At 58.4% G+C, this 56,965-nt stretch carries 50 protein-coding genes, 4 tRNA genes, 5 rRNA genes, 1 pseudogene and 1 riboswitch (2 of these 61 only partly in view); of the genes and pseudogenes, 21 read left to right on the top strand and 39 right to left on the bottom strand.

Translation table 11 applies throughout. The features are described from left to right. The 4 genes from ACZ5C3_RS25440 to ACZ5C3_RS25455 all read right to left on the bottom strand — a co-directional run. Window positions 1–140, bottom strand: a 23S ribosomal RNA gene (locus ACZ5C3_RS25440); it reaches 2,685 nt to the left of the window's first position. Between the two features lie 427 nt (window positions 141–567). Continuing rightward, window positions 568–643: transfer RNA gene (locus ACZ5C3_RS25445), tRNA-Ala, on the bottom strand. 100 nt (window positions 644–743) lie between these two features. Then, window positions 744–820, bottom strand: a tRNA-Ile gene (locus tag ACZ5C3_RS25450). Window positions 821–1,028: 208 nt separating this feature from the next. Then, window positions 1,029–2,517, bottom strand: a 16S ribosomal RNA gene (locus ACZ5C3_RS25455). Window positions 2,518–3,092: 575 nt separating this feature from the next. On the opposite strand from ACZ5C3_RS25455, the pseudogene ACZ5C3_RS25460 reads away from it, so the two are divergent. After that, a pseudogene (locus tag ACZ5C3_RS25460) lies at window positions 3,093–4,101 on the top strand (integrase core domain-containing protein); the annotation flags it as partial. Between the two features lie 393 nt (window positions 4,102–4,494). Here ACZ5C3_RS25460 and rrf read toward each other — a convergent pair. The 5 genes from rrf to ACZ5C3_RS25485 all read right to left on the bottom strand — a co-directional run bounded on the left by rrf (window position 4,495) and on the right by ACZ5C3_RS25485 (window position 9,885). Further along, window positions 4,495–4,609: ribosomal RNA gene (gene rrf, locus ACZ5C3_RS25465) — 5S ribosomal RNA — on the bottom strand. A gap of 74 nt (window positions 4,610–4,683) precedes the next feature. After that, window positions 4,684–7,508: ribosomal RNA gene (locus ACZ5C3_RS25470) — 23S ribosomal RNA — on the bottom strand. 427 nt (window positions 7,509–7,935) lie between these two features. Next, a tRNA-Ala gene (locus tag ACZ5C3_RS25475) sits at window positions 7,936–8,011 on the bottom strand. Window positions 8,012–8,111: 100 nt separating this feature from the next. Next, window positions 8,112–8,188, bottom strand: a tRNA-Ile gene (locus ACZ5C3_RS25480). Window positions 8,189–8,396: 208 nt separating this feature from the next. Beyond that, window positions 8,397–9,885, bottom strand: a 16S ribosomal RNA gene (locus tag ACZ5C3_RS25485). Together the 16S, 23S and 5S rRNA genes with 4 tRNA genes alongside form the textbook arrangement of a ribosomal RNA operon. Before the next feature lie 868 nt (window positions 9,886–10,753). Between ACZ5C3_RS25485 and ACZ5C3_RS25490 the strand changes: the two genes are divergently transcribed. Next, on the top strand, window positions 10,754–12,790 hold the full coding sequence (locus ACZ5C3_RS25490; RefSeq protein WP_464033899.1) for a peptidoglycan DD-metalloendopeptidase family protein: 2,037 nt from the start codon (window positions 10,754–10,756) through the stop codon (window positions 12,788–12,790). Between the two features lie 74 nt (window positions 12,791–12,864). Here the strand turns inward: ACZ5C3_RS25490 and clpB are convergent, their stop codons facing one another. From clpB to metX, 4 genes are all read right to left on the bottom strand, one after another. Continuing rightward, on the bottom strand, window positions 12,865–15,495 hold the full coding sequence (gene clpB / locus ACZ5C3_RS25495; protein WP_464033900.1) for an ATP-dependent chaperone ClpB: 2,631 nt from the start codon (window positions 15,493–15,495) through the stop codon (window positions 12,865–12,867). Between the two features lie 299 nt (window positions 15,496–15,794). Further along, complete coding sequence (locus ACZ5C3_RS25500; protein WP_464033901.1) at window positions 15,795–16,394, bottom strand: TIGR02594 family protein; 600 nt, start codon at window positions 16,392–16,394, stop codon at window positions 15,795–15,797. Between the two features lie 207 nt (window positions 16,395–16,601). Further along, window positions 16,602–17,261, bottom strand: coding sequence for a methionine biosynthesis protein MetW (gene metW, locus ACZ5C3_RS25505; RefSeq protein ID WP_464033902.1), 660 nt, complete (start codon window positions 17,259–17,261; stop codon window positions 16,602–16,604). A gap of 1 nt (window position 17,262) precedes the next feature. Continuing rightward, window positions 17,263–18,465 carry a homoserine O-acetyltransferase MetX gene (gene metX, locus ACZ5C3_RS25510; RefSeq protein ID WP_464033903.1) on the bottom strand — a complete coding sequence of 401 codons (1,203 nt, stop codon included), beginning with the start codon at window positions 18,463–18,465 and terminating at the stop codon, window positions 17,263–17,265. An 86-nt stretch (window positions 18,466–18,551) separates the two neighbouring features. Then, window positions 18,552–18,631: riboswitch (SAM riboswitch) on the bottom strand. Between the two features lie 175 nt (window positions 18,632–18,806). On the opposite strand from metX, the gene ACZ5C3_RS25515 reads away from it, so the two are divergent. Genes ACZ5C3_RS25515 through ACZ5C3_RS25525 form a run of 3 tightly spaced genes read left to right on the top strand, consistent with a single transcriptional unit; the run spans window position 18,807 to window position 21,729 of the window. Then, window positions 18,807–19,658 carry a chorismate mutase gene (locus ACZ5C3_RS25515; RefSeq protein ID WP_464033904.1) on the top strand — a complete coding sequence of 284 codons (852 nt, stop codon included), beginning with the start codon at window positions 18,807–18,809 and terminating at the stop codon, window positions 19,656–19,658. Between the two features lie 27 nt (window positions 19,659–19,685). Next, window positions 19,686–20,780: a histidinol-phosphate transaminase gene (gene hisC, locus ACZ5C3_RS25520; RefSeq protein WP_464033905.1), complete on the top strand. Its 1,095-nt coding sequence runs from the start codon at window positions 19,686–19,688 to the stop codon at window positions 20,778–20,780. A gap of 1 nt (window position 20,781) precedes the next feature. Continuing rightward, entirely contained in the window at window positions 20,782–21,729 is a 948-nt protein-coding gene (locus ACZ5C3_RS25525) for a prephenate/arogenate dehydrogenase family protein (protein ID WP_464044350.1), read from the top strand. Here the strand turns inward: ACZ5C3_RS25525 and ACZ5C3_RS25530 are convergent, their stop codons facing one another. Then, on the bottom strand, window positions 21,730–22,917 hold the full coding sequence (locus ACZ5C3_RS25530; RefSeq protein ID WP_464033907.1) for a DUF2125 domain-containing protein: 1,188 nt from the start codon (window positions 22,915–22,917) through the stop codon (window positions 21,730–21,732). A gap of 275 nt (window positions 22,918–23,192) precedes the next feature. Here ACZ5C3_RS25530 and ACZ5C3_RS25535 point away from each other — a divergent pair, with 275 nt between their 5' ends. Further along, window positions 23,193–23,801: a gamma-glutamylcyclotransferase gene (locus ACZ5C3_RS25535; RefSeq protein ID WP_464033908.1), complete on the top strand. Its 609-nt coding sequence runs from the start codon at window positions 23,193–23,195 to the stop codon at window positions 23,799–23,801. Here the strand turns inward: ACZ5C3_RS25535 and ACZ5C3_RS25540 are convergent. The 4 genes from ACZ5C3_RS25540 to ftsE all read right to left on the bottom strand — a co-directional run bounded on the left by ACZ5C3_RS25540 (window position 23,798) and on the right by ftsE (window position 27,022). Then, window positions 23,798–24,589 carry a lysophospholipid acyltransferase family protein gene (locus tag ACZ5C3_RS25540; RefSeq protein ID WP_464033909.1) on the bottom strand — a complete coding sequence of 264 codons (792 nt, stop codon included), beginning with the start codon at window positions 24,587–24,589 and terminating at the stop codon, window positions 23,798–23,800. The two genes, ACZ5C3_RS25535 and ACZ5C3_RS25540, sit on opposite strands and share 4 nt — an antisense overlap. A 12-nt stretch (window positions 24,590–24,601) precedes the next feature. After that, a complete protein-coding gene (locus ACZ5C3_RS25545) occupies window positions 24,602–25,324 on the bottom strand; it encodes a YdcF family protein (RefSeq protein WP_464033910.1) in 723 nt (240 codons plus the stop codon). Window positions 25,325–25,396: 72 nt separating this feature from the next. Next, window positions 25,397–26,338 carry a cell division protein FtsX gene (locus tag ACZ5C3_RS25550; RefSeq protein WP_464033911.1) on the bottom strand — a complete coding sequence of 314 codons (942 nt, stop codon included), beginning with the start codon at window positions 26,336–26,338 and terminating at the stop codon, window positions 25,397–25,399. Window positions 26,339–26,362: 24 nt separating this feature from the next. Beyond that, a complete protein-coding gene (ftsE, locus tag ACZ5C3_RS25555) occupies window positions 26,363–27,022 on the bottom strand; it encodes a cell division ATP-binding protein FtsE (RefSeq protein WP_464033912.1) in 660 nt (219 codons plus the stop codon). 177 nt (window positions 27,023–27,199) lie between these two features. Between ftsE and ACZ5C3_RS25560 the strand changes: the two genes are divergently transcribed. Continuing rightward, window positions 27,200–28,099 carry an MJ0042-type zinc finger domain-containing protein gene (locus ACZ5C3_RS25560; RefSeq protein ID WP_464033913.1) on the top strand — a complete coding sequence of 300 codons (900 nt, stop codon included), beginning with the start codon at window positions 27,200–27,202 and terminating at the stop codon, window positions 28,097–28,099. Continuing rightward, a complete protein-coding gene (locus tag ACZ5C3_RS25565; RefSeq protein WP_464033914.1) occupies window positions 28,100–28,477 on the top strand; it encodes a response regulator in 378 nt (125 codons plus the stop codon). On the opposite strand, the gene ACZ5C3_RS25570 is transcribed toward ACZ5C3_RS25565, so the two are convergent. Together ACZ5C3_RS25570 and ACZ5C3_RS25575 are read right to left on the bottom strand one after the other, a co-directional pair. Continuing rightward, a complete protein-coding gene (locus ACZ5C3_RS25570; protein ID WP_464033915.1) occupies window positions 28,474–29,682 on the bottom strand; it encodes a multidrug effflux MFS transporter in 1,209 nt (402 codons plus the stop codon). The genes ACZ5C3_RS25565 and ACZ5C3_RS25570 overlap by 4 nt on opposite strands. Before the next feature lie 78 nt (window positions 29,683–29,760). Then, window positions 29,761–30,411, bottom strand: a complete 651-nt coding sequence (locus tag ACZ5C3_RS25575) for a glutathione S-transferase family protein (RefSeq protein ID WP_464033916.1) — start codon at window positions 30,409–30,411, stop codon at window positions 29,761–29,763. Between the two features lie 248 nt (window positions 30,412–30,659). Between ACZ5C3_RS25575 and ACZ5C3_RS25580 the strand changes: the two genes are divergently transcribed. Next, window positions 30,660–31,448 (top strand): SDR family NAD(P)-dependent oxidoreductase, encoded by a 789-nt coding sequence (locus tag ACZ5C3_RS25580; RefSeq protein WP_464033917.1) that lies wholly within the window; start codon window positions 30,660–30,662, stop codon window positions 31,446–31,448. Window positions 31,449–31,459: 11 nt separating this feature from the next. On the opposite strand, the gene ACZ5C3_RS25585 is transcribed toward ACZ5C3_RS25580, so the two are convergent. The 8 genes from ACZ5C3_RS25585 to argH form a co-directional block, all read right to left on the bottom strand. After that, window positions 31,460–31,993, bottom strand: coding sequence for an SRPBCC family protein (locus tag ACZ5C3_RS25585; RefSeq protein WP_464033918.1), 534 nt, complete (start codon window positions 31,991–31,993; stop codon window positions 31,460–31,462). A 107-nt stretch (window positions 31,994–32,100) separates the two neighbouring features. Further along, window positions 32,101–32,619 (bottom strand): SRPBCC family protein, encoded by a 519-nt coding sequence (locus ACZ5C3_RS25590; protein ID WP_464033919.1) that lies wholly within the window; start codon window positions 32,617–32,619, stop codon window positions 32,101–32,103. Window positions 32,620–32,658: 39 nt separating this feature from the next. Further along, window positions 32,659–33,090 carry a VOC family protein gene (locus ACZ5C3_RS25595; protein WP_464033920.1) on the bottom strand — a complete coding sequence of 144 codons (432 nt, stop codon included), beginning with the start codon at window positions 33,088–33,090 and terminating at the stop codon, window positions 32,659–32,661. Between the two features lie 76 nt (window positions 33,091–33,166). Continuing rightward, window positions 33,167–33,562, bottom strand: a complete 396-nt coding sequence (locus ACZ5C3_RS25600; protein WP_464044351.1) for an ArsR/SmtB family transcription factor — start codon at window positions 33,560–33,562, stop codon at window positions 33,167–33,169. Between the two features lie 150 nt (window positions 33,563–33,712). Beyond that, entirely contained in the window at window positions 33,713–36,274 is a 2,562-nt protein-coding gene (locus ACZ5C3_RS25605) for a TIGR02302 family protein (protein ID WP_464044352.1), read from the bottom strand. 267 nt (window positions 36,275–36,541) lie between these two features. Continuing rightward, entirely contained in the window at window positions 36,542–37,807 is a 1,266-nt protein-coding gene (lysA, locus tag ACZ5C3_RS25610; RefSeq protein WP_464033922.1) for a diaminopimelate decarboxylase, read from the bottom strand. A 6-nt stretch (window positions 37,808–37,813) separates the two neighbouring features. After that, on the bottom strand, window positions 37,814–38,083 hold the full coding sequence (lptM, locus tag ACZ5C3_RS25615) for an LPS translocon maturation chaperone LptM (protein ID WP_464033923.1): 270 nt from the start codon (window positions 38,081–38,083) through the stop codon (window positions 37,814–37,816). Between the two features lie 82 nt (window positions 38,084–38,165). Next, a complete protein-coding gene (gene argH / locus ACZ5C3_RS25620) occupies window positions 38,166–39,563 on the bottom strand; it encodes an argininosuccinate lyase (protein WP_464033924.1) in 1,398 nt (465 codons plus the stop codon). A gap of 78 nt (window positions 39,564–39,641) precedes the next feature. On the opposite strand from argH, the gene tlpA reads away from it, so the two are divergent. The 7 genes from tlpA (at window position 39,642) to ACZ5C3_RS25655 (ending at window position 43,415) form a co-directional block, all read left to right on the top strand. Next, on the top strand, window positions 39,642–40,313 hold the full coding sequence (tlpA, locus tag ACZ5C3_RS25625) for a thiol:disulfide interchange protein TlpA (protein WP_464033925.1): 672 nt from the start codon (window positions 39,642–39,644) through the stop codon (window positions 40,311–40,313). Between the two features lie 143 nt (window positions 40,314–40,456). Continuing rightward, window positions 40,457–40,906: an ArsR/SmtB family transcription factor gene (locus ACZ5C3_RS25630; RefSeq protein WP_464044353.1), complete on the top strand. Its 450-nt coding sequence runs from the start codon at window positions 40,457–40,459 to the stop codon at window positions 40,904–40,906. After that, window positions 40,873–41,220, top strand: coding sequence for an SRPBCC family protein (locus tag ACZ5C3_RS25635; RefSeq protein WP_464044801.1), 348 nt, complete (start codon window positions 40,873–40,875; stop codon window positions 41,218–41,220). The genes ACZ5C3_RS25630 and ACZ5C3_RS25635 overlap by 34 nt, the downstream gene beginning before the upstream one ends. A gap of 20 nt (window positions 41,221–41,240) precedes the next feature. Next, window positions 41,241–41,864, top strand: a complete 624-nt coding sequence (locus ACZ5C3_RS25640; RefSeq protein ID WP_464033927.1) for a glutathione S-transferase family protein — start codon at window positions 41,241–41,243, stop codon at window positions 41,862–41,864. 155 nt (window positions 41,865–42,019) lie between these two features. Continuing rightward, window positions 42,020–42,379: a DUF1428 domain-containing protein gene (locus ACZ5C3_RS25645; protein WP_464033928.1), complete on the top strand. Its 360-nt coding sequence runs from the start codon at window positions 42,020–42,022 to the stop codon at window positions 42,377–42,379. Window positions 42,380–42,424: 45 nt separating this feature from the next. Then, a complete protein-coding gene (locus tag ACZ5C3_RS25650; RefSeq protein ID WP_464033929.1) occupies window positions 42,425–42,895 on the top strand; it encodes a VOC family protein in 471 nt (156 codons plus the stop codon). A 142-nt stretch (window positions 42,896–43,037) separates the two neighbouring features. Next, window positions 43,038–43,415, top strand: coding sequence for a VOC family protein (locus tag ACZ5C3_RS25655; protein ID WP_464033930.1), 378 nt, complete (start codon window positions 43,038–43,040; stop codon window positions 43,413–43,415). A 26-nt stretch (window positions 43,416–43,441) separates the two neighbouring features. Here the strand turns inward: ACZ5C3_RS25655 and ACZ5C3_RS25660 are convergent, their stop codons facing one another. The 6 genes from ACZ5C3_RS25660 to ACZ5C3_RS25685 form a co-directional block, all read right to left on the bottom strand. Then, window positions 43,442–43,630: a putative motility protein gene (locus tag ACZ5C3_RS25660; protein WP_464033931.1), complete on the bottom strand. Its 189-nt coding sequence runs from the start codon at window positions 43,628–43,630 to the stop codon at window positions 43,442–43,444. 92 nt (window positions 43,631–43,722) lie between these two features. Further along, window positions 43,723–44,601: a 3-hydroxybutyryl-CoA dehydrogenase gene (locus tag ACZ5C3_RS25665; protein WP_464044354.1), complete on the bottom strand. Its 879-nt coding sequence runs from the start codon at window positions 44,599–44,601 to the stop codon at window positions 43,723–43,725. Window positions 44,602–44,907: 306 nt separating this feature from the next. Then, window positions 44,908–45,849, bottom strand: coding sequence for an electron transfer flavoprotein subunit alpha/FixB family protein (locus ACZ5C3_RS25670; RefSeq protein ID WP_464033933.1), 942 nt, complete (start codon window positions 45,847–45,849; stop codon window positions 44,908–44,910). Further along, window positions 45,849–46,598 (bottom strand): electron transfer flavoprotein subunit beta/FixA family protein, encoded by a 750-nt coding sequence (locus ACZ5C3_RS25675; RefSeq protein ID WP_464033934.1) that lies wholly within the window; start codon window positions 46,596–46,598, stop codon window positions 45,849–45,851. Before ACZ5C3_RS25675 ends, ACZ5C3_RS25670 begins: the two co-directional genes overlap by 1 nt. Before the next feature lie 117 nt (window positions 46,599–46,715). After that, entirely contained in the window at window positions 46,716–47,288 is a 573-nt protein-coding gene (locus tag ACZ5C3_RS25680; protein WP_464033935.1) for a cob(I)yrinic acid a,c-diamide adenosyltransferase, read from the bottom strand. A 44-nt stretch (window positions 47,289–47,332) separates the two neighbouring features. Next, complete coding sequence (locus ACZ5C3_RS25685) at window positions 47,333–47,527, bottom strand: twin transmembrane helix small protein (protein WP_464033936.1); 195 nt, start codon at window positions 47,525–47,527, stop codon at window positions 47,333–47,335. Window positions 47,528–47,666: 139 nt separating this feature from the next. On the opposite strand from ACZ5C3_RS25685, the gene ACZ5C3_RS25690 reads away from it, so the two are divergent. Further along, window positions 47,667–48,548 carry a YihY/virulence factor BrkB family protein gene (locus ACZ5C3_RS25690; RefSeq protein WP_464033937.1) on the top strand — a complete coding sequence of 294 codons (882 nt, stop codon included), beginning with the start codon at window positions 47,667–47,669 and terminating at the stop codon, window positions 48,546–48,548. Here ACZ5C3_RS25690 and ACZ5C3_RS25695 read toward each other — a convergent pair. After that, window positions 48,487–49,794, bottom strand: coding sequence for an ATP-binding protein (locus tag ACZ5C3_RS25695; RefSeq protein ID WP_464033938.1), 1,308 nt, complete (start codon window positions 49,792–49,794; stop codon window positions 48,487–48,489). The genes ACZ5C3_RS25690 and ACZ5C3_RS25695 overlap by 62 nt on opposite strands. A 237-nt stretch (window positions 49,795–50,031) precedes the next feature. Further along, a complete protein-coding gene (gene gluQRS / locus ACZ5C3_RS25700; protein WP_464033939.1) occupies window positions 50,032–50,913 on the bottom strand; it encodes a tRNA glutamyl-Q(34) synthetase GluQRS in 882 nt (293 codons plus the stop codon). A gap of 231 nt (window positions 50,914–51,144) precedes the next feature. Here gluQRS and ACZ5C3_RS25705 point away from each other — a divergent pair, with 231 nt between their 5' ends. From ACZ5C3_RS25705 to ACZ5C3_RS25715, 3 genes are all read left to right on the top strand, one after another. Beyond that, the gene (locus ACZ5C3_RS25705) at window positions 51,145–51,909 is read left to right on the top strand and encodes a DNA-3-methyladenine glycosylase family protein (protein WP_464038433.1); all 765 of its coding nucleotides are present in this window, start codon (window positions 51,145–51,147) and stop codon (window positions 51,907–51,909) included. Between the two features lie 22 nt (window positions 51,910–51,931). Continuing rightward, window positions 51,932–53,023 carry a DUF2855 family protein gene (locus tag ACZ5C3_RS25710; protein ID WP_464033940.1) on the top strand — a complete coding sequence of 364 codons (1,092 nt, stop codon included), beginning with the start codon at window positions 51,932–51,934 and terminating at the stop codon, window positions 53,021–53,023. A gap of 134 nt (window positions 53,024–53,157) precedes the next feature. Then, complete coding sequence (locus ACZ5C3_RS25715; protein ID WP_464033941.1) at window positions 53,158–53,715, top strand: HNH endonuclease; 558 nt, start codon at window positions 53,158–53,160, stop codon at window positions 53,713–53,715. Window positions 53,716–54,043: 328 nt separating this feature from the next. Here ACZ5C3_RS25715 and ACZ5C3_RS25720 read toward each other — a convergent pair whose 3' ends face one another. Beyond that, the gene (locus tag ACZ5C3_RS25720) at window positions 54,044–54,343 is read right to left on the bottom strand and encodes a hypothetical protein (RefSeq protein ID WP_464044355.1); all 300 of its coding nucleotides are present in this window, start codon (window positions 54,341–54,343) and stop codon (window positions 54,044–54,046) included. A gap of 143 nt (window positions 54,344–54,486) precedes the next feature. Between ACZ5C3_RS25720 and ACZ5C3_RS25725 the strand changes: the two genes are divergently transcribed. Next, a complete protein-coding gene (locus ACZ5C3_RS25725) occupies window positions 54,487–55,398 on the top strand; it encodes a sigma-70 family RNA polymerase sigma factor (protein ID WP_464033943.1) in 912 nt (303 codons plus the stop codon). Window positions 55,399–55,562: 164 nt separating this feature from the next. Here the strand turns inward: ACZ5C3_RS25725 and ACZ5C3_RS25730 are convergent, their stop codons facing one another. Both ACZ5C3_RS25730 and ACZ5C3_RS25735 read right to left on the bottom strand, forming a co-directional pair. Then, a complete protein-coding gene (locus tag ACZ5C3_RS25730) occupies window positions 55,563–56,000 on the bottom strand; it encodes a YybH family protein (protein ID WP_464033944.1) in 438 nt (145 codons plus the stop codon). Window positions 56,001–56,076: 76 nt separating this feature from the next. Next, a protein-coding gene (locus ACZ5C3_RS25735) for a zinc-dependent alcohol dehydrogenase family protein (protein WP_464033945.1) crosses the window boundary here: on the bottom strand, window positions 56,077–56,965 show its 3' portion. It continues 125 nt past the right edge of the window; only the last 889 of its 1,014 coding nucleotides appear in the window; its start codon lies off the right edge, out of view; it ends in the stop codon at window positions 56,077–56,079.

A 56,965-nucleotide genomic window follows, 5' to 3' on the forward strand; every position in this document is an offset into this window, starting at 1 on the left:
TATCGAAGGTGGGTTTCCCCATTCGGAAATCTATGGATCAAAGCTCCTTCGCAGCTCCCCATAGCTTATCGCAGCGTAGCACGTCCTTCATCGCCTCTCAGCGCCAAGGCATCCACCGAACACCCTTAAGGCACTTGATTGCTCTCATTATCAATATCCACACACTCGGCAGAATGTTGCTCGCATGAGGCTCCTTTCGGAACGCCTGCAAACGGATATTGATTAGAAAGACCAGATTGCTTCGTAAGATCGAACCGATAGCGAGGCGGTCAAGCTTCGCTAAAAGGATCATTTTACAACTCGATCATCTTGCGATGAGCGAGCGCCGAAAATGATCCGGAGATAATGCAAGTCCCACAATGTTTGCCTCACAGCAAACCCTGCGATCCAAGCTCGGATCGATCTCCTCTTCACGATGTCAGAAATCACGCAAGCCAGCGTTTTTGGTGAAAACACTGAATGCGAAACGATGTTTCGCGGACATAAAACAGGCGCCTCCCGTATGGAGCACACTGTGAACACAACGACCAATCTCGTTGATCAAACTCATCGCCTCAACCAAACTTCTGGTGGAGGCAGACGGGATCGAACCGACGACCTCATGCTTGCAAAGCACGCGCTCTCCCAGCTGAGCTATGCCCCCGTTCCAGAAGACGAATGCTCAACGCAAAGACTAAAGCGTTGTTGCAAGATGCGATGTCGTGACGTGAGCGCAGCAGTCTCAATACAGAGACGCGCAAAGATGGTGGGCCTGGGAAGACTTGAACTTCCGACCTCACGCTTATCAAGCGCGCGCTCTAACCAACTGAGCTACAAGCCCTAACGACGAGAGGCTCGTTGGCGCGACGTCGCATCATGCAACGTGCATTGCTCAACGCCGCCCCTGGCGCGTGTTCGTCCGCGAAGAAAGAGAAACGAAGACGGCGGTGTCCCGCCAATGGAGCTCAACGATCTGGCGATCTGTTGGCCCCTGAATGTTTCTAAAACGATCCGATAGACGCCGAAGCAATCTGAAGGACCATCCTTAGAAAGGAGGTGATCCAGCCGCAGGTTCCCCTACGGCTACCTTGTTACGACTTCACCCCAGTCGCTGACCCTACCGTGGCCGGCTGCCCCCTTTCGGTTAGCGCACCGTCTTCAGGTAAAACCAACTCCCATGGTGTGACGGGCGGTGTGTACAAGGCCCGGGAACGTATTCACCGTGGCATGCTGATCCACGATTACTAGCGATTCCAACTTCATGGGCTCGAGTTGCAGAGCCCAATCCGAACTGAGACGGCTTTTTGAGATTTGCTAGGGCTTGCGCCTTTGCTTCCCATTGTCACCGCCATTGTAGCACGTGTGTAGCCCAGCCCGTAAGGGCCATGAGGACTTGACGTCATCCCCACCTTCCTCGCGGCTTATCACCGGCAGTCTCCTTAGAGTGCTCAACTAAATGGTAGCAACTAAGGACGGGGGTTGCGCTCGTTGCGGGACTTAACCCAACATCTCACGACACGAGCTGACGACAGCCATGCAGCACCTGTCACCGGTCCAGCCGAACTGAAGGAATCCATCTCTGGAAACCGCGACCGGGATGTCAAGGGCTGGTAAGGTTCTGCGCGTTGCGTCGAATTAAACCACATGCTCCACCGCTTGTGCGGGCCCCCGTCAATTCCTTTGAGTTTTAATCTTGCGACCGTACTCCCCAGGCGGAATGCTTAAAGCGTTAACTGCGCCACTGAAAAGTAAACTTTCCAACGGCTGGCATTCATCGTTTACGGCGTGGACTACCAGGGTATCTAATCCTGTTTGCTCCCCACGCTTTCGTGCCTCAGCGTCAGTATCGGGCCAGTGAGCCGCCTTCGCCACTGGTGTTCTTGCGAATATCTACGAATTTCACCTCTACACTCGCAGTTCCACTCACCTCTCCCGAACTCAAGATCTTCAGTATCAAAGGCAGTTCTGGAGTTGAGCTCCAGGATTTCACCCCTGACTTAAAGACCCGCCTACGCACCCTTTACGCCCAGTGATTCCGAGCAACGCTAGCCCCCTTCGTATTACCGCGGCTGCTGGCACGAAGTTAGCCGGGGCTTATTCTTGCGGTACCGTCATTATCTTCCCGCACAAAAGAGCTTTACAACCCTAGGGCCTTCATCACTCACGCGGCATGGCTGGATCAGGCTTGCGCCCATTGTCCAATATTCCCCACTGCTGCCTCCCGTAGGAGTTTGGGCCGTGTCTCAGTCCCAATGTGGCTGATCATCCTCTCAGACCAGCTACTGATCGTCGCCTTGGTGAGCCGTTACCTCACCAACTAGCTAATCAGACGCGGGCCGATCTTTCGGCGATAAATCTTTCCCCGTAAGGGCTTATTCGGTATTAGCACAAGTTTCCCTGTGTTGTTCCGAACCAAAAGGTACGTTCCCACGCGTTACTCACCCGTCTGCCGCTGACGTATTGCTACGCCCGCTCGACTTGCATGTGTTAAGCCTGCCGCCAGCGTTCGCTCTGAGCCAGGATCAAACTCTCAAGTTGGACTTGAACTTTGAACCGGCTGATCACAACGTTTGACGAGGTCCCACCATTCTTGTCGACCGAAGCCGACAGCCATCTACGATTCACATCGTTGATAGCGATGGTGTAACCTTTAAAACGTGTACCGCCGAAGTCTTTCGTCCGGTCTCAATCCCCAAAAGCCGAAGCTCTCAAAAACCAAGACCCGCAAGGACTCCGCCGTCCACGTTTCTCTTTCTTCATCTTTACTTGTCAAACAGCCCGGAACCCGAAGGTCCCAAAACCACCCAAAGCCGGGCAGTCATAAAATTCCAACGATCTCTGTCTATAAGAGATCCCAGCAACCTCTTCCGACGCCAATTAACAACCGACAACTATCGGCTGTTGATCACTCATCGAAGTGAGAGATGTAGGACGCGAATGCTACTCCAGTCTCTGGGACCAGTGCAACCCCGACAAGCGGTCAGCGTCGAGCGATCGTATAGATCGTCACGCAACTGACTTCAAGTGAAAAAATGACATTCTCGCCAAGTTATAATTTCTGCAGTGCAACTTATCCCCACGCGCTTGATCCAGTTTGAAGTTCGCTGTGCAGCATGAAGCGCAGTCGCTTTTCTGAAGAGCAGATCATCGACATTTTGAAGCATCGGCTAAACGTCTGAAAATCATTGAGGATAAGAACACGCGGCTGAAGCAGACTGGCAGGTGCCATACTCAACAACGTCGCTCCGAAGCATCTTCTAGGAAAGAAATAGTGGCGCCCGCAGCGGAGCGCAAAGCTGTTGCCTATCTGCGAAACACATTCCCGATGAGCGAACGTTGGGCATGTAAAGCCTTCGGCTACGATTGCATCACCGCGAGATACGCGACGACACGATGGACGATGCTGCGCAGATGATGCCCCCCTTCGCTAGCGCATGGAGGTCGTCACTCATGAGCTCCCCCCGCTTCCGCTATCGACGCCGACATGTTTTGCTCAAACGAGAAGGCCCGCGCTTAACTCAAGAACGGTTCCATCAAGAGGAGAGGCTTGCGGCGCGCGAGTGTAGCGATCGCAAAGGAGCGGTCGAGATCAGGGCGCCGAGTCCGATTGCACCTAACGATCGCGGGCTTCTCGATTTCGTGTCGGATCAGCTCACCGACGGCCATTGCTTCCGCATTCTCCGTAACGATGACCGCACAGAGGTTGCCTGGCGCTGGCGAGCACTTCGCTCTCTTGCGTCCGCGTGGAGCGGGACTCGCTCATGATCGAGTGCAGCAAACCGAAGATGGCGGTCAGCGACGATGACTGTGAACTCACCGGCAACGTAGCATAGACGGATCACATCCTCATCAACTTGGATGACATCGCGCCAGACGAGTTTATCGAAAATCCTTTGGCGAGAATTTTAACGGCCGACTCCGGGATGAATTGTTGAACGAGCCCTGTTCACTCCGCCGGCCAGGCGCATGTTCCTCTCGAATGCTGGCGGGCCGGCTGACGACAACGAAGCTCGACCACACTTGCAACTCCGATGGAGGGCCCCCTCGAAAGATCCTTCACCTTTTGCCGTGCAAGGATCTGGCGCTACGCTACGCGAAGGCTCCGCGCCAGCTCCTTCCACTCAACCGACAGAGCAATCCATCGATAGCTTCAGGAGATTCCCATGCGTGACTTCGTTCGCTTCCCCATTGCCGCGCTCGCAAGCGCTGGGACCGAACGCACAATCGGGCAAAACTTCACGGCAGCGTCGAAGGGGATCGCGAACCTGATAGAAGGCTACTTCTGCGATCGAGGTGAGGCATTGCGTATGCACCGGATCTATTTCGCCAACGACAAAAGGTCTTCAAAACTCCGCCGACAATTATTTTGATCGCCGGAAGAACCGCTCCCGGCGTCGAGCCGATTATCGCTCTTTCTTTTGAAACTCATGCTTCAAACGCAAAAACGCCGTCCCTTTTGGGGACGGCGTTTTTGTGTAGTCATCGATGAAGAGGGGGTTGATCTGTCCTTTGCAGGCCTGGCAGCGACCTACTCTCCCAGGGCTTAAGCCATAGTACCATTGGCGCTGAGGAGTTTAACGGCCGAGTTCGGAATGGGATCGGGTTGGGGCTCCTCGCTAGAACCACCAGGCCGGCGAAAGACAGAGATACGAAGCAATTTGGTCAATCGTCACACGCGAATGCGTGTGGACATTGAAAATGAGAGCAATCAAGCCAATCGAACGATTAGTACCGGTAAGCTGCATGCATTGCTGCACTTCCACACCCGGCCTATCAACGTGGTCGTCTTCCACGGTTCTCAAGGGAATACTCGTTTTGAGGTGGGTTTCCCGCTTAGATGCCTTCAGCGGTTATCCCGTCCGTACATAGCTATGCTGCACTGCCGCTGGCGCGACAACAGCTCCACCAGAGGTACGTTCATCCCGGTCCTCTCGTACTAGGGACAAATCCTCTCAATATTCCAACACCCACGGCAGATAGGGACCGAACTGTCTCACGACGTTCTGAACCCAGCTCACGTACCACTTTAATCGGCGAACAGCCGAACCCTTGGGACCTTCTCCAGCCCCAGGATGTGATGAGCCGACATCGAGGTGCCAAACGACGCCGTCGATATGGACTCTTGGGCGTCATCAGCCTGTTATCCCCGGCGTACCTTTTATCCGTTGAGCGATGGCCCACCCACGCGGGACCACCGGATCACTATGACCGACTTTCGTCTCTGCTCGACTTGTTGGTCTCGCAGTCAGGCAGGCTTATGCCATTATACTCGACGAACGATTTCCGACCGTTCTGAGCCTACCTTCGCACGCCTCCGTTACTCTTTGGGAGGCGACCGCCCCAGTCAAACTGCCCACCATGCGCTGTCCCGGTTCCGGATGACGGAACGCGGTTAGATATCCATAACCATTAGGGTGGTATTTCACATTGCGACTCCACCCGAGCTGGCGCCCGAGCTTCAAAGTCTACCACCTATTCTACACAAACAGTCACGAATACCAGCGCAAAGCTACAGTAAAGGTGCACGGGGTCTTTCCGTCTGACCGCAGGAACCCCGCATCTTCACGGGGAATTCAATTTCACTGAGTCTATGTTGGAGACAGCGGGGAAGTCATTACGCCATTCGTGCAGGTCGGAACTTACCCGACAAGGAATTTCGCTACCTTAGGACCGTTATAGTTACGGCCGCCGTTTACCGGGGCTTCAATTCAGAGCTTGCACTCCTCCTCTTAACCTTCCGGCACCGGGCAGGCGTCAGACCCTATACGTCATCTTGCGATTTCGCAGAGCCCTGTGTTTTTGCTAAACAGTTGCCACCCCCTGGTCTGTGCCCCTCTCGACAGCTTGCGCTGACGAAAGGCCCCCTTATCCCGAAGTTACGGAGGTAAATTGCCGAGTTCCTTCAACATAGTTCTCTCAAGCGCCTTGGTATACTCTACCAGTCCACCTGTGTCGGTTTCGGGTACGGTCTAATGTGGAGGCTATTTCCTGGAACCCCTTCGAGGCCTGACCAATCCAATAAGGTCAGACAACACACGGGATTCGTCACCATCCACTGGCTCACGAATATTCACGTGATTCCCATCGACTACGCCTTTCGGCCTCGCCTTAGGGACCGGCTAACCCTGCGAAGATTAACTTTACGCAGGAACCCTTGGACTTTCGGCGACAGTGTCTTTCACACTGTTTGTCGTTACTCATGCCAGCATTCGCACTTCTGATACCTCCAGGCGCCCTCACGGGTCACCCTTCGCAGGCTTACAGAACGCTCCGCTACCGCGTGCACATAGTGCACACCCTAAGCTTCGGCTCGTGGCTTGAGCCCCGTTACATCTTCGGCGCAGAAACCCTTATTTAGACCAGTGAGCTGTTACGCTTTCTTTAAAGGATGGCTGCTTCTAAGCCAACCTCCTGGTTGTTTTGGGATTTCCACATCCTTTCCCACTTAGCCACGAATTAGGGGCCTTAGCTGTAGGTCCGGGTTGTTTCCCTCTCCACGACGGACGTTAGCACCCGCCGTGTGACTCCCGGATATTGCTCTCAGGTATTCGGAGTTTGGTTGGGTTTGGTAAGACGGTAAGTCCCCCTAGCCCATCCAGTGCTCTACCCCCTGAGGCATTCATCCGAGGCGATACCTAAATATCTTTCGCGGAGAACCAGCTATTTCCCAGTTTGATTGGCCTTTCACCCCTAACCACAAGTCATCGGAGTCTTTTTCAACAGACACCCGTTCGGTCCTCCAGTGAGTGTTACCTCACCTTCAACCTGCTCATGGCTAGATCACTAGGTTTCGGGTCTAATACAACGAACTTGGCGCCCTATTAAGACTCGCTTTCGCTACGCCTACACCTATCGGTTTAAGCTTGCTCGTTAAATTAAGTCGCTGGCCCATAATACAAAAGGTACGATGTCACCCAGAACGTATCTTGGGCTCCATCTGTTTGTAGGTGTCCGGTTTCAGGTCTATTTCACTCCCCTCGTCGGGGTGCTTTTCACCTTTCCCTCACGGTACTGGTTCACTATCGGTCGCTGAGGAGTACTTAGGCTTGGAGGGTGGTCCCCCCATGTTCAGACAGGATTTCACGTGTCCCGCCTTACTCGAGCATAAATGTTTGCATTACCCATACGGGGCTATCACCCTCTGAGGCCCTGCTTTCCTGACAGGTTCTGGTTGTCTCACATTTATGACTGGCCTGGTCCGCGTTCGCTCGCCACTACTAGCGGAGTCTCGGTTGATGTCCTTTCCTCCAGGTACTTAGATGTTTCAGTTCCCTGGGTTCGCTTAAAACCTCCTATGTATTCAGAGATTTCATACCTTCGCTTGATAACCGAAAATCCAAAACCTCACGGCTTGGTTTGCACCAAGACACAAGGCCTTGGAGTTTCGGCTATCGAAGGTGGGTTTCCCCATTCGGAAATCTATGGATCAAAGCTCCTTCGCAGCTCCCCATAGCTTATCGCAGCGTAGCACGTCCTTCATCGCCTCTCAGCGCCAAGGCATCCACCGAACACCCTTAAGGCACTTGATTGCTCTCATTATCAATATCCACACACTCGGCAGAATGTTGCTCGCATGAGGCTCCTTTCGGAACGCCTGCAAACGGATATTGATTAGAAAGACCAGATTGCTTCGTAAGATCGAACCGATAGCGAGGCGGTCAAGCTTCGCTAAAAGGATCATTTTACAACTCGATCATCTTGCGATGAGCGAGCGCCGAAAATGATCCGGAGATAATGCAAGTCCCACAATGTTTGCCTCACAGCAAACCCTGCGATCCAAGCTCGGATCGATCTCCTCTTCACGATGTCAGAAATCACGCAAGCCAGCGTTTTTGGTGAAAACACTGAATGCGAAACGATGTTTCGCGGACATAAAACAGGCGCCTCCCGTATGGAGCACACTGTGAACACAACGACCAATCTCGTTGATCAAACTCATCGCCTCAACCAAACTTCTGGTGGAGGCAGACGGGATCGAACCGACGACCTCATGCTTGCAAAGCACGCGCTCTCCCAGCTGAGCTATGCCCCCGTTCCAGAAGACGAATGCTCAACGCAAAGACTAAAGCGTTGTTGCAAGATGCGATGTCGTGACGTGAGCGCAGCAGTCTCAATACAGAGACGCGCAAAGATGGTGGGCCTGGGAAGACTTGAACTTCCGACCTCACGCTTATCAAGCGCGCGCTCTAACCAACTGAGCTACAAGCCCTAACGACGAGAGGCTCGTTGGCGCGACGTCGCATCATGCAACGTGCATTGCTCAACGCCGCCCCTGGCGCGTGTTCGTCCGCGAAGAAAGAGAAACGAAGACGGCGGTGTCCCGCCAATGGAGCTCAACGATCTGGCGATCTGTTGGCCCCTGAATGTTTCTAAAACGATCCGATAGACGCCGAAGCAATCTGAAGGACCATCCTTAGAAAGGAGGTGATCCAGCCGCAGGTTCCCCTACGGCTACCTTGTTACGACTTCACCCCAGTCGCTGACCCTACCGTGGCCGGCTGCCCCCTTTCGGTTAGCGCACCGTCTTCAGGTAAAACCAACTCCCATGGTGTGACGGGCGGTGTGTACAAGGCCCGGGAACGTATTCACCGTGGCATGCTGATCCACGATTACTAGCGATTCCAACTTCATGGGCTCGAGTTGCAGAGCCCAATCCGAACTGAGACGGCTTTTTGAGATTTGCTAGGGCTTGCGCCTTTGCTTCCCATTGTCACCGCCATTGTAGCACGTGTGTAGCCCAGCCCGTAAGGGCCATGAGGACTTGACGTCATCCCCACCTTCCTCGCGGCTTATCACCGGCAGTCTCCTTAGAGTGCTCAACTAAATGGTAGCAACTAAGGACGGGGGTTGCGCTCGTTGCGGGACTTAACCCAACATCTCACGACACGAGCTGACGACAGCCATGCAGCACCTGTCACCGGTCCAGCCGAACTGAAGGAATCCATCTCTGGAAACCGCGACCGGGATGTCAAGGGCTGGTAAGGTTCTGCGCGTTGCGTCGAATTAAACCACATGCTCCACCGCTTGTGCGGGCCCCCGTCAATTCCTTTGAGTTTTAATCTTGCGACCGTACTCCCCAGGCGGAATGCTTAAAGCGTTAACTGCGCCACTGAAAAGTAAACTTTCCAACGGCTGGCATTCATCGTTTACGGCGTGGACTACCAGGGTATCTAATCCTGTTTGCTCCCCACGCTTTCGTGCCTCAGCGTCAGTATCGGGCCAGTGAGCCGCCTTCGCCACTGGTGTTCTTGCGAATATCTACGAATTTCACCTCTACACTCGCAGTTCCACTCACCTCTCCCGAACTCAAGATCTTCAGTATCAAAGGCAGTTCTGGAGTTGAGCTCCAGGATTTCACCCCTGACTTAAAGACCCGCCTACGCACCCTTTACGCCCAGTGATTCCGAGCAACGCTAGCCCCCTTCGTATTACCGCGGCTGCTGGCACGAAGTTAGCCGGGGCTTATTCTTGCGGTACCGTCATTATCTTCCCGCACAAAAGAGCTTTACAACCCTAGGGCCTTCATCACTCACGCGGCATGGCTGGATCAGGCTTGCGCCCATTGTCCAATATTCCCCACTGCTGCCTCCCGTAGGAGTTTGGGCCGTGTCTCAGTCCCAATGTGGCTGATCATCCTCTCAGACCAGCTACTGATCGTCGCCTTGGTGAGCCGTTACCTCACCAACTAGCTAATCAGACGCGGGCCGATCTTTCGGCGATAAATCTTTCCCCGTAAGGGCTTATTCGGTATTAGCACAAGTTTCCCTGTGTTGTTCCGAACCAAAAGGTACGTTCCCACGCGTTACTCACCCGTCTGCCGCTGACGTATTGCTACGCCCGCTCGACTTGCATGTGTTAAGCCTGCCGCCAGCGTTCGCTCTGAGCCAGGATCAAACTCTCAAGTTGGACTTGAACTTTGAACCGGCTGATCACAACGTTTGACGAGGTCCCACCATTCTTGTCGACCGAAGCCGACAGCCATCTACGATTCACATCGTTGATAGCGATGGTGTAACCTTTAAAACGTGTACCGCCGAAGTCTTTCGTCCGGTCTCAATCCCCAAAAGCCGAAGCTCTCAAAAACCAAGACCCGCAAGGACTCCGCCGTCCACGTTTCTCTTTCTTCATCTTTACTTGTCAAACAGCCCGGAACCCGAAGGTCCCAAAACCACCCAAAGCCGGGCAGTCATAAAATTCCAACGATCTCTGTCTATAAGAGATCCCAGCAACCTCTTCCGACGCCAATTAACAACCGACAACTATCGGCTGTTGATTTACTCATCAGAGAGAGGAGCTTAACGGGCACGGAAGCCCGCCTGGGCAATTCGCCCCGGCGCCGCCGCGCTCAGTGGCCGGTTTATAAGCCCCCCGAAGTCGGCTTGTCAACGCCATCTGTCAACAAATCGTCGCATCGCGTTCGACAAAACCGAATCGCGCAAGAAGTGCTGATTTATCAGGGGGTGAGCCGTACTTGAGCCACATTCCTGCGACGTTCTTCTCCCCCAGCGATGCCCTTACCGTGCAAAACTTTTTTGGAAAAATTTGCTCGGTCGAGCTCGAAAAAGTCGCCGGGAGCCTGGGAAGCACCGGCGAGGTCCAGGGCACGAGGCATCAACGAGGCGAACAGCATTGACGTAACCCCGTCTGACCAGCACTTTGGGGCATGGTGGGGTTGCTTCGATGAAGACAACGAGGAATCTCGGGCTCTCACAAGGGCCGCATTCGGGATGCACCACACTCGTTGACCAATGAAAGACTTTGGGGGGAAGGCGGTTTGAGCCACGGGATGTCACGCGGGGGAAACTATGGCCGTGCCGGGATCATTGATCTCGGACATGAGCCCCCGCTTTCAGTTGATGGCTCGGAAGCCGCTGTTATCGATCGCCGCCGCGTATCCGTACAGTGGTTTAGCGGCACGATTCTCACGGGTCTGTGCGGCGCGGCTCTGATCGGCGGCGCCGTTTTTGCGTCTCTCGATGGCGAGATGACGTTCGCCAAACTCCCCGAACATGTCGAAGGCGCACTGCGCGGAGCGTTCGGCGCCAGCGACAAGGCAAGCGTCGCCCGCAAGAGCGACCGGCTGCCGCCGCCAAGTGATTCGGCTGCCGCACGTCAGGTGATTCGGGTCTCGACGGCGACCCGCGCGGGCAACCGCGAGGTGATGCGCGTGCGTCCCTTCGTGCGAATCGCCGGCAATTTGTCCCTCGCGACGAGCGACCTCTCCGCGAAAATCCCACCTTTTAACGCCCAACGCCTTCTGACCGACGTCGGCTCCGCCACCCCTACGGATAGCGATGACCAACAAACCGCCAGCGCCGCCGAGCCGGATGCCGAAGTTTCGTTCGTGACGCGCGATCTGACCGCGGTCCTGCCGCGCGCTAAAATCGCAGCCAATGTTGCGATCGACGAAGTTCTGATGCGGGTGCGTGACGCCTCGACCTGGCGCGGCAACAGCGCGGTCCGTTACGCGTCCACCATGCCGACCGACCTGAAGATGGCCTATGCGGCGGAAGGCACGCCGGATCCCTATGCCGGTTTCGAAACCCGCGTCGTGCCTGAAAACGTGACGCTGCTGCCGAAGACCAAAGATCAGATCACCGGCGGCAATCCGGTTGGCGAACGTATCCACATCGTCAAGAAGGGCGATTCCGTCCAAAGCGTCCTGCGCGATTTGGGGGCAACGCCCGGGGAAGCGCAGGCTATCGCCAACAATCTCGGTGCCCGCGGTCGCGATGGCGGCCTGAAGGAAGGCCAGAAATTGCGGATCCTGATGGCTCCGGCCGGTCCCGGGCAACAGCGCCAGCAGCCGGTGCGTGTGATCGTGGCCAACGACGCCAACATCGAAGCCGTCGCCGCGCTGTCCGACCTCGGAAAGTACGTGGCTGTCGATGTGCAAAGCTTCAACAGTGTCACCGAAACCGCCAGCAAGAGCGACGACGATGACGACGATGACGATGACGGCACCGGCGTGCGGCTCTATCAAAGCATTTACGAGACGGCGCTTCGCAACAAAGTCCCCACCACTGTCATCGAGGACATGATTCGCATCTATTCCTACGATGTGGACTTCCAGCGCAGGGTTCAGGCTGGCGATTCGTTCGAGGTCTTCTTCGCAGGCGAAGACGAGACCCCGGCAGTCAGCAACGAAAAGAACGAAGTGCTCTACGCGGCCCTCACCGTCGGCGGCGAGACCAAAAAATATTATCGCTTCCAGACGCCTGATGATTCGGTCGTCGATTACTACGACGAGACCGGCAAGAGCGCGAAGAAGTTCCTGGTCCGCAAGCCGGTCAACAATGCGATCATGCGCTCAGGCTTCGGCGGCCGCCGCCACCCGATCCTCGGCTACACCAAGATGCATACCGGTGTGGACTGGGCTGCTCCTTACGGCACCCCGATTTTCGCCTCCGGCAACGGTGTCATCGAGAAGGCCCAGTGGGAAGGCGGCTATGGCAAGTACATCAAGATTAAACATCCGAACGGGTATGAGACCGCTTACGGCCACATGACGGCCTTCGCCAAGGGCATGGAGCCTGGCAAACGCGTCAATCAGGGTCAGGTCATCGGCTTCGTCGGCTCCACCGGCCTCTCGACCGGCGCCCACGTCCACTACGAAATTTTGGTCAACGGCCGATTCGTCGACCCGATGCGCGTCAAGCTTCCGCGCGGCCGGTCGCTTGATGGTCCGCTGCTGTCGAATTTCGAGACGGAACGCGACCGCATCGACAACATGATGGCGAATCGCCCCGGTGGCCGCCCAGCTCCGCAGGCAGCCAAGGGCCAAAAGACCGCCCTGGCGGGCGACCGCTAATTTTCACCATCGTTCTGAGCTGATTCGCTGAGGAAATACGGCTGGATGTCTCCAGCCGTATTGAAGCAGCCTAATTAGTGCAGTCGGCCCTTTGGCATGGCCGCCGCCGGCTCCGCCTTCGCTGGCTTGCCGTTGAAGGTCAGCCCGGTGTCATTCGCCGAGATCGCAACCGTCTCACCGTCGTGGATCTGCCCCGCGAGAATCATCTCGGCAAGTGGATCCTGGACGGCACGCTGGATCGTCCGCTTCAGCGGGCGAGCCCCGTAAGCCGGATCCCAGCCTTTCGCAGCGAGCCAGTCGCGCGCCTTGTCGTCCAGCGAGAGCGTGATCTTGCGATCTTCCAAGAGCCGCGAGAGCCGCTGCATCTGGATATCGACAATGCGCCCCATCTCGCTCCTCTGCAGCCGATGGAACAGGATGATCTCATCGACGCGATTGAGGAACTCGGGCCGGAAGCTCGAGCGGACGATAGCCATGACCTCATCGCGCACGGTGCTGGTATCTTCGCCCTCCGCCTGCCCGACCAGATATTCCGAGCCGAGATTCGACGTCATGATGATCAGCGTGTTGCGGAAGTCGACCGTGCGGCCCTGACCATCGGTCAGGCGCCCATCGTCGAGCACCTGGAGAAGCACGTTGAAGACATCAGGGTGTGCCTTCTCGATCTCGTCAAACAGCACGACCTGATACGGTCTGCGCCGCACCGCTTCGGTCAATGCGCCGCCCTCGTCATAACCGACATAGCCCGGAGGCGCACCGATCAGCCGTGCGACCGAGTGCTTTTCCATGTATTCGGACATGTCCATGCGAACGAGCGCAGTCTCGTCATCGAACAGGTATTCCGCGAGCGCTTTCGTCAACTCGGTTTTGCCGACGCCGGTGGGACCTAAGAACATGAACGAGCCGATCGGCCGGTTTGGATCCTGGAGACCCGCACGTGAGCGGCGGACAGCGGTCGACACAGCTCCAACGGCCTCGGCCTGACCGATGACGCGTTCAGCAAGCTGCAGCTCCATCTTGAGCAACTTCTCGCGTTCGCCCTCTAACATCTTGTCGACCGGAATTCCGGTCCAACGGGAGACGACCTGAGCGACGTGATTTGCGGTGACGGCTTCCTCAAGCACGGCCCCGCCGGCCCGCTCGCTGTCCTCAAGGTCCTTCAATCGCTTCTCGAGCGACGGAATGCGCCCATACGCCAATTCGCCGGCCTTCTGATACTCGCCACGCCGCTGCGCATCGGTCAGTTCCTGGCGCGCCTGCTCCAGCTCGCTTTTGACCTTCTGCGCGTCCGACAGCTTGCTGCGCTCCGCCTGCCATTTGGTGGTGAGCGCATCGGCCTTCTCTTCCAGATCGGCAAGTTCCTTCTCCAGGCGCTGAAGACGGTCCTTCGACGCCGAATCGGTTTCCTTTCTCAAGGCCTCCTGCTCGATCTTCAATCGCACAATCTCGCGGTCGATGTTGTCGAGTTCTTCCGGCTTGGAATCGATCTGCATCTTCAGCCGCGCGGCGGCCTCGTCGATCAGATCGATCGCCTTGTCCGGCAGGAAGCGGTCGGTGATGTAGCGGTTGGAAAGCATCGCGGCAGAGACGATCGCGGAGTCCGTGATGCGGACACCGTGATGCAGCTCATACTTTTCCTTCAACCCACGCAGGATCGAAACCGCGTCTTCGACGGTCGGCTCGCTGACGAACACCGGCTGGAAGCGGCGAGCGAGCGCGGCATCCTTCTCGACGTGCTTGCGATATTCATCGAGCGTGGTCGCGCCGATGCAGTGAAGTTCACCGCGCGCCAGTGCGGGCTTCAGGAGATTGGACGCATCCATCGCGCCATCCGCCTTGCCGGCACCAACGAGCGTGTGCATCTCGTCGATGAAGAGGATGATCTGACCATCTGAGCCGGTGACCTCGTTTAGAACGGCCTTCAGACGCTCCTCGAACTCGCCGCGATATTTTGCACCGGCAATCAGCGCACCGAGATCGAGCGACAGCAGCTTCTTGTCCTTCAGGCTTTCCGGCACGTCACCGTTGACGATGCGCAATGCGAGACCTTCCACGATCGCGGTCTTGCCCACGCCGGGTTCGCCGATCAGCACGGGATTATTCTTGGTACGACGTGAGAGCACCTGGATCGTGCGGCGGATTTCCTCGTCACGGCCGATCACCGGATCGAGTTTGCCGTCACGCGCCGCCTGCGTCAGATCGCGCGCATATTTTTTCAACGCGTCATACGCATTCTCTGCGGTCGCGCTGTCAGCCGTACGGCCCTTGCGTAACGCATTGATCGCGGCATTTAAATTTTGCGGGGTGACCCCGCCCTTGGCGAGCAGGCTGCCCGCCTCGCTGTCCTTGTCGAGCGCCAGCGCAAGCAACAGCCGTTCAACGGTGACGAAGCTGTCGCCGGCTTTGTCGGCCGCCTGTTCGGCAGCATCGAGAGCACGTGCGGTCGCCGGTGCAAGATAGACCTGCCCCGCACCAGAACCCGAAACTTTTGGAAGCTTGTTGAGAGCATCCTCGGTGGCCTTGAGAATGGCCCGAGAATTTCCGCCGGACCGATCGATCAAGCCGCCGGCTAGGCCTTCGCTGTCGTCCAGCAAGACCTTGAGGATGTGGAGAGGCGTGAACTGTTGATGGCCCTCACGCACGGCCAATGACTGTGCCGACTGGATGAATCCCTTCACACGGTCGGTGTATTTCTCGACGTTCATTCTGTGTCCCTCAGCCTGCCATCCTGCCCCGAAAGCACAAGATCGGCATCTTCAATGGGTTTCCCGTCCGACGTTGATATTCGTCAACCCGAAACGGGGGACCGGCGCCTCGGCCGGCTTGACCCAAATGTGGGAACCCAGAACCGCCCGGGAAAGAGGCAGGACCAAAAATTCGTCGGAAAACGCGCGCCGGAGCGGGAACTTGGAGAAAATCAGCGCAGAAATACGACGGCCCTAGGCCTGCCTTCAGTCCCGAGCGGTCGCCGGCGGCGTATGGACCGCCGGTAACCATCGAACCGTCAGCTGGACGGCATGACGTAGGCGTAGACGCGCCCACGCGAATAGGTCGCTTCAGCGACGCGATGACCATGATTGCCGGAGATGATGATCGGGTTACCCTTCTCATCAACACCGCTCACAACACCGACATGGCCGCCACCACGACGACTCATCACTGCAATCGCGCCAACTTGCGGCCCGGACACGCGGTGACCGTAGCTGGCAAATGAACGCGCCATGTCCGACCCCGTGCCCGTGTGACCCGAGCGCTGCAGAACGAAATTCATGAAACGTGCGCACCACAGCGAGCTGCGGCCGGTCGGATTGCCGCCGATGTAACGGCGAGCTTCCGCGACAACATCAGACACGACGCCAAAGCTGCCCGCACTTTGAGGCGCTTGATTTTCGCTCAGCTCAGCATGCTGTGCACGTCCGTGCCGGACGTGGCGATAGCGATGATGTCTGCTGATGTGATTGTTGGCGTGGTGTGAGTGAAAATGCCGACTTGCACCGTGGTGTGGCCTCGCCGAGGCCGGTGTCGCGACAGCGACGATTGCCAGTGAGCACAATGCAACTGCAGTGAGCGCGCCTGGCCGGCGAAACGCATTACTTACTTTCATTCATGGTCCTCGTTACACCCCCAACTTCCGCCGCTCCAAATTCTCGGAGCGACATGCGAGAGCGGGCGTGTAACGGGCCGGATATGGCAGAAAAAAGACAATTAGGCTCAAAGTGGCTGTGAACAGCACAGCTATGCGCCACGCGCTTATCGCATGATAACTTAGCGGGTGATGTTAACGAATTTGGCCTCGTTCTGGCCGTTTACGTTAATCGCGGCGGCTCAGCAAAAACACGCCCTGCTCGCCAAACATGTTCCAGAACCACCACGGTGCATTGAGACGCAACGGTTGGCCGTAGAGATCAAGCGCGACAGCGCGCTCCATCTTCACGTGGATTTCATCGCAGAGCTGCACGAAATCCTTGATGGTGCAGAAATGAATATTCGGCGTGTCGTACCACGTCGCGGGAAGATTTTCGGTGCGTGGCATCTGCCCTTTAACCAGCAGCTGAAGCCGCATCTTCCAGTGACCGAAGTTCGGAAACGAGACGATTGCTTTTTGTCCGATGCGCAAAAGATTTTCCAGCACCACGCGGGGCTGACGCGTCGCCTGCAACGTCTGAGACAAAATCACATAATCGAACGAGTCGTCGGGATAGTTGACGAGGTCGGTGTCTGCGTCGCCTTGCACCACTGCAAGTCCTTTGGCGACACAGCGATTCACGCCCTCACGAGATAATTCGATACCGCGGCCGTCAACGCCACGCGTCTCGAGCAGCTGAAGCAGATCGCCTTCGCCGCAGCCAACGTCGAGCACCTTGGCACCGGGCTCCACCATCTGCGCGACCAACAAGTGATCGCTGCGATAGCCTTCCTCGCTGACCGGAAGCCGCGCCGTTAAACGAAATGCCTGATCCTGCATCGCCATGTTAGCGGCTCACCGATGAAAGGCCGTGCGCGGACGCAGCCGATTCCAGGAATGCGCGAGAGATATCGATGAATTCAGGCACATCGAGCAGGAATGCATCGTGGCCGCGATCGGTCTCGATCTCGGCGAACGATACACGCGCATTGCTGGCGTTAAGAGCATGGACGACCGCGCGGGATTCCGATGTCGGGAACAGCCAGTCGCTGGTGAATGACACAACGCAGAAGCGCGTGCGTGTGCCGCGCCAGGCTTCTGCCAGAACGCCCTGGTGATCAGCGCCAATATCAAAATAGTCCATTGCGCGGGTGAGATACAGATAACTGTTGGCATCGAAGCGCTCGACGAACGACGATCCCTGATGGCGCAGATAACTCTCCACCTCGAAATCCGCATCAAATGAAAACGTCGGCATCTCGCGATCCTGCAACCGCCGGCCAAATTTTCGATGCAAGGCTGCGTCCGAAAGATAAGTGATGTGCGCCGCCATGCGCGCCACACCAAGTCCGCGGCGCGGATGAGAACCCGTCTCGAAATAACGTCCGCTGCTCCAATCCGGATCAGCCATTACAGCCTGACGGCCCAACTCATGAAACGCGATGTTCTGCGCCGAATGCCGTGTACTGCAGGCGACTGCGAGTGCAGAGAACACACGTTCCGGATAAGCCGTCGTCCACTGCAGCGTCTGCATGCCACCCATCGATCCGCCGACAACAGCAAACAGTTTCTCGATGCCGAGATAGTCGATCAGCATCGCCTGTGCGCGCACCATGTCAGGGATCGTAATGACTGGAAAATCCAGCCCCCATAGTTTGCCGGTCGCAGGATTGGTCGATGACGGTCCGGTGCTGCCCATGCAGCCGCCGACGACGTTGGAGCAGATGATGAAGTAACGATTGGTGTCGATGGGTTTGCCAGGACCAACAAGCGTCTGCCACCACCCCGCCTTGCCAGTGACTGGATGGACATTTGCGACGTGCTGATCTCCTGTCAACGCATGACAGATCAGGATTGCATTCGAGCGGTCAGCATTGAGCTGGCCGTAGGTCTGATAGGCGATCTGAAATGGGGCGAGATCAACGCCGCTATCGAGCCGCAACGGCTTGTCTGCGCCGAACTGCGCCACCTGCGAAGACGGATGATCTGCCTCATGCGCGCGTTCGCCAGGCTGCACCGTCGGGGGCTTGAGCGGCTGAATATTTACCATACCAACACGGGCCTCTCAGGAAGTCGCTACAACCGACACCGAATTCAGGCCATAAAAAACCGGCCTGAACTGACGTTCGGCCGGGATCCCTTTCATCCCCGGCCTGTTTAGCGAGTTGTTTAACGTGGCTGCAAGCCGGCCGGCTCAAATGACCACGGGATTGCCCCAAAAGTAGTGCTCAACGAGGCCTCCGTCAAGGTAAGCACCGGAACGGCCTCGCTAAAGGGGCAATGTTTTCTTTGCTTTCACGGGGCGCGGCTCCTATCAATGGCGCCAGCCAGCCTCCTTGCAGGACCGACTTCCACCGCGGCTTTCGGGCTGCAAATTGAAATTTTGATCCCATGTCCAAAGAGCCCACGCCCCCCATTTCGCTGCAGGACCTTCGCCGCGAAATCGATCACATCGACGAGCACGTGCACGGCCTGCTGATGCAGCGTGGCGACATCATCGATCGCCTCATCTCGGTGAAGAAGACCCAGGAAGTCGGCTCCGCGTTCCGTCCTGCACGCGAAGCCGACATGATGCGCCGGCTTGCGCAACGTCATCGCGGCATCTTGCCGCTCGACACGGTCGAGAGCATCTGGCGCGTTATCATCTCGACGTTCACTTACGTCCAGGCACCGTTTTCGCTGCACGCAGATTTATCTGGCGGCGAGTCCGCCATGCGGGATTCCGCACGCTTCCATTTTGGCTTCACGGTGCCGTTCGTCGCGCATTTCAGTGCGGCCGCAGCGGTGGATGCCGGCGCAAAATCGAAAGGCGACCTCGCACTGGTCTCTGCCACGAGCAGCCGCGAGCCTTGGTGGCTGACACTTGAACCCGAGAGTGCACCGAAGATCATCGCGCGCCTGCCCTTCATCGAACGCGCAGACCATCCAGCGGCACTGCCGGTGTTCGTTGTCTCGCGTGTCGCAGCGGATGCGATGGTCACCGAGATCGAAATGTGGAGCGTCCGTGTCTCGGGCTGGAGCGCCGACGTTGCCCGCGCGCTGTCGCCGTTCTCCGAGATTATCGCAGTTCCCGATAAAGCCTCGGACGGTGCGGCGCTGCTGGTGTCTGTGCCAGGCCCCGGGGGGTTGGACAAGATAACCTCTGCGCTGATCGCAGCCGGGGCATCCGTGCGCTCTTCGGCTCTCGTCGGGGGCCATGCAACACGCTATACGGTGCCAGCAAACGGCGCACCTAAAGCCTAAGACCTTATTCTTTCTGGAGTTGAGTTGATGTCACGTCCCGTGCCGAACCCCGGCATTCTCGATATCGCACCCTATACGCCCGGCAAAAGCGGAGCGGGGCTGAGCGGGCGCATTTTCAAATTGTCGGCGAATGAAACTCCGCTGGGCTCATCGCCCAAGGCGATTGAAGCGTTCAAATCTGCTGCCAACCACCTCGAGGACTACCCCGAAGGATCGTCGCGCGCGCTGCGTGAAGCCATCGGCCGCACCTACGGCCTCGATCCCAACCACATCATCTGTGGTGCGGGTTCGGATGAGCTTCTGAATCTGCTCGCGCACACCTATCTCGGCCAGGGCGATGAGGCGATCCACACCACGCACGGGTTTCTGGTGTACCCGATCGCGACCATGGCGAGCGGCGCCATCAACGTCATCGCGCCGGAAAAGAATTTTACGGCGGACGTCGACTCCATCCTCAACGCCGTGACGCCACGCACCAAGATGGTGTGGCTGGCGAACCCGAACAATCCTACCGGCACCTATGTGCCATTCGACGAAGTAAAGCGCCTGCGTGCAGGATTGCCGTCGCATGTCCTGCTGGTGATCGATGCGGCGTATTCCGAATATGTCCTGCGCAACGATTACGAGGCTGGCATCGAGATGGTTTCGACCACCGACAATACGGTGATGACGCGCACCTTCTCGAAGATTCACGGCCTTGCCGCGCTGCGCGTCGGCTGGATGTACGGTCCGGCGAACATTATCGATGCCGTCAACCGCATCCGAGGTCCGTTCAATGTGAGCACACCGGCCACACTGGCCGCGATCGCCTCATTGGAGGACACCGCGCATCAAGAGACGTCCCGCGCTCACAACGAGAAGTGGCGTGGGTGGCTGACCGACGAAGTCGGCAAGCTTGGGCTCACTGTGACGCCAAGCGCTGCTAACTTCATCCTGATTCATTTCCCGCAGGACGCAGGCAAGACCGCGGAGGATGCGGACGCATTCCTCACCAAGCGTGGATTGATCCTGCGCGCGCTGAAGAACTACAAGCTGCCGCATGCGTTGCGCATGACGGTCGGCACCGAGGAAGCCAACCGCTCGGTGGTCGAAGCGCTCACCGAATTCATGGGGCAAAAATAACGTGAACAACGCGCCGCAATTCGCACGGGTCACAGTCATCGGGCTCGGCCTGATCGGCTCGTCAATTGTCCGCGCCGTGAAGCAGCTCGGCCTCGCGGGCGAGCTGGTCGCGACTGACGCTTCACCACAGGTCCAAGAAAGAGCTGTAGAGCTAAAACTCGCGGACCAGGTCGCGACCACCAATGCGGAGGCCGTGAAGGACTCCGATCTGGTCATTGTCTGCGTGCCTGTCGGCGCCTGTGGCGATGTCGCCGCGAGCATCGGCCCGCATCTCAAAGCTGGCGCGATCGTGTCCGACGTCGGCTCCGTCAAGGGTATGATCCTGCGCGAAATGTCGCCGCATTTGCCAAAGACGGTTCACTTCATTCCCGCTCATCCGGTGGCAGGCACTGAACACTCCGGTCCCGATGCGGGCTTCGCCGAACTGTTCATCAACCGCTGGTGCATCCTGACTCCACCACCTGGATCCGATCCATCCGCCGTGGAAAAGCTCGCAGAATTCTGGCGCGCGCTCGGAGCCAACGTCGAGACCATGGCCGCGGATCACCACGACCTGGTGCTTGCGGTTACCAGTCATCTGCCGCATTTGATCGCCTACACGATTGTCGGCACCGCCGACGAGCTTGAAGACGTCACGCGCTCGGAAGTGCTGAAATTCTCCGCCGGCGGTTTTCGCGATTTCACGCGTATTGCAGCCTCCGACCCCACCATGTGGCGCGACGTATTCCTCGCCAACAAGGACGCGGTGCTCGAGATGCTCGGCGCGTTTCAGGAGGATTTGTCGAAACTTACCCGCGCGATTCGGCGTGGCGACGGCGAAGTGTTATTCGACCAATTCACCCGGACGCGCGCGATCCGCCGCGGCATCGTCAACCTCGGACAGGAAACCGCAAGCGCCGACTTCGGCCGGCCACACGCGAATCTGCCGAAGAAAACGCCAGAAAAATAATCAGAACAGCGGCGGGGTTTGCGCCACCCGAAGCGGACCAATCAACACCGCGCCGTCGACAAACCGCAGCGGAAACGCCAGCGCGCTGCGGCCTTCGAGTGTCGATGGCTTTCCGAGCATATTGATTCCAGCCATCACACCGGCATTGGCGTTCTTGCGCGCGGCATCGCCCAGACCCGGAATGACACGATCGAGTGCACCGATCAGTTTGTTGACGTCCTGTACGTTGACGCCCGCCCCACCACGATTGCCTGGCTGAGCAGCGTTATCGGCAAATAACTTGTCGATCCCGAGCATCGGCACGACCTTCTCCATGCCCGCCACCGTCATCGTCAATTCGCCGTCAAGGTACCCGTTGGGTGTGATGGCAAGTGAGCCCGCAGCAACGGCAATCACGTCTCCCTGCTGTATCCGGGATTGCGTAAAGTCGAGACGCCCGTTGGCGGCCTGAATTTCACGAAAACGCTCCGGCCACGGCTTGGGTGAAAAATCCTTCAGGCCACGGAGTTGTGCGCGAATGTCCGCATCGAACGGCTGCGCGAGAATGGGGTGCAATCCCTGCAAACTTCCGCCGGTGAGCTGGAACGCTGTTTCCACGACCGGATTGTCGCTCAACGAACCTTCCAGCAATCGCGTGTGCAGTTCGAGATGGTTGGCGCGAAGCAGCGGTGTTGGAACGCCACCGTTCATGCGATCGAGCGTCGGGTTGTCGAACGCCATCGAGATCCGTTGCGGCGCGATGGGCAATCCCGCAACGCTTGCCTGACCAAGCGTCCAGTTTGCGCCGAATTGCGGCTCCGGGCCGCCGGTAGCGACTGTCGCCGGGCCGGTAAATTCGGCGATGATTTTGGTTGGATCGTAGATTTGCGCCACGACCAGGATCTGCTTCAGACGCGCCGTCAATCGCGCATCCGCGACCTGCTGTGACGTCTGCGACGTCAGTGTCACCAGCGGGTTATCACAGCGAACTTCCATTCTGAACGGAAAGCCGCCCACAGAGCGCTTGTCACATTCGTAGATTCGTCCGGCCTTGGCCTCACGGGTCCGCCAGCCCTCGAACTGCGCATCAATCTGGGACGCAGCATAGAACCAGAATCCACACCATCCGGCCGCCAGCAGGAAAAACAGTCCCGGTGCGACAAAAACAGGCCAAAGGCGACGGCGCGAAGCGAGTTGAGACGTCTGCATCAGAAACCCCAGAGCACCCGAATTGGGCATTTGAAAGGTGCCATGTGGACTCAAACGGTCTTGAAGTCTAGTGCGGTGGATCTGACGTTCGTATCGGTATTAACAGATGGTCCATCATACGAACGTTAGATCCAAAACCGCACTAGGTTTATGTCTTTGCTAGTGTCCCTTGGATTCTGACATTCGTAAACGAGCTAACCGCAAGCAAATACGAATGTCAGAACCGCGACACTAGTGAGTTGCACACGCTACGGCGTGCTGGTAGGCCATGATGCATGGCCGCAAAAATTCTTTCAGATGCCGAATTTCCCGATGGGGATTTGTGGGTGTTCGGTTATGGCTCCCTGATCTGGAATCCCGGATTTGAATTTCTGGAAAAAAAGCTCGCACGCCTGATCGGCGAGCACCGTTCGCTCTGTATTTATTCGATGGTTCACCGCGGCACCCCCGAAAAGCCGGGGCTTGTGCTGGGCCTTGACCGTGGCGGTGCGTGCCAGGGCATGGCATTCAGGGTGGCCGCAGATAAGCGGCAGGCAACGGTCAAATATCTTCGCGAGCGCGAACAAGCGACCCACGTCTATCGCGAAGTGATGCGCTCGGTCTGGATCGGGAGCGACGCACGGCAGCGCGTCAGTGCGCTCGCCTATGTCGCGGACCGCGGCCACGACCAATATGCGGGACGGCTCTCACTCGACGAGCAATTGCGCCTGGTGCGTCAGGGCCACGGCAACTATGGCCCCAACGACGAATACATCATCGCGACAGTCGCAGCGCTCGAGGCTCAGGGCATTCGTGACGTACCGCTGCACCAGCTTGCAGCGAAGCTCCACGGCGAGGCCGCACTGCATCGGCATGCGTCAGACGAACAATCCAGCGCCTCCTAAGATAGGCCGGATTTTACTTCGCTGGAAAACGCCGACGGTGCAGAGAAGCCGACCAGCCGCACCTGTTCCTCACGACCTGCCTTCACCAAACGATTGGTCGCTTCCTCGATGACGCTGCTCACGCGTTCGGTGAAGGCATCACGCGACAAGCCGGGCTCAATCGGGTCCAGGAATTCAATTACGATCGTGCCTGGATATCGCATGAAAGTACGCCGGGGCCAGAACAGACCGGAATTGAGCGCGACGGGAATGCACGTCACTCCGCAACCAACATAAATCTGGCTGACGCCGGTCTTGTAGCGTGGCGGCGCCCCCACTGCCGTACGCGTCCCTTCCGGGAAAATGATGAGCTGACGTCCGCGCCGCACTTCATCGCGCGCGCGCCGCGCCATTTCGATCAGCGTGCGTGCGCCCGCGCCGCGGTTCACGCCGATCATCTGTGCCTTGCTGAGATACCAGCCGAAGAAGGGCAACCACAGCAGCTCGCGCTTGAGGATATAGAGCGGCTGCTCGAAGAACTGCAGCAGTGCAAAGGTTTCCCATGCAGACTGGTGCTTGGACGCAACGATCAACGGACCTGATGGAATCTTCTCGACACCGCGATATTCGACCTTGGTGTTGCAGATAATGCCCATCAGCCAGATGCTGGTACGTCCCCAGTTCTTGGCAATCCAAATAATGCCCCAGCGCGGCATGAAATAGGTTGGAAGACCAAAGATAACCCAGATCACTGTGTTCAGATAGAAAACGATATTGTAGATCAGCGAACGCAAAAATATCGAAACCATCGAACAATCCGATCAATTGGCGGACGCGGTGGCCGGCTTTCTAGGCGCTGCCGGCGGCTGATTTTCCGTATTCGGTAATCCGCCCTGCCCAACGCCGCCGAACGCCACTCGCATCTCGGCAAACAAGTATTTGACGTATTCCGATAGCAGGAGCCGAAGCGCAGCGCCACTCGTCCACCATGGCTCCTCATGCCATTTCTCGCCTACGACGGCGAACGGAATCAACTCGATATCCGGCATCGAATGCGACAGTTCCACGATGGCGCGCGGCATGTGATAGTTCGATGTCACCACGATCAATGACCGAAAACCGCGTTCGGTGACCCAGCGGCGCGTTTCGGTGGCGTTGCTTCGTGTATTGACCGCGGATCGGTCCAGATCGACGCAGCACATCAATAGCTGCTGACTCTCCGGCAGCGTTCTCTGAATATCACTGAACCCGTTGGTGGGATGAACACCGGAAATCAAAAGACGCTTGCCGTAACCTTCCGCGAGAAGTTCCACGGCGTCGGACACTCGGGATGATCCGCCTGTGAGAACAACGATGCCGTCGGCGTTCCGCGACGGCTTCTGCTCGCTTGGGGGCACAAGCGACAAAAACCACACAAATCCGGCACAGCCCGCAAATATGACAACCGCGACCGCAAAAATCGCCACGCGCCATCGCCACCGCGTCACGGTCCGCGCGCGATCTGCTTCTGAAAAAGATGGGCTGCTGTCACCCTTTGACGTCATGATTTTACTGCGCGATCTCCAATCGCAATTTTACCGCGAAATCCGGCACCGCTGTGACCTCAAAATCGTCGATCAATCAATCTCCTCAAGCGTGGCGAAGAGCGTCCGCCGCGACGCCCAGGCTGTGACAATCGCGATCATGACAGCCTGCAGGCCAAGCATCAGGTATCCCGAAGCCGGCAGCGCGAACGTTCCAAGCAGGGCCGCGAACTGATCGCCGACCGGCGTCCCCGAAAACCAGTTGGCGATCGATTCTGAAAATCCAAACGTCAGCATCGCAGCCAAGCCGCCGATCAAACCGCCTTCCAGACCCAATCGCAGGAAATGCCGGAGGAAATGGTTGGCGATGTAGCGATCCTGCGCACCGACGAAATGCAGCACTTCAACGATCGGCCGGTTGGCCGCCATCGCCCCCCGCGTCGCAAAGGACACGGAGATGACCGTCGCAATGATCACGAGAATGAGAATGCCGGTGCCCGCCAGCACAATCGCGCCGGTCATCGAGCGCATGCGCTCAATCCAGGCGCGGTGATCGTCGATACTCGCCCCCGGCGCAGCTTTCGTAATACTGGTCCGCAGAGCGGTGAAATCAGGCGCACTGCCGGGCGCGACGCGCGCAACCACGAGGCGCGGCACCGGCAGATCGTCCAGCGACAATCCCGTTCCGAGCCACGGCTCCAGCAGTTTCGCCGATTCGTCCTTGCTAAACGGCCGCACTTCAATGATTCCCGGCTGCCCTCGCGCGGCGTCCACAACCGCTTGCGTATCGCGTTCAAGATCCCTTCCGGGCGATGGCCGGATCTGGATGGTCAGTTCGCTCGCCACATCGGACTGCCATTCCGCCGCAGACGCCCGCACCAGCAACACCGCCCCCGTCGTCATCGACGCGAGGAATGTCATGATTGCAACAACCGCAATCAGCGCGCGGCCGGCGATCGATCCGCGCGGAACGATCGGCGACGTGTTGCGCGCATCGGCGGTCACAGCCGATGTTTCGTCGCCGAGATCCCTCATTGCGTAAGACCCATGGCGTTCACATCACTCATAAATATGCAGCCGCGATTCATGCAGCACCATCCGCCGCGCCTCGTATTGATCCATCAGCGCGATGTCGTGGGTCGCGATGATCACGGCGGTGCCGGACTTATTCAACTGGATGAAAAGATTGAGCAGCCGCCGCGCCAGCGACGGGTCCACGTTACCCGTCGGCTCGTCGGCCAGCAGAAGCTGCGGCCGCGCGATGACGGCGCGGGCGATCGCCGCGCGCTGCTTTTCGCCGCCCGATAAAATGGGCGGCAACGCATCCATGCGGTGCCCAAGTCCGACCCATTTCAACAGATCGATCACTTCCTTGCGATAGCTCGACTCGCTCTTTCCCATCACGCGGAACGGCAGCGCGACGTTCTCGTAGGTCGTCATATGTTCGAGCAGCCGGAAATCCTGCAAGACGATACCGATGCGGGAACGCAGCGCCGCACGCGCGTTCTTGTCGAGCAGCGAGACATCCTGACCAAAAATGTTCACGAGACCCCGCGTCGGCCGCAGCGAGAGGAACAGCATGCGCAGCAGTGACGTCTTTCCAGCACCGGAAGGTCCGGTCAAAAACTGGAATGAGCGCGCGGGTATCTGGAACGTCAGGTCGCGCAAAACCTCCGGACCGAGGCCGTAGCGCAAACCAACATTTTCGAACCGGACCAAGTTCAGCTCCGTTCGACAGGACCGATGAAGTCAATGACCGTCCCGCCCCTGAACGAATCGCGTCCTCGGGCGGCTACTTGGCGATGACCGTAAAATGCTTGTGCGGCCGTTATGGTTTCCGGTTCGTTAACGGACGCCGAGTAGCTTCCGGACGGTAACACCTCGGCGATTCGTCCCATGCACATTGTCTGCCCCAATTGTACGACATCCTACGCGGTCGACGCGGCCAATTTCTCCGACGCCGGGCGTCGGGTTCGCTGTGCCCGCTGCCAGGAGGTCTGGCTCGCGAAGCCCCAGGAGGTGGTTGCCACCGCGATGGCAGCCGAAAGCCTGGCAATACAAGGGTTGGCAACACAGTCGACAGCGCCCTCCGAGGGTGATTTCGGATCAGATGCCAGATCAGCCGGTGATGATTGGCAAAATGATGATGCTCCCCATGTGGAGAGCCCCTCTATTTCCGCGGACTGGCCCGAGCCCCAGGCGGCCGAGCCAGTGAATGGAACCGACAGCGGCGGGCCAGCCGAAGCCCAGCAGGACGGCGTGGAGATTCACGACGACCAGGCCGCAGAGCCTGAGAAGACCGGTCGCGCCTCCTCTCTCAAGATTCCGGGCAACTGGGCCGCACGCCTCCCAACCGCATCCACCCTGCCGGCGCTGTGTGTCGCCCTTGGCGCAATCACCTTCGCGCTGATCGCCTGGCGCAGCGAAGTGGTGCGGCTGATGCCGCAAACCGCCACCTTCTTCCAAATGACGGGACTGGGCGTGAATCTGCGCGGCCTTTCGATTGAGGGCGTCAAGATCAGTTCCGAAATGGTGGACAACAAGCCCGTGCTTTTGATTGAAGGCGCGATCGCCGATGTCGCCCACAAGACGATGGAAATCCCACGGCTGAGATTCATCGTGCGCGACGCCAAGGGGACTGACATCTACGCTTGGAACACCGTGCTGGAACAGCCCGTGCTGCATCCCGGGGAAAAAGCGTTGTTCAAGACGCGATTGGCTTCACCGCCAGCCGAGGGCCGCGAAATTGCCGTGAGGTTCTTCCACAAGCAGGACCTTGCCGCCGGGGGTATGTGAATGTCGCGTGTTTTGATTGCTGATGACGAAGAATCGATGCGCCTGTTGGTCGCGCGCGCGATTGCCATGGATGGCCACGAAATCGTCACAGCGGAAGATGGCGCCGAAGCCCTGGACATCATTACCCGCGAAGACGGCGCATTCGATCTGCTGCTGACCGACATCAAGATGCCGGTGATGGACGGTATCGCGCTGGCGCTTGCGGTGGCGCGTGACTTTCCACGCCTGACCATTCTGCTGATGACCGGCTTCGCTGACCAACGCGAGCGTGCTTCAGGCCTCGATGCCATCGTGCATGACGTCGTCACCAAGCCCTTTGCCGTAGCCGATATCCGTACCGCGGTTGCCGACGCGCTGGCCTCGCGCAAGCAAAATTAAATCTGTTCTGCCGGTTGTGACGCAGCCTGTCGTGGACGCAGGGTCAATCGCGCCAAGATGAATGCAGCCACCGCGCACACCGCGATGGTCGTCACCATCGGCAAAGCTGTTCCATCAAAGAACACGCTGGCAATCACGATCATGACTGCCCCGTTGATCATTTGCAGTGTGCCGCCTAATGCTGAGGCCATGCCTGCGATCGGGCCGTGATCTTCCAGCGAGAGCACCATTGTGGATGGAATGACAAGGCCGAGCCAGGCGAAGGCGACGAACAACATCACGATTAGCACCGCCAGATTGTCGACGCCCGCGGCAATGACAACGAACAGCGCGACCGACATCACGGTATAGCAGGTGACTGCTGTGGAAATCACACGCGCGATACCGAAGCGACTGGCGAGATAAGCGCTGAACTGGGACGCCCCGATAAAGCCAATCGCGTTGACGGAGAACGTCAGGCTGTACTGCGTCGGCGTCAGGCCAAAGTGGCCGATATAGATGAACGACGAACTGGCGAGAAACGCGAAGAAGCTCGCCATGCCGAAACCGCCGATGAACGTCAGCCCCAGAAAGCGCCAGTCGCGCAGCAACTCCCCGAATCCATCGAGTACTCTGCGAATGCTGACCTGAATGCGCTCTTCGGGAGGGCGTGTTTCAGGAAGGACAAAAGCGACAAGCGCAAACGATAGAATAGCAGCAATCGTCACAGCAACGAACACCGCGCGCCAGCCGAACGGCACGATCAATGCGCTGCCGGTGAGCGGCGCCAGGATCGGCGACACGCTGAAGACGAGCATAACAAGCGACATCAAGCGCGTTGCATCGACGCCAGTGTGCAGATCACGGATCACCGCGCGCGGGATCACCATCACCGCCGCGGCACCGAGCCCCTGCACGAAGCGAAAGAAAATCAACCAGTCGATGCCGGGCGCCAGGCTACAACCGATGCTCCCGAGCGCGAAAACCGCAATTCCGAAGTAAAGAGGCGGCTTGCGACCGACCATATCCGAGAGCGGGCCGTAGACGATCTGACATACGCCGAATGCCACAAAGAATACCATCAAGGTCATCTGCGTCGCCGCAGTGGACGCGCCGAGATCTGCCGTGATGGTCGGCAACGCCGGCAGATACATATCGATTGCGAAAGGTCCAATGGCGGAAAGAAGGCCGAGGACGATGGCGTTGCGCGCAAAGCTGGACGACATGAGATTCAAACCCGATGGACTATAACGCAGATGATCAGCAAATTGCCGATCAGCTTGAATGCAGCCGACTGACGGCCATTATTCGGATGGAAAGAGCGCGAAGTAAGGCTTCGCTTCTTCGAGAACGCGGACAAAGGAGGGGCGTGCCGTCAACCGATCCAAGTATCGCATCGCATTCGGATGCGTGTTGCCGAAGGGCATCACCTGATTGGCGTAAAACAGCGCTGGTGCTGCTGCACAATCGGCCATGGTGAAAGCGCCGCCCGCAGCCCACGTCCTCGATGCCATGTCGTTGTCGATTAAATCAAGCGCTGTCCGCAACTTCGCGCGTGTTTCATCGACACCAAAGGGATCTTTGCTATCCGCTGGACGAAGCCTGTCGGCAACGATCCTCTGCATCGGCTCATGAATATACAGATCGAAGACGCGATCACGCAGTCGCACTTCTCGTGCCAGATCAACATCATCCGGAACGAGCTGCAAGTGGCCGGGATAGCGGCTTGCAAGGTATTCGATAATGACGCTCGATTCCGGAATCGTCAGACTCTTCCCTTCATCGCGCAGAACTGGGAATTTGCCGATCGGCCAGAGTTTCAGGAATTCCGCTCGCTCGTTTTCATCACCAAGATTAACGATGTGCGGTTCGAACGGCGTATCGTTTTCATAAAACGCAATCAGAGCCTTCCAGCAAAACGATGCCAGCGGATGGAAGTAGAGCTTCAGTGACATGGGCGAGGTGCCTCTCTTAAAGCGCCGTAAGTAGTAGGTACTTTTGGTGTAACGTCCCGATGAACGATGCCATCGCCAAGATGCAAGCAATCGCGCAGGTTGGTCCCAGCGCGGAGCGCGCGAGGCATGACAATAGCGGGCTGGAAATGCGTCCTGAGACACGCTAGCACAGGGGGATCGATGGCTTCATCAACGTGCGACAATGGCGCGCCTGTAGTTTCACAGAACAAATTCAACATGGAACGGAAATGACCAATACACACCATAAAGTCGCTTTGGTGACAGGCGCAGCACGTGGAATCGGGCTTGCAGCAGCAAAGCGATTTCTGGCGGAGGGCTGGCACGTGGCGCTGCTCGACATCGAGCGCGAATTGCTTGATCAGACCATCAAGACGATTGCAGCTCCAGAGACAACCCTCGCCATCCATTGCGACGTCTCGGATCCCAAAGCGGTTGCAAATGCTGTTGCCAAGGTCGGAGATCATTTCGGACGGCTTGATGCGCTGGTGAATAATGCCGGCATCGCGATCTTCAAGCCGCTGCTCGAAACAACCCTCGACGACTGGAGCCGCGTGATGGCGGTCAACCTCACCGGTCCGTTCATCTGCACGCAGGCAGCCGCACCATTGATGCGCGAGAACGGTGGCGGCGCCATCGTCAACATCACGTCGATCTCCGCGCTGCGCGCATCGACGCTGCGCACCGCCTACGGTACCAGCAAGGCTGGCCTCGCACATCTTACCAAGCAGTTCGCCGTTGAGCTCGCCACGCTCGGCATTCGTGTCAACGCGCTTGCACCAGGGCCGGTCGACACCGCCATGGCCAAGGCGGTTCACACCCCTGCGATCCGCGCCGACTATCACGACACTATCCCGCTCAATCGCTATGGCCTCGAAGAAGAACTGGCGGAGGCCATCTTCTTCCTGTGCAGCGAACGCGCCAGCTACATCACCGGGCAGATGCTGTGTGTCGATGGCGGGTTTGAGGCAACCGGAATCGGCTTGCCGACCTTGCGCGGCGAAGGGCGAAACGGATAGCGGCATCACTGTTACCGTTCAGCCACCGCTTTCATGTTGGCAAGGCCTTCCGCGAATTGGCCTCCCACCATCCGATCCATGCTGAAGATCATGTGCATGATCTTCGCCATGAACGGCACCGGCCCGTGCATGGCCCATGTGACGTTCGTGGTTTCACCTTTCGGCAGCATGGTGAACTCGGCGATGTTATGGGCCTCAAAGGGGCTGAAGAAATCAAGCTTGATGCCGATTTTTGACGGCGGGACTGCATCGATAATTTCCATGCGGCCGCGGCCGATGTTCTTATTGCCGTCCCATTCATAGATCGCGCCCTTGCCGCTCGGCGCACCGGCAAACGTCCGTCTCATCGCCGGGTCCACCTTCTCGTAAGGCGACCACGACGCCCAATGTTTGTAGTCACTGATCAATGGATAGATCTTGTCGGCCGGGGCATTGATATCGATCGAGCGCTGCACACGAAACGTGTTGGGCCTCATTGAAGCAACGATGAGAAAGCCTACAATCAACAGTGCAAGCAGGATGGCAATAATCGCGATTGTCGTCATGATGGATTGCTCCCTTACAGATCAAACGAAAGTGCTTCGTCTCGAACAGGAGAATCAGCTGATGGACATCTGCGGGCTCTCCGGATTGAGCTCTATAATTCAGTCGATCAGGCTTTCGCCAGATACTCGTTGAGCTGATCGAATGTCCCGCTGAATCCCTGCTGCATCGACTCGAACATACCCTCGTAGAAGGCCCGCTCTTCGGCGGTCGCATTGATTGGACCGCCGCGGAGCGCCACCGTCGTCGTTCCATTTTCTTCGGTGAGAGTGAGATTGTTCAACACCTCGAGCGGCCATGTCGAACTGAAAGGCGCGCGGGTGATCCCTCCCGCTTCATCAGAAAACGAACTGACGAACACAATGCGTTCCGGCTTTTCGATCTCGTGATAGACGAAGCGGCCCCACCACGTGCCCGGGCCCATCTGCATGCCATAGTGAAAGATACCGCCCGGCTTGAATTCCAATTTGCGGACTTCGAGCTTGCAGCCTTTCGGCCCCCACCATTGCGCGAGACGCTCGGGCTCGGACCAGGCTTTCCACACCAGATCACGCGGGGCATTAAAGGACCGCGTGACCGTGAATACACGATCCGCTGAGGCAACGGCGGCGCTGGCTTGGTTTGTCATGGTTGTTCCTCGTTCACACGACGCTCAGTGGATTGCGTATCAGCCGGCCTTCGGCTGCAGCGGATTCGCAAAGCTCCAGGCATGGCCGAATGGATCGACGACCTGACCGTAGCGCGCGCCCCAGAAAGCATCCATCGCAGGCATGACGACCTTTGCCCCAGCATCGACTGCGCGCTGCATCGCTTCATCGCAATTCTTTACTTCGAGATGAACGACCAACGATGTGCCACCTAAGGCGCTCGGAGACTTAATGTTTGCATTTGCTCCGCTCGGACAGAAATCCGGGAAGTCATCATGCAAGTACACTGCGCCACCGTTGATCGTGATGTGCGCATGCAGCAGGCGCTTGCCGTCCTCAGCGGGGATCGCCATCACTTCGACAGCACCGAGCGCCTTCTTGTAGAATTCGATCGCATCCCGCGCGCCGTTGACAGCAAGATGCGGGACGAGCTGAGGTAGTTGATCGGTCATGAGAAGCTCCTTGGTTGAATGAAACGTTCAAGGTCGCTTTCGGCTTGGCAGCCGAAACGGCGTTTCGTTGTCCTCGCTATTTCCGCGGAGACGTTTGCTTTTTGGCTTTGACGGCGCGCTTGGCTTTTTGCGGCTTTGCCGCATCGTCAGCCTCCTTCGCCTGCAGTTCGTTCAGGTAGTCCTCGAGACGATCAAGCCGCGCATCCCAGAAGCGACGATATTCCTCAAGCCAATCGTCGACTTCCTTCAGCGCGGTCGGCTCGATCCGGCATGGCCGCCATTGCGCCTCGCGGCTTCGCGTCACGAGACCAGCGTGTTCCAGTACCTTGAGATGTTTTGAGACCGCGGGCAGGCTCATCGAAAAAGGCTCGGCGAGTTCCGTGACCGACGTCTCTCCGAGAACCAAACGCGCCAGGATGGCCCGGCGGGTTGGGTCGGCGAGTGCTGCGAATTTCGCGCTCAGGAGGTCCACGGACACCTCATATATAACCATTCAGTTAAATAACCTTTTGGTTAAGTACAACGACCCGCTGAAGGCGTCAAGCAACCGCTCAATGGAATTTTGATGACATAGTCCTCGCAGGACCGCTGCGCGGCGATGTGCCGCGCAGCAGCAATTCGCTCAGTAGTCCTTGAGCAACCGTTCGAGATAATCGAGTTCGACCTGTGGCCGCTGTGAATCGCCGAGGCGGCGGCGCAGCTCTTCCAGAATTCGCCGTGCACGCTGCACGTCGATTTCACCCGGGATCTTCACGGAGAGATCGTCACTCCACTCCCGGCCGTGCAATGGCCGCCCGAGAGGATCGGTCGTGTTCTCTCCGGTCTGCTGACGGCCCATTTGATTTCCGGGGCCATCATTCTGCCCTTCGCCAGGTTGCATGGATTGCGCCAGGTTTTGCGCTCCTTTACGCAACGCTTCCAGCGCGCGCCCCTGGGCATCGACAGCGCCCTCGGCGTTGCCTTCGCCAAGCTGGTTACCGGCATCACCCATGGCGGATTCGGCATCGCCGAAGGAATCGCCATCACCCTGACCGTCGTCGCCCTGCCCGGGTTGGCCCTGCTGTCCTTGCTGACCCTGCTGACCTTTGTCGCCGCGCTGCCCCGGCATCATGCCGTTCTTCTTCATGTCGTCGAGCAGCTTGTTCAAACGATTGCGCAGGGCCTGCTGGTCCTGACGCAGACCGTCCATGCCGCTCTGGTCGCCCTGATCGCCGCGGTTGCGGTCACGGCGCGAATCCTGGCCCTGCTTGAACGTCTTGTCGCGCAATTGCTGTTGCTTTCGGATCATGTCGCCGAGTTCGTTCAGCGCCTGATCCGTATCGTTGGAGCCTTGTCCAGGCTGCGCCATCTGCAGATTCTCGAGCATCTGCTGCATCTGGTCGAGCAGCGCCCGCGCGGCATCCTTGTCGCCGGAGCGCGACAGCCGCTCCATGCGGTCGATCATGTTCTTGAGGTCCTGCTGACGCAGAATCTTGGTGTTGGGATCAAGCGGCCGGGCGAGCTGCTGCGGATTGTTCCGCATCTGCTCGGCCAGCTGCCGGATGAAATTATCCAGCGCCGCGCGCAGGTTTTCCGTCAGCTTCTTGATTTCTTCGTCGCTGGCGCCGCGCTCCAGCGCCTCTTTCAACGCGTCTTGTGCCGCGCGAAGCGCCTTGTCGACATCGGTGATGTTGCCATCCTCGATCGCGACCGCGAGCGCCCACATACTGTCCACGACCTCGCGCATCGCGGTCTTCGAGTTGGCATGGCCAAGTTGCGCGGCGACGCTGCGCAGCCCGAGATAATGTCCAAGCTCCGGTGTGAACGTTTCCGGCGCGATCATCAGAGCCTCGAGCGCGATCAGCACGAGAGGCTTCTGGTTGGCATCGAGCGCCAGGTTGCGGCGCTGCTCGATCAGTGCGCGCGCCAGGGGCTTGACGAACAGCCGTTCGGGCAACCGCATGTCGAATGGCTCGCTACGCCCTTCATTGCCGGCTTCATCCTTCGCGGTCAGCGTCAACGTAACGTCGGCGCCAGCGTAAGGATTTTCACTGAGATCCTTGACGGTCTGACCGACGCCGTTTCGTGTGCGTGCGTTCGGCAGCCCAAGCGCGATCTGCGGCGGATCGAACAGCGGCTGGGTTTCTTCCCCGTCCTTCTCCGTCTGACGAGGCGCGAACTGGGCATGCGCTTCCGTCACACCGTAATCGTCTTCGATTTTGTAGGACAGCAGCAAGCTCCCGCGCGCCTGACGTTCGGGATCTTTTGCAAGTGAAATGGTCGGGGCGCGATCGGCAACCGTCTTGAATGTCCATTGCGGCTGGCCGGACGGCGCACGGACATGAGCGGTACCATCGCCGGTAATGTTAAAGCGCCGCTCGTTCGTTCCTTGCGGCGCATTCTCCGTGACAGGAACCTCTGTCACGCCACCGCCGGCTGCGACATCAAGCCGCCCGCCACTGGAGCGCACGATCAACGTGCTTCCCGAAGGAACAGTTATCGATCCGGCATCGGCGTGTTGCGCGTCCTTGGTCGTGGACCCAGACAGAATGATGGGAGGACGATTGGTGTAGGCCGGTGGCGTCACCCATGCATCGACGCGAACGTTTGCGGCAGTGAATGTGCCATCCCAATCAAACGCCGCGCCAATACGCGACAGGCGATCGCTGCCTGCCGCGATGAAGGTCGCCGCCATCAGCATCAGCACGAGCGCCCGCAGCGCCCACGGATCGTGCAAAGCCAGACGCGGCGATGGCAGGCCGGCACGAATGCGTTTGATGGAGGCCAGAGTCCGCGCCCGCTGCTCCTGCCACAAGGCCTGGGCAATCGGATCCTGCGACTTGAGCGTGTCGGTCAACGCCGTTGCAGGGCGATGACGAATGCCGGTTCCGAGATCGAGCCGGCGCAGCGCATCTTCACGCGTCGGCCAGCGAAAGCGAATCGCCGGCACGAGGGAGGCAAGTGCAAGCAACACAAAGGCGGAGAATACGACGACGCGAACCGCGAACGGAAATGCAACCCACAGCCCGGCCCACGACGCAGCAAGGAACAACCCAACGACGGTCAGGAACCGCGCAAGATGCGGCCAGCCGCGCTCCCACGCCAACGCCAACCGTGCGCGCTGCAAAGCCTGAGCAAGCTGAAGCTGCTGTGCAGCCTCAGGATCGCGCGGCCGCTCTGACGGGTCTGGGGTCGGGTTGCTCAACAGCCTCTCCGGGTTATCCAAAAGGCAGCGTATCACAGCGGCGGCAATGAGGCATGCCCCTCAACACCCTACCCACATGCAAGGGTTGCTCCTCGGAACATCGTCCCAACTGTCACGAAAGCGTGACAGGAGGTCGGGTTAGCCGATATTCGCGGCGTCGCAAGCGGCTACTCGCCGGAGGAAAACTCCGCGATCAATTTGCCGGGCTACGCCGCGTATATGTCGCAGGTTCGCTACCGGCTGCTCCCGGGAGGGTGGTGACACCGATCAAAGCCAAGGAGCCGGCTTATCCATGGCGATCAAGGCATCAACATCGATGCGCGGCCGGACCACCGCGTATTGGTCGTCCTTGACCAGCACTTCAGGCACGAGCGCGCGCGTGTTGTAGCTTCCAGCTTGCACCGCGCCGTAGGCGCCCGCTGTCATGATTGCCAGCAAGTCACCCGGCTTCGGCTGCGGCATTTTGCGATCGAGCGCGAGGTAATCGCCGGTTTCACACACCGGCCCGACTACGTCGGCCACGATGGTCTTTTCGCCCGGCACAGCTTGCCGCAACGGCAGAATGTCATGATGCGCTTCGTAGAGTGTCGGACGAATGAGATCATTCATCGCGGCATCGATGATAACAAACGTCTTTGCGTCGCCATGCTTCACATAGATCACGCGGGCCACAAGAATACCGGCGTTGCCAACGATCATACGTCCGGGCTCGAATAGCAACGTCGCATCGAGCCCCTTGGTAACGCGCTTCACCATCTGCGCATAGGCCGCCGGCTCCGGTGGATTGGGCAGATCGTGCTCGTAGGGAATGCCGAGACCGCCGCCAAAATCGACATGCGAGATCGTGTGCCCATCCGCACGCAACGCGCCGACAAATTCCACCAGCAGTTTGAACGCGTCTTCCATCGGCCCCAGATCCGTGATCTGGCTGCCAATGTGCATATCCACGCCAGCGACCTTGATGCCGGGCAGCTTTGCCGCGCGGGCATAGACGTCGCGCGCGTGAGCGAGCGGAATGCCGAACTTGTTTTCCGACTTGCCCGTTGAAATCTTGGCGTGGGTGCGCGCATCCACATCCGGATTGACGCGTACCGAGATGTGCGCGGTACGACCGGTTTCGCTCGCAAGCGACGACAGCAAGGCGAGTTCCGGCTCGGATTCAACGTTGATGCACAGGATGTTTTCCGCGAGCGCCTGGCGCAGCTCGGCTTCAGTCTTGCCGACACCGGAAAACACGATCTTCTCTGGCGAGATTCCCGCCGCCCGCGCGCGCTTCAACTCGCCGCCGGATACCACGTCGGCACCTGCACCGAGTTTGGCCAGCGTGCGCAGCACTGATTGATTGGAGTTCGCCTTCATGGCGTAGCACACCAGCGTGTTCACATCGGCGAAAGCCTCTGCGAAGACGCGGTAGTGACGCTCGAGAGTCGCGGTTGAATAGCAATAGAACGGTGTGCCGACGGTTTCCGCCAGCGCTGCCAGACTGACACCCTCGGCGTGAAGCACGCCGTCACGATATTGGAAATGGTTCATGTCAGATCAATCCAGGATCGGATCGAGAATGATTCGTTTGTTTTTGCCGCGCGCAGCGGTCGGCGCCGGTTCAGTATTGGGCGCAGTGAAAATATCGCCCGGTAGCGGCTTTGCAGCGGCGTTCTGCTCATTTCCCGGCGCGGCCGTCTGGCCCGCCGCCGCAGACGGCGGCAGATCAAGACCGGCCTTGCGGCCGCAACCTGCCAGAACGCAGGTCAAGGCAATCAAGCCTGCGACTGTCAGCTTCGAAAAAGAGTGATTGGAGCGAGGAGTCACGTGTCAGTCCCTGAATTGCGCGCCACCATACAAAGAAGGTGCGGCTCTGGCGAGGGGGCATGAACAGCAAAAATTGATGGGGTCAGCCCGATTTTTGCTCTTTTTCCAGTCGCTTGAGCCATTCCTGGGCCTGTGCACGCACATTTTGCGGCGCTGTTCCGCCATAGCTCGTGCGGCTCTCAACAGAAGACTGCACGGAGAGAACATTCAGAACATCTTCCGTGATCTTCGGCTCGATGACTTGCATGTCTGACAACGGCACTTTGTGCAGCGGCAAGTCGGTCTCGGAAGCCTTCGCGACGATGCGGCCCGTGACGTGGTGCGCCTCGCGGAATGGCATCTTCAGCGTCCGTACCAGCCAATCGGCCAGATCGGTGGCGGTGGCATAACCTTCGCCGGCAGCAACCTTCATCCGCGCTTCATCCGGCACGAGGTCGAGCACCATGCCGGTCATCGCGCGGATCGCCAGCGACAGCGCAGCGAACGCTTCCATTGCGCCCTGCTTATCTTCCTGCATGTCCTTTTGATAGGCGAGCGGCAGCCCCTTCATCACGATCAGCAGTCCGTTCAGCGCACCGATGACGCGTCCAGTCTTCGCGCGCACCAACTCTGCCGCATCCGGATTCCGTTTCTGCGGCATGATCGATGAGCCAGTGGTGAATTTGTCGGACAACCGCACCAGGCCGACCAGCGGCGAGGTCCAGATCACGATTTCCTCAGCGAAGCGGGAGAGATGAACAGCTGTGATTGCTGCGGCCGACAATGTCTCCAGCACAAAGTCGCGATCGGAAACCGCGTCGAGCGAATTGGCCATCGGCCGATCGAATCCGAGCGCCGTTGCCGTCGCATGACGATCGATCGGGAATGACGTACCCGCCAGCGCCGCTGCCCCCAACGGACTTTCGTTCAAGCGCTTGCGCGCGTCCGCGAAGCGGCCGCGATCGCGTGAGGCCATTTCGGTATAAGCCAGCAGATGGTGACCAAAGGTCACGGGTTGCGCCGTCTGCAGATGGGTGAAGCCCGGCATCACAGTATCGGCGTGTTCAATGGCGCGGTCGACCAGCGCGCGCTGAAACGCAGCCAGCGCCCTGTCGGCGTCATCGACGACATCGCGTACGTAGAGACGGAAATCGGTGGCAACCTGATCGTTGCGCGAACGCGCGGTGTGCAAACGGCCTGCAGCCGGTCCGATCAATTCGCTGAGCCGGCTCTCGACATTCATGTGAATGTCCTCGAGCGCGCGCTTGAACGTGAAGGAACCCTTGCTGATCTCTGACAAAATCGTGTCTAGACCGCTGGCGATGTTTTTTGCATCAGTTGCGGTAATAATGCCCTGTGTGGCAAGCATGGCTGCGTGGGCCTTGGACGCGGCGATATCTTGGGCGTAAAGGTGCTGATCGACGTCAATGGAGACGTTAATCTCTTCCATGATCGCATCAGGGCTCTCATCGAACCGCCCGCCCCACATTTTGTTGCTCATGATAATCCCGCCTAACGACGTCCCGAAAATTCACTATTTCATCATCGCATCCGACCTGTCCGGAGAATGACAAGCAAAATGCCTGACGCCGACCAGCCACGCCCCGATACGACCCGGAAAGCTTTCCGCACACCGATGGTGCTTGCCGCCGTCGTGATCGCGGCGGTCATCGGATTTGTGGGGATATACGGGATCGGGGGGCTGACAGGCAATCATTCCGGCGACCCTACCTGCCGTCCGGCGGTCGATCTTGCAAAAAAGCTCACTCCGCTGGCTCATGGCGAGGTTGCGGCGTTAACCATGGCTACCGCGCCACTGAAGGTGCCGGACCTGACTTTCAGCGATGCCGAGGGCAATTCACGAAAATTGTCCGACTGGCGTGGCCGCACCGTGCTGGTGAACCTGTGGGCGACATGGTGCGTCCCCTGCCGCAAGGAAATGCCGGCGCTCGACCAGCTTCAGGCCAAGCTCGGCGGCCCGAAATTTGAGGTGGTCGCGATCAACATCGATACGCGCGACCTCGACCGCCCCAGGAATTTCCTGAAGGACGGTAACCTGACGCAGATCAGCTATTTCCACGACGCCAAGGCCAAGGTCTTCCAGGATCTCAAGGCGGCTGGCCGTGCCCTGGGCATGCCAACCTCTGTTCTTGTCGATGGCGCAGGCTGCGAAATCGCCACCATCGCCGGCCCGGCGGAATGGGCCAGCGACGACGCTGTGAAATTGATCACGGCCGCAACCGGCTCCTAAGCCCCCCAAACTCACTCAGAAGCCCTCAGCAACGCAGGAGCACCCGCGCCCGCGTTCACGCGCGCCCGCGATTGCGCCCATAAGCCGCAGTTCCATCTGAGGTTGCCCTTGACGATCTCGCCCGCGCGCCTATACTTAACCATATGGTTTACTATTCATCAGATCAGTTGAGCCGCACGTTTTCCGCCGTCGCCGACCCGACACGGCGTGCATTGCTCGCGCACCTGGAAGGGCGCGAGGACGTCACGATCAGCGAACTAGCGAAGCCGTTCGCGATGTCGCTGCCCGCAGTGATGAAGCATCTCGATGTGTTGTCCGACGCCGGCCTGATCACCCGCACCAAAACAGGCCGCACGGTGACCTGCCGCCTGACGGCGGCCCCGATGGAGCAGGCCATGGAATGGCTCAGCCGCTACCAGCGATTTTGGTCTGCCCAACTCGATCGCCTCGCCGCGTTTGTGGAGAACGACTTATGCTCACCCAGCCAAGCCTCACCCTCGCCCGACGACTCAGAGCCCCAGCCGCCAAAGTCTTCGAAGCGTGGACAGACCCGCAAAAAATCGTCCAGTGGTTCGGACCCGCACCAACCTTAGTCGACACGGTCAAGGCCGACATGGATGTCAGGGTCGGCGGCCATTTCCGCATCAGCTTCAAGACGGACGACGGCGATTATCACGAGGTCGGCGGCAAATACCTCGAGGTCACGCCCAATCAGCGACTGGTGTTCAGCTGGGCGTGGCACTCGACACCAGAGCGCGTCTCGCAAGTGACGGTCGTGCTGCGAGAAGAAGGTGATGTGACGCTGCTGACGCTCACCCACGACAAATTCTTCAATGAGGCCGCGCGTGATGGTCACAACCGCGGCTGGACCGGGACGCTCGACAAGCTCGAGAAACTGTTCGCCTGAGACCAGCGGAGGAAACCGATATGAAGCTCTTCTATTCCGAGACATTAAATCCGAGGAAGGCTTGCGCAGTCGCAAAATATCTTGGCGCGCCGGTCGAGTACATTCGCGTTGATTTGGCGAAAGGCGAGAACAGAACGCCGGTATTTCTGGCGATGAATCCCAACGGCAAAGTCCCGGTTCTTCAGGACGGCGCGACGACACTTTGGGAAGCCAATGCCATCATGTGCCATCTCGCACGCGTGACGGACTCCGATCTTTGGCCCACCGGCGAGCGTCAGGTCGAAGTGATGCGATGGCTCAGCTGGGACTCGAATCATTTCACGCGTTTCGCGGGCACGCTCTACTTTCAAAATCTCATCAAACCACAGCTTGGTTTTGGCTCTCCAGATCCAGATGTCGTGCGCGAAGCAGAGAAATGGGTTCGCCAGCACGGGTCTGTCCTCAACGAACATCTGCGCGGCAGAACCTATCTCGTAGGCGATACCCCCTCCATCGCCGATTTCGCGGTGGCCGTGACACTTCCTTACGCCAAGAGCGCGCGTATTCCGATCGATGACTTCTCCGAGATCCAGCGCTGGCATGCGAGGCTCAATGAACTTCCCGCCTGGCGAGATCCGTTCCCCAGTTACGCGGAAGCCGCCTGAGGTGCGACTCCATGATCGCTATGACGCTGGCGGTCATGTGGATATGACCGGACACTACCACGCGCCGGAAGCACCGCACGCGTGCTGCACGACGAGCAAACAAACCTCGTCACCATAGTTCACCGATCAAGAACAATCAGCGTAGGGAGTCTGAGATGCAGTATGTCGATGGTTTCATTATTGCCGTTCCAAAGAAAAATCTCAAAGCCTATCAAGCGCTGGCCCGCAAAGCCGGCAAGGTCTGGAAAGAGTATGGGGCACTCGAATACCGTGAGTGTGTCGCGGAAGACGTCAAGGTCGGCAAGCTCACCTCGTTTCCACGCAGCGTGAAGCTCAAGCCCGGTGAGACCGTGATCTTCTCCTGGATCACCTACAAGTCGCGCAAGCACCGCGACAGCATCAACGCCAAGGTGATGAAAGATCCGCGTCTGGCGAACATGATGGATCCCAAGGCGATGCCGTTCGACGCCAAGCGCATGATCTACGGTGGCTTCGACACCATCGTGACGATGTAACGGTCTGGAATCAGCCAGATCTCAAAGTGAAGTCAGGAGTGAGCGATGAAAGATATCGTACCGTGTCTATGGTTCGACGGCAGAGCCAAAGAAGCCGTGGATTTCTACGCATCGACCTTCAAGAACACAAAGGTTGGTCACGTTGCGCATTACGGCGACGGCGCACCAATGCCGAAAGGCTCGGTGCTGACCATCGAGCTGGAAATCAACGGACAGAGATTTCTCGCATTGAACGGTCCGCCGGTCTTCACGTTCACTCCTGCACTGTCGCTGATAGTCAATTGCGAAACCCAGGAGGAAGTCGACCATTTCTGGGAGAAGCTTTCCGAAGGCGGCGAAAAACAGCAGTGCGGATGGGTGAAGGATAAATTCGGCGTGTCGTGGCAGGTCGTACCCACCGCGCTCAGCGAACTGATGAAGCAGGCCACGCCGGCGAAGTCGCAAAAAATCTTGGACGCCATCATGCAAATGACGAAGCTCGACATCAAAAAGCTACAGCAAGCCTATGCACAATAACGCCGCACGACGTTCTTATGATGCCGAAGGGAATGGCGATAACGCCCTTCCCGCCCCGCGCGTTGGGAACGGCGTCTATGCACGTGTGCTTGATGCCGCATGGCGTCACGCCGAGCATATGAACGAATTAAGGGAGCCGCCAATGACACCGCACGGTCATTTTCATTGGAACGAGCTGCGAACCCGCGACGCGGAACGCGCCAAACGATTTTACATCGAGACTGTCGGTTGGACATTTCAGTCTACCACCGCCGGTGATGGATCCACCTACTGGATCGCATACATGGGCGATCAACCCGTCGCAGGTCTGTTCTCGATCGACCAGCCACGCTTTGAGGGCGTGCCCGAGAGCTGGATTCCATTTCTGGCCGTCGATGACGTTGACGCCCGCGTCAAGAAAGCCGTCGCGGCCGGAGCGGAGCTCATGATCCCGATCTTCGACGTGCCCGACGTCGGCCGCATTGCAATGCTGCGTGAGCCCAGCGGAGCCGGGATTGGCTGGATGACGCCGACCTGTTGAGGCGGCGGCCAGGAAGCGCGTCTGGCTTAGACCGAAATGTCGAGATTGCCGCCGATGCCAGGCGCGTTGTTCGCCGCGGGGGCTGCGGGAGAGAGAAGCTGCAGAACGGAGGCCTGGGAGTCGAGGTTCGACTTAAGCACGCTGGTTGCGACTTGCTGTTGGAAATTTCCTGCCTGCATCGCCATCATGGCGGAGACCATAGCCATCATATCCATCGCAACACACCTACGCGCACTTCTACTGCCACGGACCCTAGCCGGGATGAGTTAATAAATTTTAAGCGGCAGGGTTGTGCAAATGTCGCAAATTATCGGGTGGGAACCGGCTTTTCGCCGCGATAATCGTAAAAACCGCGCTGCGACTTGCGGCCAAGCCAACCGGCTTCGACATATTTCACGAGCAGCGGGCACGGACGATATTTCGAATCCGCGAGCCCCTCATGCAGAACCTGCATGATCGACAGACAGGTATCCAGGCCAATGAAATCCGCCAGCTCAAGCGGCCCCATCGGATGATGAGCGCCGAGCTTCATCGCAGCGTCGATAGCTTCGACATTCCCGACACCTTCGTAGAGCGTGTAGATCGCCTCATTGATCATCGGCAGCAGAATGCGATTGACAATAAAGGCCGGGAAATCCTCGGAGACGGCAATCTGCTTGCCCATCCGGGTGACGAATTCACGCGACGCTTCAAAGGTCGCATCATCCGTCGCGATGCCGCGGATCAATTCCGCCAGCTCCATGACCGGAACCGGATTCATGAAATGAATGCCGATGAAGCGTTCCGGACGATCGGTCGATGCGGCAAGGCGCGTGATCGAGATCGACGACGTGTTGGATGCGATAATCGCTTCGGGCTTCAGGATCGCGCACAGATCGTGGAATATCTTGCGCTTAACGTCTTCCTTTTCGACGGCCGTCTCGATGACAAGGTCGCAATTGGCGAGGCCATCGAGGCTATCGGTCGACGTGATACGCGCAAGCGCCTTCTTATGCTCATCTTCCGTGATGGTCTTCTTGGCGACTTGCCGGGACAGGTTACCGTTGATGGTGGCCATCGCGGATTTGAGACGCTCTGCCGAGATATCGTTGAGCACGACATCAAATCCAGCCAGAGCTGCGACATGCGCAATGCCGTTCCCCATCTGGCCTGAGCCAATCACACCAACCGTCTTTATCGCCGTCATTTGCGTTCCGGTCTTTCCCGCTTAGCGTCCCGAATCCGAGGCGCGCCTTATATGCAGCGCACCTCGTAACGAACTTCGGATTCGAAAGGACACCAATAAACTACAATTCCAGTGTGGTTCAGGCTCAGAAGTTCGCTTGAAGCACGCGCCGGGAAAACGAAGCGGACTTCTGAACCACCACACGAGGTGAAGCGGCGTCACACTGCCGTACCACCTTTAACATAACGTCAAACCCCGGCGGGTGTTGAATCGTCCTGCCGGGGCCGAATAGTCTGTCAGCGCGACCTCCGGTCGCGCCGAAAGTCTTTACTTTCCAAGTGCTGCCGTCAACTCAGGCACCGCCTGATAAAGATCGGCAACGAGACCATAGTCCGCAACCTGGAATATCGGCGCGTCTTCATCCTTGTTGATCGCGACGATCACCTTGGAATCCTTCATGCCGGCCAGATGCTGGATCGCACCGGAGATACCGATGGCGATATAAAGCTCAGGCGCCACCACCTTTCCGGTCTGCCCCACCTGCCAGTCGTTCGGAGCGTAGCCGGCGTCGACAGCGGCGCGCGACGCACCGACGCCCGCACCCAGCTTGTCGGCCAGCGGCTCGATGTACTTGGCGAAGTTTTCGCGGCTCTGCATGGCACGGCCGCCGGAGACAATGATCTTTGCCGAAGTCAGTTCCGGACGATCGCTCTTGGCGACCTCCTCACCCACAAAGCTCGACAGACCCGGATCGTTCACTGACGCCGCATTCTCGACCGCAGCGCTACCGCCGTCGCCCGTTGCCGCAAACGTTGAAGTCCGAACCGTGATGACCTTCTTGGCGTCTTTCGACTTCACGGTCTGGATCGCGTTACCGGCATAGATCGGGCGCTCGAACGTATCCGGCGAGACCACTTTGATGATCTCGGAGATCTGCATCACGTCGAGCAGTGCCGCCACGCGCGGCATCACGTTCTTGAAGCGCGACGTAGCAGGCGCAACGATCGCATCATACGATCCGCCCAGTGAGACAATCAATGCAGCCAGCGGCTCGGCGAGATCGTGCTCGTAAATCGCATTCTCTGCGAGCAGAACTTTCGTCACACCTTGAAGCTTGGCAGCGTCTTCCGCGGCCCCCTTGGTGCCTTCGCCGCCACCGGCGACGAGAACATGGACTTCAGCGCCAAGCGCAGCGGCCGCCGTCAGCGCCTTGTTGGTGGAGTCCTTGAGGTTGGCGTGGTCGTGTTCGGCAATCAACAGCGTGGCCATCAGAGCACTCCCGCTTCAGTCTTGAGCTTGGAAACCAGTTCGGCAACGTCCTTGACCTTGACGCCCGCCTTGCGGCCCCCTGGTTCCGTTGTCTTGAGAACTTCCAGACGTGGTGAGAGATCAATGCCGAACGAGTCAGCAGCCTTCTCGTCGATCGGCTTCTTCTTCGCCTTCATGATATTCGGAAGGCTTGCATAGCGCGGCTCGTTGAGACGCAGGTCAGTGGTAACGATCGCCGGTCCCTTGACCTTCACAGTCTGCAGTCCGCCGTCGACCTCGCGCGTGACCTTAAAGTCCGATCCATCGACTTCGAGCTTCGATGCGAACGTCGCCTGCGACCAGCCGAGCAACGCCGCAAGCATCTGTCCGGTCTGATTGGAGTCATCGTCGATGGCCTGCTTGCCCAGAATGACAAGACCCGGCTTCTCTTCGTCAACAACGGCTTTCAAAATCTTTGCCACCGCGAGCGGCTCGACGACGGCATCGGTCTTCACAAGGATGCCGCGGTCCGCGCCCATCGCGAGTCCGGTGCGAATGGTTTCCGACGCTTGCGCCGGACCGATCGACACCACGACGATCTCGGTAGCCTTTCCAGCCTCTTTCAAGCGCAGGGCTTCCTCGACCGCGATCTCGTCGAATGGATTCATCGACATCTTGACGTTGGCGAGTTCGACACCCGAGCCATCGCCTTTCACACGAATTTTGACGTTGTAATCAACGACCCGCTTAACCGGCACCAGAACCTTCATCGGTTCCCTTTCGTCTTGACTTTGGTTGATCTCCGTGGCGGCGGAACCTAATGGTCCCGCCAATCCGGGTCAACGCGCGAAAATCGAAAAACCAGAAAGGTATGCCTATTCTGCGTGTTACCGGTTCTGGCCGGGCACCCAGAGAACATCACGGGCGCCGCTGTCGTTCACCGCCCGGCTCGCAACGAACAAAAAGTCAGATAACCTGTTGAGATACTGGATTGCAGCATCGCTCACCGGCTCATCCGGCTGGGATGCCAGTTCCACCACCACTCGTTCCGCTCTGCGACACACGGTGCGTGCCAGGTGGAGATGGGCAGCAGCCGATGTTCCGCCAGGCAAAACAAAAGAGTTGAGTGGCGCCAGATTGGCGTTGAGGGTGTCGATATCCTGCTCCAAACGCGCGACCTGCGAGGCGAGCACACGCAGCCGTTCCGCCTTGCCGTCACGCTGTGGCACCGCGAGGTCCGCACCAAGATCGAACAGGTCATTCTGGATGCGACCGAGCATGGCGTTGATCGTCTGAGCATCGGTCATGTGAAGACGTGCCACGCCGATGGTCGCGTTCGTCTCATCAACGGTGCCATAGGCGCTGACGCGCAGATCGTATTTCGGGCGGCGCTCTCCACTGCCGAGCGCCGTGGTGCCATCGTCTCCAGTACGGGTGTAAATCCGATTGAGAATGACCATCACTTGAATCCGTTTTGGGCTTTCGCCCCGCTTTCAAAAATCCGCTAGTGCCCCATGGCCCAGATCGCCGCCATTGCGATGACGATGGCAACGAATTGAAATAGCACGCGCAACCGCATGAGCCGTTGTGAGGTATTGGGCGAACCGCCACGCAACATATTGAACAGGCCCAGCAACAGCACGACCGTGACTGCGGCAAGGGCGATGGGAAGGGCAATGCTGCTGAGGAATGATGACATGACTGCTACATAACACCACAGATCAATTTTCGCCATCACCGCACAAAAAATGCCGGAGAGAACCTTTTTGCCCGTCAATCGTACTGACTAAGACGTTCCAGCACGCTAAAGCATAGGGGCTGATGGGTCAGGGTGAAACGTGAAGCGGCTTCGCTACGCATTCAATGTCGCGCTTGATGCGTTTTATAAATTCTTGGCCGACGATGGCTGGGCCATCGCAAGCCACATTGCCCTATCGGCTTTGATGGCGCTGTTTCCATTCCTCATCGTGATCACGTCGCTTGCCGGCTTCTTCGGCTCAGAAGAACTCGCCGACAACGCCGTCGAACTGATGCTGGAGACCTGGCCCTCACAGGTCGCCGATGCACTTTCCGGCGAAATTCACAATGTCCTGACCACATCGCACGGAGGCGTGCTTACCATCGGAGTGGTGCTCGCATTGTACTTCGCCTCGAATGGCGTGGAGAGTCTCCGCGTCGCGCTGAACCGCTCCTATGCCGTCACCGAGACCCGCAGCTGGTACTGGCTGCGCCTTGAATCGATCGGCTACACGATGGTCGCGGCGGTGACATCGCTGGCCATGGCCTTCCTGATCGTTCTTGGCCCGCTCATTCTGGCCACAGCGCGCCGTTATATTCCCTGGCGGATCGAACCGAACGAAAGCCTTTTTACGGTCCTGCGCTATGGGCTCGCTATCATATCGCTGATCGTCGCCCTCATCATCCTGCACAAATGGCTGCCGGCCGGGACGCGCAAGATGCGCGAAATCATGCCTGGCATCGTGGTCACGATGATCGCATCACTGGTATCGGGGGTGGTGTTCGGAAAATACCTGGAACGTTTCGCCAGCAATTATGTCACGACCTATGCGGGCCTCGCCTCGGTCATGATCGCGCTGGTGTTCCTTTATTTTACTGCAGCGATTTTCGTCTATGGCGGCGAACTCAACGCCGCAATCCTCAAATCGAAGGATCCCGCCGCGTCGCCTGAAGAAGCGCCATTGCCAGCGCCCGCGGGTTGACCGGCTTAATGAGGAACGCGTCAGCGCCTGCCGTGCGAGCGGCCTCCTCGTCCTCCGCACGCCCCGACACGCCAATGATTGCAACACACCCTTGCGGAACGTCCAGCGCACGAAGACGCCTGATCGTCTCAATGCCATCAATGCCCGGCAATACCATATCCATCAGCACGGCATCGAACTCACCCTGCGTTATGCGTTCAAGCGCATCTTCGCCTCGCCCAATAAATTCGGCACGATGGCCCAATTCAGACAGAATGGCGTTGAGCACGACACGGCCAAACGGATTGTCCTCAATGCTCAGGATGCGCAGTGCCTGAACGGGAGGTACTGGTGCTCCCATCTCCGGTAGCGTCGCTTTTGACTCCTCGGCGCGCTTCAGTGTCGCGGTCAGAGTGAATGTCGCGCCACCGCCCGCCCGCTGGGCCACGGTGATATCGCCGCCCATGGCGCGGGCAAGCTGCTTGACGGACGACAAGCCAAGCCCCGCACCACCAAAGCGCGATGCGATGGTGACATTCGCCTGCGAGAACGGTTTGAACAGCCGCTTGATTTCAGCGAGCGACAACCCAATGCCGCTGTCGGACACCGCGAACGCAATACCGAGCCTGTCTTGGGTGATCGACGTGACGATCACGCTCAAGACAACTTCACCCTGCACGGTGAATTTCACTGCATTGTCGATCAGGTTTTCAAGCGCGGCCCGCAGCCTAACGGAATCACCAATCACAAAGGGCGGCAGGTCGTCGGGAATATCCACCTTTGATTGCAGGCCCTTTGCGGCCGCCCGCCCCGTCAACGAATCCCCAACCGCCCGTGCTAGCGCCCGCAGGTCGAAGAAGTCATCCCTGATGGTCAGAATGGAGTTACCCCGCCGCGCGGCATCGACAAACAGCGAGGCCAACGCAGCCAAATGCTCCGCGCCGACTTTGATGGTCTCGACCCAGCGGCGTTCGCGCTCCCCGAGTTCCGACGTCGCCAGCAATGAGCTAATGGCAAGAATCCCGGTCAGCGGCGTGCGGACCTCATGGGCAAAGGTCGCAAGAGCGGCCTCGACCAAGCCTTTCTCCGCGGACACCGCGGCTCGGTTCGCGCGCGTTTTTTTCACCGCCGCTTTCGGAGCGCCTTTCCTCGAAGCCTGCTTTTTCTGAACACGCTTTTTCGGCGCTCGCTTGCCGCCTGCCCGCTTCCCAACCGTCCGCTTGGCAGACGTCTTCTGGCTCCGCTTTACGCGCAATCTCGCCGCCATAGTCCCTCATCCATCCAGTGCGGTGGTTCAGAAGTTCGCCAGATTTTTCCTGCGAGCTCTTACAGCGAACTTCTGAACCTAAACCGCACCAGACTTATGGATTTACTAGTGTCCTCTCGAATCCAAAGTCCGCTACGAAGCGTGCTGCACGACGAGGCGGACTTTGGATTCGGGACACTAACCGCAACATGCCATGCCGGAGGCTCCCGAGTCACGCAGCCGGGAACCGGAAAATAGTCATAAAACATCGAGAGCGGTTAACCGCCGGACCTCCTCCGGCGTCACCCCACGCGCTCGCAAATCCCGGAGCGCGGTTGAATGCGTCGATTTGGACAACTTTTGCCCCGTCTCATCCATCAGAAGGGGATGATGCCGATAGAGCGGTACCGGCAAACCCAGCAGTTCTTGCAGCAGGCGATGAACAGCGGTCGCCCAAAACAGGTCCTGCCCTCGGACGACCTGGGTGACGCCCTGCAGTGCATCGTCAACGACCACCGACAGATGGTAGCTGGTTGGCGTGTCCTTGCGAGCCAGGATGACGTCACCCCACTGCTCGGGGCTCGCGGCAACCTCCCCGGCCTCGCCGTTGGGCCCAGCTCCCATCTCAGCCCACGTCACCGCCCCCGTTAGCTCCAGGGCCGCTGCCATGTCGAGCCGCAATGCATAGGGCGCACCGGACCGGACCTTCGTCTCGCGTTCCGCGCGCGACCACTGGTGCGCGGCTCCAGGATAGATCGGTGCGCCATCCGGATCGCGCGGCCAGGCCCCTGCCTTATCTTTGTCGCGGACAAGCTGGGCGATGTCTGCGCGGCTCTCAAAGGCCGGATAGAGCAGGCCCTTGTCTGTAAGGCGCGAAAGCACCTCACCATACAGCGAGAGATGCTCGGATTGCCGGCGCACTGGCTGCTCCCACGTGATCCCGAGCCACTCGAGATCCTCGTAGATTGCAGCCTCGTATTCCGGGCGGCAGCGGGTTGCGTCGATATCCTCAATGCGCAGCAGAAAGCGCCCGCCAGCTTTCCGGGCCAGATCGAAATTCAGCAACGCCGACCGGGCGTGTCCCAAGTGCAGAAATCCATTCGGGCTTGGCGCAAATCTGAAAACGGGTGGCGGTGTCATCTCAAACTCTGATCGACGAAGCGGCGAACATTTGCGCTAGTGTGGCGTCTCCCAATTGCCGACCTCTCTTGCGGCTGGCACGCATCGGCAATTGCGAGACAAAGCCACACTACAATCATAGATTTGCTAGTCTCCTTTCGTCTCCGAATAACCGTGCGAGCGCGCAGCAAAGTGGTCGGTTATTCGGAGACGGGACACTAGCGTCCGATTCCCTTCATGCTGATGAATTCAATGACAGTCCATCTCAACACGCAAGGCGACCTCGAAGAGGCCATTCAAGCGCTGGTCAAGCTCGACCCACGGCTCGGGCCGGTGCTCGAGATTGCAGGCATGCCTACGCTGCGCAGACGCGAGCCGGGCTTTGCCGGTCTCGCCGCCATCATTTGCGGCCAGCAACTCTCCACGTCTGCCGCCGCCGCAACTTGGAGCCGCGTGAGTACAGCTTTCGATCCGTTTGATCATGAGAGGCTGAAAAGCGCGCGCGCTGACCGGCTCGGCCGGCTTGGTCTCTCTGCGGCAAAGATCAAGACATTGAAGTTCATCGCGCGCGAACTCAGCGATGAGCGCCTCAACCTCGACGTGCTTGCCGAAGAAGATGCAGATGCGGCCCATGCGACACTCACAAAGCTGCATGGCATCGGCCCGTGGACCGCAGACATCTATCTGTTGTTGTGCCTCGGACACGGTGACGCGTGGCCTGCCGGGGACCTTGCTGTGCAGGAAGCCATGCGGATTGGGCTCGGGCTGAAATCACGCCCGACCGTGAAGGAGATGCAGCCGCTGGCTGAACCGTGGCGCCCACTGCGCGGCGCAGCGGCACATCTGTGGTGGTCGTATTACCGTGCCGTGAAGAAGCGCGAAGGCGTGTTGGCTTCGGATAGCGAACCCGCGACAAAAGCGAACGCAAAACCCGCTTCAAACAAGAAACCCGTTTTAAACAAGGCACTTGTCGCAAAGAAGTCACCGGCGAAGGGAAAGATCACGCCACGGAAGTAAACGTCCAAAGCGGGAGCACGCCATGACAACGTCCACACAGTTTGTCGTTGCACGCGATGATCTGAAGACCTGCAGGTTGATCAAGACGCCGCTACCCGAAGTGACGCAATTGCCCGAGAACGGCCTGCTGGTGAAAGTCGAGCGCTTTGCCCTCACCGCGAACAACATCACCTACGCGCTGCTCGGCGATCAATTGAAGTATTGGCACCTGTTCCCAGCGCCGGAAGGTTTCGGCAACATTCCGGTCTGGGGCTTCGGCAAGGTTCTCCAATCACGGCATCCGGACGTCGCCACAGGCGAGATCCTGTTTGGCTATTTCCCGATGGCCACACACCTTGTGATCGAAGCATCTGATTTAAAGAAAGCGACTCTTCGCGACGGCGCGGCCCATCGCCAGAGCGTTTCTCCAGTTTATAATTCCTACGCGCGCATCACCGGTGATCCGGCCTTCGCGGGCCGCGAGGGCGACTATCAGGCGTTGTTGCGGCCATTGTTCATGCTGTCCTTCCTGGTGGATGACTTTCTCGCCGATCACGACTTCTTCGGCGCGCAAAACGTCATCCTCTCGAGCGCCTCCAGCAAGACGGCGTTCGGACTGGCGTGGCTGCTACATAGCCATCGCAAGCCGGTACGTGTCATCGGCCTGACATCCGCAGCCAATGCCGACTTCGTTCGCTCCCTCGGCTGCTATGACGAGATCGTGACCTACGACAAGATCGGCGACATGCCGACCGCACCGGTCGCCTTCGTTGACATGGCGGGGAATGCAGAGCTGCGTGGCCAGCTTCACCACCATTTCGGCACCCAGCTGAAATATAGCAGCCGCGTCGGTCTGACCCATCAAGACGCGGCCCTCGGCGACGACACCCTGCCCGGCGCGAGGCCGACCTGGTTCTTTGCTCCCGATCAGCTCCGCAAACGCGCCAAGGAATGGGGCCCGGGCGGCATCGATGAGCGATTCGCAGCCGTCTGGTCCGGTTTCACGGCAGCGCTGGGACGCAAGCTCGATATCGTCGAGAGCCACGGCCCCAATGCTGTCCAGAAAGTCTATCTGGACACGCTCAAAGGCGACGTTAGGCCCTCGCAGGCCCACATGCTGTCGCTCACCGAATAAGGCGGGAACAAGATCTAGAACAAAATCATGCCTTCAGAGACGTGTGGAAACGCTCTTCACAATCCCGTCACGCTCCCTGTAGTATGTCCATCTCAAGCTGCTTCGCAGCCAAATTAGGGGGCCAGGAGCGTTACTTGAACGCACATGTCTCGCAAGGTGGTTGGCCGGCACTGGTGCTAAATGCGGACTTCCGGCCGCTGAGTTACTACCCGCTCTCGCTTTGGTCGTGGCAAGACACGATCAAGGCGGTTTTTCTCGACCGTGTGAACATCGTCGCCAATTACGATCACGCTGTTCACAGCCCATCCTTCGAGATGCAGCTGCCGAGCGTTGTCTCGCTCAAGTCCTTCGTTCAGCCGACGACTCACCCGGCCTTCACTCGCTTCAACGTCTTTCTGCGTGACCGTTTCACCTGCCAATATTGCACATCGCAGGACGACCTGACGTTCGACCACATCATTCCGCGCTCCCGCGGTGGTCAAACGACGTGGGAAAACGTCGTCGCGGCATGTTCGCCCTGCAACCTCCGCAAGGGCAACATGACCATGGTGCAGGCGAAGATGTTCCCGCGCCAAACGCCCTACGCGCCGACAGTGCATCAACTTCACAGGAACGGCAGACTGTTCCCGCCGAACTACCTGCACGAGAGCTGGCTCGACTATCTCTATTGGGATACCGAGCTCGATCCGTAAGCTCGGCACAATCCCAGCAACTGTCGTGCACCTCATAAGAGCGTCAAACACCCCACAAGTGTGTCACGTTTCGGCCTTCCGTACTGGTCAATTTGATTGTTCAGGACGTACCTGCCGAATTGATCGCCCCAAAAGGCCAGCACCTCGTGCGATCGAACGGGACGTCAAGATCGCCAATTGCTGGCCGATCATAAAGGGATGGATTTACACCGTGCGGCTTTATCGCCCACGTGACGGCATCCTGACACGGCAGTTGGAAGTGTCCTGAGCCGCTCTGAAGCAAACAAAAGCTTCCCACTCCGACTGCCGCCGGTGCAAAAATCGCTCACTATAGCGCGAACATACGGTAGTTACCAACCGGGGCAAACTCTGCTGCGATCGGTAGTTCGTCGCAACGATCCCGGATTCGCTCCGAAAAGGCCTTGAATGCCGGAAGATCTGTCAAGGTCGCGCCAGCGTCCGCCTCCATGATATGAACAAAGGTGACACCGTCCGCCAGTTTCAGCGACATATAGCGCAGTCCGGACGGCGCGGCCCGTTCGAGTTCCTCGAACACGCCCTTAACGAAGGCCTCATTTTCAGCCGCACGATCGGTCTTGACTCGATAACGGACGAAAACACGCTTCATGGGAGTTCTCCAGTTGCCCGGGTCCGGGGCGACCCGTCTCCCTAAGACGAGCAGAAGCCTCGGAAAGATTCGCGTGGGTGGAATCCTTTTGGACATCCGCAGCGTTTTCAGGAGGCGAGGGTAGTTTTGACGCGAAGGAAGTCATGATCGACGGTCAGTTAAACGTTCCAGATATGTTCGACCGGCTTGCGGTGGAGTTACGCCCGAAACTTCTCCGCTATTGCGCGAGAATGACGGGGTCCGTCATCGATGGTGAGGACGTAGTCCAAGAAGCTCTACTGAAAGCCATGGACGCAATCCGCGACATGGATTCGATTGCGCATCCGAAAGCCTGGCTATTCCGCATCGCCCACAATGCTGCCGTGGATTTTCTTAGGCGACGGGCCCGCGAAGCCACCCATATCAAAGATGAGCCGTTGGAAATGATCGAAAATCCCCTGGACGAAATCGCACAGCGCCAGGCGGCGGAAACCGGGCTGCGAACATTTATGCGCCTGCCTACCCGCGAGCGGAGCAGCGTCATTTTGATGGACGTGCTCGGCCACTCCTTACGCGAAGTCGCCGAAGTGCTGGATACGACGATCCCGACCGTAAAGGCTGCGCTGCATCGCGGTCGACAGCGGCTGCGCGAATTTGCCCAACAACCGGAACATCTTCCGCTGCCCGCCTTGTCGCGGCATGACCGTGATCTCCTTACTGCCTACATCGACCACTTCAATGCTCGGGACTTCGATGCGGTCCGGCGCATGATTGCCGATGATGTAAGGCTGGAACTGGTCGGTCGAACCCAAATGCGCGGCCGTACCGAAGTCTCCAGGTATTTCGGGAATTACGCCGGCCGGACGGACTGGGAGCTTTCGCTCGGTTTCATCGATCGTCGTCCTGCGGTGCTCGTACGCCGACCTGGAGATCCGGCCGGCCCGCTTGCGCATTTCGTGCTGCTCAGCTTCGAAAGCCGGGAGATCATGACGATTCGCGATTACCGTTACGCTGCTTACGTTGCTGCCGAGGCGGAAATCATCTTCAGCTACACGCCGCCAGAAGAGGGCGATTAGCGCGGCATTTCCAGCTCCAGAAGGTTCAAGGTGAACCTGTCGCGCAAAGCCACGTTCGAAAATGCGCGCTTGGGCAAATGCGCGGCCGGCGCGAAGCCTTATGTAAGACCTGCCCGGTTGCGTGCTCCATTCATAATTCTTCGCTCTTCAAATTGATCCAAAGGTCAGGTTGCCTCGCGCTGAAGCGATACTTTGTGGCTCTCGAAATTTGCCGGCGAAGAGGAATGTTCGTGCAGAATCGTCCAGCCGTCATCCGTCCTATCGAGAACAAGTGTCACACGGTTTTGCAGCCAGCGGAGCTCCTGACCAGACGCGGAAACTCCGGCGTAACGCGCTATGGCACAGACTACGGCGAGCGCACCACGATCGTATGTCAGAACGTCTTCGAAGCTCACGCGGACAGTCTCATCGCCAAGTGAGCCGAACCACTCCTCGATCACGCGTCGCCATGCGCCAACTCCTTCGTAGCACCAGACATTCCACGTGTCGAAAATGCGCACATCCCCCGCATAAAGCGCAAGGAAGCCATCGACGTCCTTGGCAAAGACCGCCGCCGCATACCGCGCAAGTATCGATTCTGCCGGCTTCTCGATATCGTTCATCTATCCTTCCTTCGCCCCTGTTTATCAGACGGAGACGGAAACCACGCCCCAACGAGCTGGCGACGCCGCCTTCACCTTAGGCGCCCAAGAGGATCTTCGGACCCCTCCCCACGGACTCCGCCGCCTCGAAAGCTTCCTTTAGCTGCTCAAACTTGAAGTGCTTCCCTTCTGGAATCGAAATGATTCCCCTTGCAACTTGCGCGACCACTTCGCTGAATGCTTGTTGAACGCCGGCAGGCGGAGTTCGCCTGAACCATTGCATTAGCCACCATCCCCGAATCGTCTGGGCCTGATAAATGAGAGGTCGGGCAAACAACGGCAGGGTCAATGCGTCAGCGCTCGTCTGGCGGTGAGTGGAGAGCGCGCCGTAAACGACCATGGTTCCACCCGCACCAACAGCACCTGCGATGGAAGCACCGACGTCGCCCGCGACGCAGTCCAGAGCTCTTGAGATTCCCTCACTGCCCGTCAATTGCTTGAGGCGAGACGTTACGTCCTCATCTTCTGAACATATCACCTCGTCACCGCCGAGGCGCTTGATTTCGTCTACTGCAGCGCGTCGCCGAACAATGTTTATCGTCTTGAAACCGAGGCTCTTCGACAGCTGTATGATGATCTTTCCGACCGTCGAGCCGGCAGCACTCTGGACCACCCATTCGCCTGGCTTCAGACCAAGCTCGTGCGTTACAAGCAGCCAAGCCGTCATCGGGTTCGTAATGAGCTGAGCAGCAGTTGAAACCGAGAGCGCATCCGGCACCGGCACGACCCTGCCAGCGTCGACGGCGGCAAATTCTTGCCATGTGCCGAGAATACCGACTGTGACTACCCGATCGCCTACTTTCAGTCCGGAGACCCTCGCGCCCACCTCTTCGATCGTGCCTACACACTCCGATCCCAGAACGGCTGGTAATTCCGGAGAAACGCCGTATCTGCCGCGAATGGTGTGTAGGTCGCTCGGATGAATG

It is taken from the genome of Afipia dichlorophenoxyacetatis (genome assembly GCF_055386385.1).

Bases quoted from the DNA above. Each gene is read 5' to 3' on its own strand.
- clpB (WP_464033900.1), bottom strand. From the start codon at position 15,495: ATGAACGTCGAGAAATACACCGACCGTGTGAAGGGATTCATCCAGTCG.
- ACZ5C3_RS25500 (WP_464033901.1), bottom strand. From the start codon at position 16,394: ATGAAAGTAAGTAATGCGTTTCGCCGGCCAGGCGCGCTCACTGCAGTT.
- metW (WP_464033902.1), bottom strand. From the start codon at position 17,261: ATGGCGATGCAGGATCAGGCATTTCGTTTAACGGCGCGGCTTCCGGTC.
- metX (WP_464033903.1), bottom strand. From the start codon at position 18,465: ATGGTAAATATTCAGCCGCTCAAGCCCCCGACGGTGCAGCCTGGCGAA.
- ACZ5C3_RS25515 (WP_464033904.1), top strand. From the start codon at position 18,807: ATGTCCAAAGAGCCCACGCCCCCCATTTCGCTGCAGGACCTTCGCCGC.
- hisC (WP_464033905.1), top strand. From the start codon at position 19,686: ATGTCACGTCCCGTGCCGAACCCCGGCATTCTCGATATCGCACCCTAT.
- ACZ5C3_RS25530 (WP_464033907.1), bottom strand. From the start codon at position 22,917: ATGCAGACGTCTCAACTCGCTTCGCGCCGTCGCCTTTGGCCTGTTTTT.
- ACZ5C3_RS25535 (WP_464033908.1), top strand. From the start codon at position 23,193: ATGGCCGCAAAAATTCTTTCAGATGCCGAATTTCCCGATGGGGATTTG.
- ACZ5C3_RS25540 (WP_464033909.1), bottom strand. From the start codon at position 24,589: ATGGTTTCGATATTTTTGCGTTCGCTGATCTACAATATCGTTTTCTAT.
- ACZ5C3_RS25545 (WP_464033910.1), bottom strand. From the start codon at position 25,324: ATGACGTCAAAGGGTGACAGCAGCCCATCTTTTTCAGAAGCAGATCGC.
- ACZ5C3_RS25550 (WP_464033911.1), bottom strand. From the start codon at position 26,338: ATGAGGGATCTCGGCGACGAAACATCGGCTGTGACCGCCGATGCGCGC.
- ACZ5C3_RS25560 (WP_464033913.1), top strand. From the start codon at position 27,200: ATGCACATTGTCTGCCCCAATTGTACGACATCCTACGCGGTCGACGCG.
- ACZ5C3_RS25565 (WP_464033914.1), top strand. From the start codon at position 28,100: ATGTCGCGTGTTTTGATTGCTGATGACGAAGAATCGATGCGCCTGTTG.
- ACZ5C3_RS25570 (WP_464033915.1), bottom strand. From the start codon at position 29,682: ATGTCGTCCAGCTTTGCGCGCAACGCCATCGTCCTCGGCCTTCTTTCC.
- ACZ5C3_RS25575 (WP_464033916.1), bottom strand. From the start codon at position 30,411: ATGTCACTGAAGCTCTACTTCCATCCGCTGGCATCGTTTTGCTGGAAG.
- ACZ5C3_RS25580 (WP_464033917.1), top strand. From the start codon at position 30,660: ATGACCAATACACACCATAAAGTCGCTTTGGTGACAGGCGCAGCACGT.
- ACZ5C3_RS25585 (WP_464033918.1), bottom strand. From the start codon at position 31,993: ATGACGACAATCGCGATTATTGCCATCCTGCTTGCACTGTTGATTGTA.
- ACZ5C3_RS25590 (WP_464033919.1), bottom strand. From the start codon at position 32,619: ATGACAAACCAAGCCAGCGCCGCCGTTGCCTCAGCGGATCGTGTATTC.
- ACZ5C3_RS25595 (WP_464033920.1), bottom strand. From the start codon at position 33,090: ATGACCGATCAACTACCTCAGCTCGTCCCGCATCTTGCTGTCAACGGC.
- lysA (WP_464033922.1), bottom strand. From the start codon at position 37,807: ATGAACCATTTCCAATATCGTGACGGCGTGCTTCACGCCGAGGGTGTC.
- argH (WP_464033924.1), bottom strand. From the start codon at position 39,563: ATGAGCAACAAAATGTGGGGCGGGCGGTTCGATGAGAGCCCTGATGCG.
- tlpA (WP_464033925.1), top strand. From the start codon at position 39,642: ATGCCTGACGCCGACCAGCCACGCCCCGATACGACCCGGAAAGCTTTC.
- ACZ5C3_RS25630 (WP_464044353.1), top strand. From the start codon at position 40,457: ATGGTTTACTATTCATCAGATCAGTTGAGCCGCACGTTTTCCGCCGTC.
- ACZ5C3_RS25640 (WP_464033927.1), top strand. From the start codon at position 41,241: ATGAAGCTCTTCTATTCCGAGACATTAAATCCGAGGAAGGCTTGCGCA.
- ACZ5C3_RS25645 (WP_464033928.1), top strand. From the start codon at position 42,020: ATGCAGTATGTCGATGGTTTCATTATTGCCGTTCCAAAGAAAAATCTC.
- ACZ5C3_RS25650 (WP_464033929.1), top strand. From the start codon at position 42,425: ATGAAAGATATCGTACCGTGTCTATGGTTCGACGGCAGAGCCAAAGAA.
- ACZ5C3_RS25655 (WP_464033930.1), top strand. From the start codon at position 43,038: ATGACACCGCACGGTCATTTTCATTGGAACGAGCTGCGAACCCGCGAC.
- ACZ5C3_RS25660 (WP_464033931.1), bottom strand. From the start codon at position 43,630: ATGGATATGATGGCTATGGTCTCCGCCATGATGGCGATGCAGGCAGGA.
- ACZ5C3_RS25665 (WP_464044354.1), bottom strand. From the start codon at position 44,601: ATGACGGCGATAAAGACGGTTGGTGTGATTGGCTCAGGCCAGATGGGG.
- ACZ5C3_RS25670 (WP_464033933.1), bottom strand. From the start codon at position 45,849: ATGGCCACGCTGTTGATTGCCGAACACGACCACGCCAACCTCAAGGAC.
- ACZ5C3_RS25675 (WP_464033934.1), bottom strand. From the start codon at position 46,598: ATGAAGGTTCTGGTGCCGGTTAAGCGGGTCGTTGATTACAACGTCAAA.
- ACZ5C3_RS25680 (WP_464033935.1), bottom strand. From the start codon at position 47,288: ATGGTCATTCTCAATCGGATTTACACCCGTACTGGAGACGATGGCACC.
- ACZ5C3_RS25685 (WP_464033936.1), bottom strand. From the start codon at position 47,527: ATGTCATCATTCCTCAGCAGCATTGCCCTTCCCATCGCCCTTGCCGCA.
- ACZ5C3_RS25695 (WP_464033938.1), bottom strand. From the start codon at position 49,794: ATGGCGGCGAGATTGCGCGTAAAGCGGAGCCAGAAGACGTCTGCCAAG.
- gluQRS (WP_464033939.1), bottom strand. From the start codon at position 50,913: ATGACACCGCCACCCGTTTTCAGATTTGCGCCAAGCCCGAATGGATTT.
- ACZ5C3_RS25705 (WP_464038433.1), top strand. From the start codon at position 51,145: ATGACAGTCCATCTCAACACGCAAGGCGACCTCGAAGAGGCCATTCAA.
- ACZ5C3_RS25710 (WP_464033940.1), top strand. From the start codon at position 51,932: ATGACAACGTCCACACAGTTTGTCGTTGCACGCGATGATCTGAAGACC.
- ACZ5C3_RS25720 (WP_464044355.1), bottom strand. From the start codon at position 54,343: ATGAAGCGTGTTTTCGTCCGTTATCGAGTCAAGACCGATCGTGCGGCT.
- ACZ5C3_RS25725 (WP_464033943.1), top strand. From the start codon at position 54,487: ATGATCGACGGTCAGTTAAACGTTCCAGATATGTTCGACCGGCTTGCG.
- ACZ5C3_RS25730 (WP_464033944.1), bottom strand. From the start codon at position 56,000: ATGAACGATATCGAGAAGCCGGCAGAATCGATACTTGCGCGGTATGCG.